The following is a 57,671-nucleotide window of genomic DNA, read 5'->3' as shown; positions in this document are numbered from 1 at the left end:
GGTCTACATTCTGTTAATTACCTATTCGGCCGGTGCGGCAATCCGTATTATATTCTCTGACTTCTCGATTCTGGGGGGCAGGGTAGGGAACCTTTTCTTACATACTGAGCCGCTGCTGCTGGCGTTTTTGATGACGCGCATCCGTAACCCCATTATTAATTTCGTTCTGCTGGCGGGGATGACGACCTATTATCTGGCCTACAACACCCTCCTTTCAGTTCAGTCGGTAAACGGTTACAGCATCTCTCCCATCTTTAAGTTTTTCTGATTCAGAGGCCAGGTTTACTGGCCTTTTTTACATTAAGCCCTTCCACGATATGCATGCAGGATCTCAGATGAACAATCAAATCGGCACAGTTGGCATTGTCATTCCTATGTACAACGCACGTGGCACCGTGCTGCGTGCGGTACAGTCGGTACTTGATCAAAGCTGGACGGACTGGCGGATATATTTGATCAACGATAAATCAACCGATGACTCACTGTCGTTTGTGCAGGAGCACTGCCGCGATCCGCGGATTACCATCCTCAGCAACGAGGTGAATCTTGGCGCGGCGGAAACACGCAATGTGGGGTTGAAAGCGGCCAACGAGAAGGTTATTGCTTTTCTGGACAGTGATGACGAATGGGAAAAAGATAAGCTGATGCTGCAGGTTCAGGCACTGGCAGCCGGTGACGATCTGGTGATTTCCCACTATGGCTACAAGTCACGCACCAAATCCTATGACGTCAGCTGGAGTAAGCCTTACCTGATGAAAGAGAGTTTTGTGAAGAAGCAGTTCCGCATCTGCTTCTCATCCGTTTGCTACCGTCGTCCGTCTCGCAACATTCTGTTCAGGAAAAAAGGTCACGAAGATTTTTTATTCCTGTATGAATTATTCGAGCAGTACAAACAGGCAAGAGTGATTGATCGTAACCTTGTCAACTATTACGAACTGAGCGATTCGCTCTCCCGTAATAAAAATAAGGCGGCCAAATGGCATCTGGAGTTATTAAGATTTATCTATAAAAACAATCCGCTAAAAGTGTATTACTATTATGCCTGGTACATGGTTAATGGGGTTCTGTTCACCTTAAAGCACAGATAATCTGCAGGCTTGAAACGTTTCAGTCTTGCAATGACAAACGCCGTACCTGTCCTGAACAGGCGCGTCTGAAGCGACGCAGGACAGGCTTTAACATTGAAGTGATTGAGGTGGCGAGTCCGCGATGAAAAAAATAGTGCTGGTGATTAAAGATGCCTATTCCTACGCCGGAACTGAAAATATTTGTAACTTCATGTCCGAGTGTCTGGGCGACGAACATGAAGTGGTGATTTACTCGCTGGAAGGCGCCGGGCAGCCTTTTTACCCTTTTGACAAGGTGAAGGCGATCGTCAGCTTCGAGGGTGAAAAAAATCCTATTCGCAGTGCTGTCCAGCGTATCAGCCAGCAGGACTTCGATGCGGTCTTTTTAATTAGCATGGGACGTCTCAGCGTCATGTTTGCGCTGTACAGCCTTCTGTCCCGGCGCAAGAAAAAAGCCAAAAGCTATGCCTGCGAACACATTGCCATAAACTCCTTCAGTAAACCCATTAAGCTGCTTAAATATCTCTTCCTGCGCTATTACGACCGCGTGATTGTCCTCACCGCAAAAGATGAAAAGGTGTTAACGCAGTGGGGCATTCCGGCCAAAACAATTCCTAATCCCGTGGTGTACAAAAATTACCAGCGTACCGCGCGTAACTATCAGGCGCTGGCGGTGGGACGGCTTGATTTTCAGAAAGGCTTCGACCTGCTGCTGGATATCTGGCGGGATTTCAGCGCCACTAACCCTCAGTGGAAGCTGGTAATTGCCGGTGACGGCGAGTTGAAAAATGAACTGATCGCGAAGGCCAATTCACTCAATATCAGCGATAGCGTCGCTTTTGTCGGTAAAGTGGCAAACATTAATGATTACTATCGTGACAGCGATATGGCGTTAATGACCTCGCGCTACGAAGGTTTGCCGCTGGTGCTGCTGGAGGCAAAATCCTGGTCACTCCCGGTGGTTGCTTACGATTGCCCAACCGGCCCACAGGAGATCATCAACAATAATGAAGACGGTTTTCTGGTCGCCATGAACGATCGTGTCGGCTTTATCGAGAAGATGAATCAGCTGGCTCACAACGACGACCTGTTTCATGCCATGAGTGAAAAAACCAAATCCACCGCCCTGAAATTTGATGGCAAGGTCATTCAACAATCCTGGCTTTCACTTATTTAGTTTAACGAATCCGATCCCCTGATTTTTTATCGCTTATGCACCGGGGCTGACGCAATTTTCCTGACAAGCGTCCGTTAGCAGGCGAGTCGGGAAGTGTGGAACACCATGCCGCACAGGCCATAATCAGGAAGGGGATCGCCTCTGGAAATCACATTTACGCCTATCGGCACAATGACTACTATGGGATTATATCAATGAAAAGAAGAGAATTAATTACCGGGTTCTCGTCGATTCTTGCAGCCCTCTCTGTGAGTTCGTTTTCCAGCCAGGCCGCCAAAAAGGACGCTTCTGTCAGTCTGACGGACGTTCAGGCGGGTGATGTACCGAAAGAGGATGTACCAATTATGACACCGGAAACGGTGTACGCCATGCCAGACCGATTCTGGGAGAATTTTAGTGGCAAACTTTATGTCGGTAAGGTTGGCACCGATCCAACTCAGCCGGGCAATCTTATCGACCTGTTTCTGCGGAATACCAGCGGTAAACTGTCAAAAATTGAGCAGCCGGTTATCCTCAACAAGGGTAATTTCCAGCATTTTATTGCCGATAATGCGGCGCTGATTGCTAATCCTGCCCACTCTATGGCGGTGGTGGATGATGGCGGCAGCGTGCTGTTCAACATCCCGGACGTCAGCAGGCCGGATGCCGCCAGTTTCAGTCAGCGCTTATCACAGCCGGCCGGCTACCAGCTGATTGGTGAAATCGCGTCGGTGAACGATCTACGCAAGACAAGACCGCTGTTTGAAGGCGCAAAAGTGAAACTCAGTAGCTGGCATGAAGGCCTTGAGGTTGGTGGCGGTGAATTTGTCGGCAGCCTGAGCAGCGGCACGGATGATGGTGGCGTTAACTTCGCGGGCGAAGGTTTCCACTGGCGTCGTGTTGTCCATGACTTTAACCGCCTGTCTCTGTTTGATTTTGGTGCCAGAGATGATGGTAAAACCGATACCGCTCCGGCTATTAAAGCCATGTATAACTGGTCAGTGAAAGCCAATCAGCCTATCTGCGTGCAGTTTCCTGCGGGTACTTTTTTTGTCAAAGGCTGTGATTTTTCTGCCGAAACCAGCCGTTTTTTCCGTGTTTCCGGTGCAATGGTCAACTTTGGCTATTTTCCTGCCACCACCATTATCTCTGATGGTCAGTCGGAGTTTATTTTCCAGGTCAATTCCCGCTGGGTTGAAATCAGCAATCTGATCGTCAATGGTCGCACGGACAAGCAGCCAAACAGCCAGGGTTTTTTCAACAACAAGTGCCCCGGTGGCCAGTTCTTCCGGGGGGCGTCCCTGCGTTTTGAAAATATGGGAGGCACTTCCCTCAACCTTATGGATACGCTGGATTGCAAGATAGATCAGTGGTACGCCAGCAAATGTACCGGTGATGTGATTAAAGCCGTCTGGTCCGGGCAGAAGAGAGGTAACTGGGATCACAGCACCGCTATTGAGCTTTCCAACTTCAATGCTCAGTATTGTACAAAAGGTATGGTGCTGAACCTGGATCGCTGCAGCCAGTCAATTATTCATAACGGCTGGATCGAGCATTCAGAGAATCCCGGCAACATTTCTAACGGACAGTGGATTATCGACGCCCTTAGCATTGAAACCTGCAAAAATCCGCTTATTGCACATAACTCGCGTCTGAACATGCGTCAGACCAATTTGCAGGCGGGCAGCTGGATCGATAACTCTCTGGCTGAAGGTGCCTGGCTCTCTGCTTATGAACGAGGGTCGACCAGAGTTGAATCTTATGGTGTCGCCGTTGATGGCAGTATGAAGTACAACTACCTGACTTCACGTTTCCGCATTATCAATAACACCAATCAGGAGAAGTGGTACGAGCTGGGCAACATTTTTACCCCTGATGTGGGTGACAGCTGGGAGATTGAAATCTTCGGTCAGGCGGCCTTCAACAACGGCACGGACAAAGCGGTGTTGCAAAAAGTAGTGGGCGGCAATACCACGGGCGGTAGAGCCATTATCAGCCTGCAACGCAAAGCCCATCGTGCTGAGGGCAGCTGGCATGCAGAAGGTGCCAGCCCGGTGGTGGATGTGATGATAGAAACACCGTATGACACCGATACGCGGGTTTACGTTAAGCTTGCAGGCTGGCTGGCTTCTGCCGGCGTACTGATGAAATCGACGGCTAAGGACCGGTTTACCACCGGTAAATGTGCGCGTTTTGACAGTAAAATGAAGGAAGCTGACCAGCCTTCCGGCGCCAACAGCCATCGCCTGGTACAGCGTTTCACGCTGCACAATGGCAAGGCGGGTATTGGTGCCAATGAGCAGGGCGATCTGCTGATGCAGTCGCGTCCGCTGAAAGCCAGTGAAGTGGATACTTCGCAGGCACAGGGATTTGTATCGATGGTAATCAACGGCCAGCAGGTCGCTGTGCCCTATTTTGCCCTGAAGAAATAACGCCGACGGGAGCAGGCCAGCGCCTGTTCCCCACCATATACAGTCTGGCAGGGTTGCGTTGTCGTTTCGGATTTAGATCGTTTTTTTAATATTCTTATTATTTGTTTATTTTTTTGCTTACCTGCGGTATAGCAGCTTCTGGAGTGTTTTATGAAGATTTTATTAGTCGGCAACCATACCTGTGGTAACCGTGGTGATGGTGCTATTTTGCGCGGCCTTATTGATTCACTGAGTCATGCCAGAAACGATCTGGAGATTGACATAATCAGTCGTTATCCGGTCAGCTCCGGGTATCTGCTTGGGCAAAATATCATGCCGGATGAGCTTTTCCTTGCGCTCAGGAAAGGAAAAAACAAGCTGGTTGATAAAGTCAAACGTCGGCTGATGCCAAAAATTATCATGGCGCACATCAGCGGTCGCGGCTGGCACAAAATGTTGCCCGTGCCGAAGTACCTCCGGGATTTTAGCGACAGGCTGCAAGCCTATGATGCGGTGATTCAGGTCGGCGGTTCATTTTTTGTGGATCTGTATGGACCGCTACAGTTTGAGCATTCAATGTGTGCCCTGCTGGCAAAAAAACCAATTTATATGGTTGGTCACAGCGTCGGGCCTTTTCAGAAAAAAAGTTTTAATGAGATTGCCAACTTTGTCTTTTCCCGCGTGGACAGCCTGATATTACGTGAAAGCGTCAGTCTTGACATGATGAAGCAGGGCGGCATTACCACTGAAAAAGTGGTTGCCGGCTCTGACACCGCTTTTCTGGTGCGCGCCCGCCAGGTTGAAGAACCCAGCCACAATCTGCTGCACTGGCAGCAGCTGATTGCCAGCAATAAAACTATCGCCATTACCGTGCGTAAGCTGGCACCTTTTGATAAACGTCTTGGGGTCACTCAGCACGAATATGAACTGGCCTTTGCCAGAGTGATCAATGCAATGATCGACAGAGGTTATCAGGTGGTGGCGCTGTCTACCTGCACCGGCATTGACAGCTACGGTAACGACGATCGCATGATCGCCATCACACTGCGTGATCATGTTAAACAGAAAGATAAGTATCATGTGGTGATGGATGAGTTTAACGATCTTGAATTGGGCGTTCTGCTGGCAGAGTCTCATCTGACCATTGGTACACGTCTGCATTCCGCCATTATTTCGATGACCTTTGGCACACCCGCCGTGGCAATAAATTATGAACACAAGTCGCTGGGGGTGATGAATCAGCTGGGTCTGCCTGATATGGCCAGCGATGTGAAAAGCCTGATGGATGGCACGATCATCAACAAAGTTAATGGTATTCTCGACAATTATGATGCGGTCAAACAGCAGGTTAATAATGCTGTTGCTGAAGAGCAGCAGCGTGGCAACCAAATTACCGCTGATGTCCTGACGACAGGTTGAACAGATGAAAATAACCTTTTTCACCATGCGTTTCCCGGTATCGTCTGAAACTTTCGTCCTCAATCAGGTGACGTATTTCATCGACCAGGGCTATGACGTGGAGATTATCTCTGTCTTTCCGGGAGATTTTGCTAACCGCCATGCCGCATTTGATCGCTATCATCTGGCAGAGAAAACGCACTATCTGTTGCCTGAGGATACTTCCTCAAATGCGGGCAAGCTTAAACAGCGCCTGAAAATAGTGTTGCCGAAGCTGTTCAGCGGCAGTACCTTGCGTTCGCTCAATATCGGGCGTTACGGGCAGCAGTCAAGCAAACTGTTGCTGCCGGCGATTGTTGCCCGCGCTAAACAGCGTTTTACCGCGGATGTGTTTCTGGTTCACTTCGGTTATGCCGGTGCGTTGGCAAATAAGTTACGTGAGCTGAATGTGCTCTGTGGCAAACAGGCAACGGTGTTTCACGGTGCCGATATTTCCCGCCGTCATATTCTTGATGAGCACAGGATGGACTACCGCAATCTGTTCAGTCAGACTGAACTGCTGTTGCCAATCAGCCACCTGTGGGAAAACAAGCTGATCGAGATGGGGTGCCCACCGGGCAAAATCCAGGTTTCACGCATGGGAATTGAGCCAGAGAAATTCAATTTTCAGCCCAGAGAAGGTCTGCATTCACCGCTGCGGATTATCTCCGTGGCGCGTCTGACCGAGAAAAAAGGCCTGGGCGTTGCTGTCGAAGCCTGCCGTTTTCTCAAAGCGCAGGGTGCCCGTTTTGAGTACACCATTATTGGCAGCGGCGAACTGGAAGGGGCGCTGCGGGACAGTATTCGGGCCGCCGATCTTGACGACTGCGTTAACATGGTTGGTTTCAAACCACAGGAAGAGATTAAACGTTATCTTGACCAGGCAGACATCTTCCTGCTGCCTTCGCTCACGGCGGCAGATGGGGATATGGAAGGTATTCCGGTTGCGCTGATGGAGGCAATGGCCGTCGGACTGCCGGTGGTGTCGAGCGATCACAGCGGTATCCCTGAGCTTGTCGAACACAATGTGTCAGGGTGGTTGGCCCCGGAGGGCGATGCGCAGGCACTGGGCGCGCTGTTATTAAAACTGGCCAACAGCGAGGTAGATATCGCGCCGGTGGTGGCAGCCGCACGCCAAAAAGTGGAAACGGAATTTAACCAGCATATTGCCTGGCGTCAGCTGGCAACGCTTCTGGAGCAATTTGCGTGAGTAGTTTTAAATCTCAGGCCATATGGCTGTTTGGTGGCACCTGTTTTTCCGCGGTATTGCAGGTCGCGCAGTTAAGCGTGCTGGCGCGCAGGCTCGAAGCGCATGAGCTGGGAATACTGGCTATCATCAATGCGATCCTCGCTGTCGCCATGGTGCTACAGGATATGGGGATGAGCAGTTATATTGTTCATCGCCAGAACATCACCCGCAGGGAACAGAGCACGATTTACTGGGTGAATGTTTTGCTCAGTTTACTGACCGGCTTATTACTTATTGCGCTGGCCTGGCCGATTGCACATTTTTATCATATTGCGCAATTAACCGGATTAATTATGCTGACCAGCCTTAACTTTTTAGTGCTGGGTTCGTTGTCTCAGTATCAGGCGCATTTTATTAAAGCGAAAAGAGTGGTGGTGCTGGCTAAAATAGAAATGGCTACCAAGCTGCTGGCTTTTTTATTTACCGTCGGTTTGCTTTATTTATCATCCCTCACCGTTTCTGCGGTCATTCTTGGTTTATTTGTCAGCGCGGCACTGCGTATTTTATCGATGATTTTTCTTGGTGAAAAATCATGGCGTCCGACGTTTGAATTTGATAAAGCGACGTTCTTCAGCTCAATACGATATGGAGTATATCAGTTAGGCTCACAGACCATTAACCAGTTACGTACTCAGGCCGATTCGCTTATTGTCGGTAAAGTAATGGGGGCGGATATGCTGGGAGTATACTCACTGGCGAAAGAGCTGGTGTTGCAGCCACTGAAACTTGTTACGCCGGTAATTAACCGCCTGGCACTTCCCCGTTTTGCCGAAAAACAGCATGAACCCAAACAGCTTCAACAGCTTTTTCTGAAAGGGACATTCATGATTATGCTGTTCAGTAGCCTGATGTATCTGGCAATTGGTATCCTTTCGCCGGTGATTGTCCGGGTGCTTTACGGCAGCGCGCATGAGGCCGTTGCTCAGCTGATCCCGCTGATGCTGTTGTTTGGCATGCTAAGACCGATGGGAGGGCTGACGGGTGCAATATCCCAGGCGAACGGACAGACCAACGTTGAGTTCTGGTGGAATGTGGTGGCGAGTATTATTGTGGTGGTGGTGCTGGCAACGACCTGGTTTTATCCAAATGTCTGGTACGTAGCGCTGACGCTTTCTCTCTCTCAGGTACTGATTTCCACCTTTGCGCATCCGTTTTTTATCAAACCGGTGATCGGTATTCGTTTTATCCCTTATGCACGCCAGTGGATTTCAGTTTCAGTGGTGTTTGTTGGAATAATCGGATTAGTCAGTTATTACAATCTGTTTGTAAGACCTGAATGGTTCAGTGGCGTTTGGTAAGCCACCGGTGATATTTAAAAGTGACCTTTTAAACAGGTCACTTTTTTTTTGTCGCTGCCAATGAGCCCGGTTTAACCGGCGCTGAAGAGGGTGAAGTAATTTGCGGACCAACGGCTACTAAATTTTCAGATTAAGATTATACTTGTTAATCATCTCTTTATTGCATAATCACTGAACATTTTTTACTTCATTTATATGGAAAAAATATGACCAAGCTTAAAGCAGTTATCCCCGTCGCGGGTCTGGGTATGCACATGCTCCCTGCTACAAAAGCCATTCCTAAAGAGATGCTGCCTGTCGTTGATAAGCCGATGATCCAGTACATCATCGATGAGTGCGTGGCAGCGGGTATCAAGGAAATTGTTCTGGTCACTCATGCATCCAAGAATGCGGTTGAAAACCATTTTGACACCTCTTATGAACTGGAAGCGCTGCTTGAAGCGCGCGTTAAACGTCAGCTGCTGAGTGAAGTCCAGTCTATTTGTCCACCTGGTGTTACCATCATGAACGTGCGCCAGCCTCAGCCGCTTGGCCTGGCAAATTCCATCCTTTGTGCCCGTCCCATGCTGCATGACGACGCTTTCGTGGTGATCCTGCCGGATGTGCTGTTGGACGACTCCACAGCCGATCCGCTGCGTTATAATCTGGCGGCGATGGTGGCCCGGTTTGAAGAAACAGGCCGCAGCCAGGTACTGGCGCATCATATGTCTGAAGCCGATTTGTCTGAATATTCGGTGATTAAGACTCAGGAACTGCTGGACAATCCCGGACAGACCAGCCAGATTGTTGATTTTGTTGAAAAACCTGAAAATGCGTCAACGTTGGGTTCGGATCTTGCCGCGGTGGGTCGCTACATTCTTTCCCCTGACATCTGGACTGAACTCGAAAATCTTGAGCCAGGCGCGTGGGGCCGCTATCAGCTGACCGATGCCATCGCCAACCTTGCCAAAAAGCAGCCGGTTGACGCGCATCTGCTCACCGGTGGCAGCTTTGACTGTGGACGCAAGCTGGGCTACATGAAAGCGTTTGTCTCCTGGGGACTGAGAAACAACGCCCAGGGCCTTGCGTTCCGTGAAGAAATTCAAAAGATACTGGCGAAATAATTATCAATCATCATGATGGCCGTACGTTGATCTGCGGCTGCGAGGAGAAAGCATGGCTATTTTAGTAACGGGTGGTGCAGGCTACATTGGTTCGCACACCGTGCTGACGCTGCTTGAACGCGGTGATGATGTGGTGGTACTGGATAATCTCAGCAATGCCTCCGCCGAGTCTGTCAACAGAGTGGAGCAGCTGACGGGCAAAAAAACGACCTTTATTGAAGGTGATATTCTCGACCGTGCCTGCCTGCGGGATCTCTTCGCACAGCACAACATAACGGCGGTGATCCATTTTGCCGGTCTGAAAGCGGTTGGTGAATCCACCCGTATGCCGCTGGAGTATTATCAAAACAATGTCACAGGGACATTAGTATTGTTGGAAGAGATGCGTGCGGCGGGCGTAAATCAGTTTATCTTCAGTTCCTCTGCGACCGTCTATGGTGCTGACGCGCCTGTTCCCTATGTTGAAACCACGCAGATTGGTGGAACAACCAGTCCTTACGGTACTTCAAAACTGATGGTTGAGTTTATCCTCCGTGATTATGCGAAGGCCAACCCCGATTTTAAAGTGATTGCATTGCGCTATTTCAACCCGGTTGGAGCACATGAGTCCGGTCAGATAGGTGAAGATCCTAACGGTATTCCCAATAACCTCTTGCCTTACATCGCACAGGTTGCGATTGGTCGGCTGGAGAAACTGGGTATTTTTGGTGATGACTATCCAACAAAGGATGGCACCGGAGTCCGCGACTATATTCACGTGATGGATTTGGCTGAAGGGCACCTGAAAGCGTTGGATCACCTGCCTGCTATCAGTGGTTATAAAGCTTATAACCTTGGGGCAGGGGAAGGCTATTCTGTACTGGAAATGGTGAAGGCGTTTGAAAAAGCCTCCGGCCGCCCAGTTGCGTATCAAATTTCGCCACGCCGTGATGGCGATCTGGCCGCGTTCTGGGCTGATGCCTCGCTGGCTGATAAAGAACTGAACTGGCGTGTGTCGCGGGGCATCGATGAGATGATGCGTGATACCTGGAACTGGCAGAGCCATAATCCAAACGGATATAAGTAATTTATTACGCACTTCCTGATTTATCCTGCGAATATCGGGCACAAAGCAAAGATGAACCCCCTGCTGAATGCAGGGGGTGTCTTTTGTAACGACGGTTGCCTGCACACCCATTGTCTCACCATAAGCACGGTCACCTGCAAGAGTGTACTTCTACTGATGCCATGCTGCGCGGTCTTAACTGGCGACTCGCCGTTACCGTTCAGTGGACGTGACACAGGGGTGCAAAGGCGTATGACGCTCAGGGCAATACGACGCAGGCGGGTCTGTTGCCCGCTGAGGTCATCGCTGATGCCGTCTTTTATGGATAAATCCAACAACATTGGTCGCATTAATTTTGCTGACATGGGATTTCTGCTCAGGTGATTGTGCTGAGCGGGACTGGTGTGCAGCGAGCCATTTCGGCATGCTCCTGGCCCGGTAAACTGGGTTGAGCAGCTGTCCTGCTGTGCGAATGTTGCTGTCAGTATGAAGCCAGTCGACGCTGATTTTTTCACTGAACCGGCTCATCCAGTTAGCGAACTGCTGTTCCTGCTGCCAGGAAAATCTTCAATGGTACTGTTAAGAATTATCCTTGTCGGCCTGCGAATTTAAGAATATCCTGGGGCGGCGCCCTGCCTGCCGGGCGCGTTTGTGCTAACCTTCCTCCAGGATTATCCTTACGCTCACTGCACCGATAATGCTTATTTTAATTAGTTTTAATAATTGCTGAATGCTAGAATCAGACAGTATGACATCGTGGCATTTTGTGACTTAAATCTGCTTAATTAACAGGTATTGTTTTGGCGTCAGGTTGTTACGGCTGCTGCATATAACCACGGGATAAAGTGTAAGTAAGGATACCTTCAATTTCAGAATGCGCTCTGAGACGCTTACTCAGGGGCGGTAGCATGCCTGAAATTTATTCTACCGACATACCGGTAATAGCCAATAATCTAAGGTTATTGTTCCAAATCACTTCTGTTTTAGAGACTTGCTATGAAGATTTTGATCACTGGTGGCGCTGGATTCATTGGTTCAGCAGTTGTAAGGCATATCATCCAGAACACGCAGGATTCCGTTATTAATGTGGATAAATTGACCTACGCGGGCAATCTTGAATCCATTAAAGACGTCAGTGACAGTGAACGTTATCAGTTTGTACAGCTGGATATTTGTGACACCAGTGGCCTTAGCAAAGTGATGAACGAATTTCAGCCAGATGCCATCATGCACCTGGCGGCTGAGAGCCACGTCGACCGCTCAATCACCGGCCCGGCTGACTTTGTTCAGACCAACGTGGTGGGAACCTATAGCCTGTTGGAAGCGACGCGTCAGTACTGGAATGCACTGAGTGATGATAAAAAGCAGGCGTTCCGCTTTCATCACATCTCAACGGATGAAGTTTACGGTGACTTGCCTCACCCTGATGAAATGACAGGTGAACTTCCGCTTTTTACCGAAACAACGCCTTACGCCCCCAGCAGTCCTTATTCTTCCACGAAAGCAGCCAGTGACCATCTGGTCAGAGCATGGGGCCGTACCTATAAGCTCCCGGTTATCATTACCAACTGCTCCAACAATTATGGCCCCTACCATTTCCCTGAAAAATTAATCCCGCTCATTATCATTAACGCGCTTGAGAAAAAGCCTCTTCCTGTCTACGGCAAAGGCGATCAGATCCGCGATTGGCTGTATGTTGAGGATCATGCACGGGCACTTTACAAGGTTGTCACTGAAGCTAAAATTGGCACTACTTATAACATCGGTGGCCACAATGAGAAGAAAAATATTGATGTGGTAAAAACCGTTTGTGCCGTACTGGATGAATTGCAGCCCACTGATGGACGTTATGCTGATTTAATTACCTACGTTAATGACCGTCCGGGACACGATCGTCGTTATGCCATTGATGCAGGTAAAATTCAGCAGGAGCTGGGTTGGAAACCCCTGGAAACCTTTGAGAGTGGTTTGCGTAAGACGGTTAAGTGGTATCTGGACAACAGCGAATGGATTGAGAACGTGAAAAGCGGTGCTTATCAAAGCTGGATTGAACAAAATTACGAGAAGCGCCACTGATGAAGATCCTTTTGCTGGGAAAAAACGGCCAGGTCGGCTGGGAGTTACAGCGGTCGCTGGCACCCCTTGGCACTCTGATTGCCCTCGATCGCCATTCGGTTGATTACTGTGGTGACTTAACTAACCCTGTTGGGATTGCCGCGACAATCGATGCAATCAAACCGGATGTTATCGTTAATGCTGCCGCTCATACCGCAGTGGACAAAGCGGAATCGGAACCGGAAATGGCGGCGGTTCTGAATACCACCGCGGTTGCTGCTATGGCTCAGGCTGCTGAAAAAGTGGGCGCTCTGCTGATCCATTATTCGACAGATTATGTATTCAATGGCGAGGGTGAAACACCGTGGTCTGAAGATGATGCCACCGCCCCGCTGAGCGTTTATGGCAAAACCAAACGCGATGGGGAAGAGGCGATTATCGCGTCATGCAGCAACTATCTTATCTTTCGTACCAGTTGGGTGTACGCCGCTAAAGGCAATAATTTTGCCAGGACGATGTTGAAGCTGGCGGCTGACAGAGATGAACTTTCGGTCATCAGCGATCAGTTTGGTGCGCCAACCGGCGCAGACCTGATTGCTGATTGCACTGCCCATGCTATCCGTCAGGCTAAAGGCCAGCCGCAGTTTTCGGGTATTTATCATCTGATTGCGAGTGGAACCACGACCTGGCATGAGTATGCGTCTTTTGTCATCAGTGCCGGGCGGGAGAAAGGACTCACCCTGAAGGTCAGTAAAATTAATGCTGTTGCCACCACAGCATTTCCTACTGCCGCCAAGCGGCCTGCTAACTCCCGTCTGGATATTACCAAGTTTCAGCAGCGTTTCGGGCTTACCCTGCCGGACTGGCGAGTTGGTGTTGAGCGTATGCTCACTGAAATCATTAGCTAAATTACTATCAGCATAGACGAATGCTGTTCAACTGGTGCAAAGCATTATGACAAAGAATAAAGGTATCATTCTCGCGGGCGGTTCGGGAACAAGACTGTACCCGGTGACAATGGCAGTCAGTAAACAGCTGCTGCCTATTTATGACAAGCCAATGATCTACTACCCATTGAGCACGCTGATGATGGCGGGTATCCGCGATATTTTAATCATCAGTACTCCGCAGGATACGCCGCGTTTTGAAAGTCTGTTGGGGGATGGTTCGCAATGGGGATTGTCCATTCAATATAAAGTGCAGCAAAGCCCGGACGGCCTGGCTCAGGCCTTTATTCTCGGTGAAGAGTTTATTGGTGAAGACCCTTGTGCACTGATCCTTGGTGACAATATTTTTTACGGCAACGATCTTAACAGTCAGCTTGAAGAAGCCTGTAAGAAAAAGCAGGGCGCAACGGTTTTTGCTTACCATGTTCAGGACCCGGAACGCTATGGCGTGGTTGAATTCGATGAGCAGGGGAAAGCCATTTCGCTGGTTGAAAAACCGACGCATCCGAAGAGTAATTACGCCGTCACCGGTCTTTATTTCTACGACAACAGCGTGGTGGAAATCGCCAAATCACTGAAACCTTCACCCCGTGGTGAGCTGGAAATCACTGATGTAAACCGTATTTATATGGAAAAAGGGTTACTCTCGGTTTCAATCATGGGCCGTGGTCACGCCTGGCTGGATACCGGAACCCACCAGAGCATGATGGAAGCCAACAATTTTATCCAGACCATCGAAACCCGCCAGGGACTGAAAGTGTGTTGCCCTGAAGAGATTGCTTTCCGCCTGCAGTTTATCGATGAGCATCAACTGCGTAACCTCGCTAAACCGCTTTGTAAAAACGAGTATGGTAAATACCTGCTGGCGCTGGCGGAAGGGAGGCTTTGATAATGAAAGTAACTGAAACGGCCATTCCTGACGTGAAGATTATCGAACCTGCGGTGTTTGGTGATGAGCGTGGCTTCTTTATGGAAACCTGGCAGCAACAGAAATTCGAAGAGCTGGTTGCCCGGCGATCTTTTGTCCAGGATAACCATTCAAAATCAGCACAGGGTATTCTGCGCGGCTTACACTATCAAACTGAAAATACCCAGGGAAAACTGGTCAGGGTGGTTGCCGGTGAGGTTTTTGATGTCGCTGTGGATATGCGTAAATCATCAACAACCTTTGGTCAGTGGGTTGGCGTACTGTTATCTGCTGATAATAAACGGCAGTTATGGGTTCCTGAAGGTTTTGCACATGGATTTTACGTGACCTCAGAATCAGCAGAATTTGTTTATAAATGTACCGATTACTACAATCCTGGTCATGAACATACGTTACTCTGGAACGATCCTGCCATTGGTATTGACTGGCCTCTGGTGCCTGGAAGTGAGCCTCTGCTCTCAGCAAAAGATCGTACAGGTAAAGCGTTTTCTGACGCCGTTTATTTTAAATAAGATGTAATAATTGATGATCCTGTAATAGTATTATCTGGATCATCAATTAATAATGACTTTTATTATGATGGATCAGACTGTGGTCCTGAGAGTCGTTTTCTGAAAACTTTTTCATGACCCAAATGACAGTATAGTGCGGCACTGAAATGTTAAAAGATGATGATGTTAGTATCCTGTTTTGTAGTTATAATGGTGAAAAATATCTCAAAGAACAGCTTGACTCTATTATAAGACAGACCCACACAAACTGGACGCTTTATATATCTGACGATGGTTCCACTGATGCTACTTTGGACATTATCAGAGAATATCAGAACAAATTGCCTGCGAATAAACTGGTTTTACTCAAAGGCCCTGCAAAAGGTTTTGCTGAAAATTTTCTCTCAATGCTGAAAAACCCCCACATTCAGTCCCGCTACTATGCGTTCAGCGATCAGGATGATATCTGGCTTGATAGCAAACTTGAGGTGGCAATACGGGCTGTAAAACAGGTTGAAAAAAGTCATGCCAGCGAGTTTATCCTGTATGGTGGGCGCACAACGCTGATTAATGAACGTGAGGAGATCATTGGCCATTCAGCAACGTTTAACCGTGAATTTAAATTGGAAAATGCGTTGCTACAGAGTTTTTCTGGCGGTAACACGATGTTATTCAGCCATGCTCTGAAGTCGAAAATCGAAAAATTGCCTGAGGGTATTCCTGTCGTTTCTCACGACTGGTACCTCTATCTTATCTGTTCAGCTTTCGGTGGTATTAATATTTACGACCCTGAGCCTCAGATATTATATCGGCAACACTCGAACAATATTGTAGGTAGTAATCTGGGTTTATTTTCAAAAGTTGAACGTTTACGGCGCTTATATCAGGGACAGTTTGCTGAATGGAACAAAATTAATCAGCTGAGTTTGGACTTTTACTACAGTGAGCTGCCTCGTGAGAATCAGAACGTTCTTGACCACTTCTACAGTTGTAGAGAAAAAAGCGCCTTTACCAGAATACGATGCTTTCATGCCTGCCGGAGCTATCGCCAGTCTGTAATTGAAACTTATTTTTTCTATATCATGAATGCGTTTGGAAAATTGTTTTAAACCATGCAAATCATTACTACGGTGAAAAAATGAAAGGTATTGTAAGATATTTTTATAATCTTGCTGTGAAGATTGCTTTTTATAGTTACTATACTATGTTGTCTTTTCGGGACGAAAGAAAAACAAAAAAATTCCAAAACCTCGTCCACAAGACTGATTTCTCTCAGGGTAAGGTTATGTTACTTGCCTTGTATGAAAAGAATGAACTGAGAAATGATACGCTGGCGCTACTTACAGAGGCTAAATCTCAAGGGGTTTATATTGTTGCTGTCAATACACTTAAATTAACCCCTGAAAACTACGTGCCTGAACTGATCGATGCTTACATTGAGCGCGATAATTTCGGTCGTGACTTTGGTAGTTATCAGGTTGGTATGAAATACCTCTATGATAATAAGATTGCTGATAGCTGCGAAAGGCTGTTGATTATCAATGACAGTATCTTCTTTTCCAAAATAGGGCTGAGGAACTTTATTTCTCAGCTTTATAATACTCAGGTTGAGGTCCTGGGTGCCACTGAAAACCGTGAGATTTCTCACCACCTCGGTTCGTTTTGTATTTCAGTTGCTGGTGATATTGTTCGCAAAGAAAAATTTGAGAATTTCTGGAAATCCTACAAATCATCCAACGTCAGACCCTTTGTTATTAAACGTGGTGAATTTAAACTCAGCCAGGTACTGAGATCGCTAGTCAGTACGGAAGAGAATTTTAAAGCGCTGTATGATGTTAACTTCTTTGAGCGGGCACTCAGTCAGGATGAAAATCTGTTCAAAAACTACTTTAATTTCCGCCGTGAAGGCGATCGTCAATACTGGACCCAAATGCGTTTCCTCAGTGAGTATTTTGAGTCTGATTTTGTCTTAAAATCATATTATAAGAAATATCTCAAGGATCTGGATGATGCAAAGAATCTGAGTTATGACATCGAAATCATCAGAAGAAGAAAAGATAAGGATGATATCGTCGAAGAGAAAATGGATTTTGTGAGCTTTGCTACATTTATGTCTGGCGTTGATTTTGACATGCTTCCCCATGGTACTGTGTTGAAGCAGCGCCTGATGGGGATCTACCTGGACGACTTTACCCGTGGCTCCCAAATCCATAATAATTGTATTGCTTTGCACTATCTCGGATTACCGATAATTAAACTTGATCTGATTTATCGCGGCGTATGCAATTTTAATGACTTGTTAAAACTTAAGGACCAGATGGATGCGTCACAACAGGATGAGTTTATGGCACTGATGATGAGTCGACTTTCAGGTGGTAAATTCCTGTTTGGTATAAAACGAAAAGCGTTTGAATGGGGTATTCTTTAAATGTCTTTCTTTCGAAATTCACCAGGTATTGACGATCTTTTCAGCACGATCAGGTCCTTTCATGTTGTCAGGGTAATGGGGAGCCAGGATATTCGTCAACGTTATAAACGTTCACGTTTAGGGCCATTCTGGATAACCATCAGTATGGCGGTGATGATCACCACTATGGGGCTGGTTTTTGCCAATCTTTTTAAAACGCCGTTACACGATTTTCTGCCTTATCTTACCCTGGGTCTGATTATCTGGGGTTTTCTGTCTGGCTGTATCACAGAGGGCTGCGATGCTCTTATCTCTGCTGAAGGTATTATCAAACAGCTGCCAGTACCATTGCATGTTCATGTTCTGCGGGTGGTGTGGAAAAATTCCATTATTTTTATGCACAACATCGTTATATTCCCGTTGGTGTTGTTTGCCGTATCGAAGGGGGTAGACTGGCATATCCTGTTGGTTGTACCCGGATTTATCCTGCTGACGCTGAATGTCTCCTGGCTGTTGATGGTGATGTCTCTGATTTGCGCCCGTTTTCGCGATATGACCCAAATTATTCTGAGTGTTATGCAGGTTATTTTTTATCTGACTCCGGTAATCTGGATGCCGAAGCTTCTCTCCCACAGAATTGGCACCATGCTGCTTAATTTCAATCCATTTTATCATTTAATGGAGGTGGTGCGTGCGCCATTGTTGGGAGAGATGCCTTCGGCGACGAGCTGGTGGGTTACTGCAATAATGGCTGTAGTGGGTATTGCATTCTCAACGTTGATGACCAGTAAGTTTAAATATCGCGTTCCCTACTGGGTTTAGGATTGTTATGGCTATTATTAAATTTAAAAACGTCGGGATCGACTTTCCCATATTTGACGCGGCATCACGGTCTATTAAAAAGAATTTTATCAATTTTGCCACCGGTGGAAAGGTTGGAGAAAACAACGGTAAAGTGGTTGTCTCTGCTCTGAATAATCTCAATTTTGAAATTCATGACGGCGAACGTGTAGGGCTGATTGGCCATAACGGCGCCGGAAAAACCACGCTGTTACGTATGTTCAGCCGGGTTTACCACCCTACAACAGGCGAAGTGAATATTGAGGGTGACATTGGATCGCTGATTTCTATTTCATTGGGAATCAACCCTGAATTTACCGGACGAGAAAATATCTATATCCGTGGCGCGCTACTTGGGCTGCGCAAAAAAGAGATTGATGGAAAAATCGATGAAATTATCGACTTCACCGATTTAGGTGACTTCATCGATATGCCTGTCAGAACCTACTCTTCAGGTATGCAGATGAGACTGGGATTTAGTGTTTCAACTATTTTCACACCCGAAATTTTGCTCATGGATGAATGGTTATCCGTGGGTGATGAAAGTTTTAAAGAAAAAGCAGAAACCCGTCTGAGCAATATCATTAATGCCACCAAAATTCTGATCCTTGCCAGCCACAGCTATGAGTTGATGGCCAAGGTGTGTACAAGGATCCTCTGGCTTGAACATGGTACGGTCAAAATGGACGGTAAGCCGGAAGATATTTTGCCCTTGTATTTCAAAACCAATTTAAGTAAAGCTGATTTAGTGTAAAAAACGGCACAGATAACCCTGGTAATTAGAGGGGGTAATGTTCCCTAACTTGTTATTTTGCAAGAAAGATTACCAATCGCACCAATCACTACCTTTGATCGGTTATCCTGGGTTAACATGTTTTCCTCTTTATTACGCGGCGTACCTGACATACGCCGTGAGTGCCCTTCAGACAGGAGTATGTAATGTCAAAGCAACAGATCGGCGTTGTAGGTATGGCAGTAATGGGACGTAACCTGGCTCTTAACATTGAAAGTCGGGGTTACACCGTCTCCATCTTTAACCGCTCTCGTGAAAAAACGGATGAAGTCATCGCCGGGAATGCGGGCAAAAAGCTGGCACCTTACTACAACATCGAAGAGTTTGTTGATTCTCTTGAGAAACCGCGTCGTATCCTGCTGATGGTTCAGGCTGGTGAAGCGACTGACAAAACCATTGCATCCCTGACTCCCCATCTTGATAAGGGAGATATTCTGATCGACGGCGGTAATACGTTCTATAAAGACACCATTCGTCGTAATCGTGAATTGTCCGACCAGGGCTTTAACTTCATTGGCACCGGCGTTTCCGGTGGTGAAGAAGGGGCATTAAAAGGGCCTTCCATCATGCCTGGTGGGCAGAAAGAAGCCTATGAGCTGGTTGCCCCAATCCTTGATAAGATTGCGGCGCGCGCGGAAGGTGAAGCCTGTGTCACCTATATTGGCCCGGACGGCGCTGGTCACTATGTGAAGATGGTTCATAATGGTATCGAATACGGTGATATGCAGTTAATCGCTGAAGCCTATTCCCTGCTGAAGAACGCGTTGAACCTGAATAACGAAGAACTGGCGAAGACTTTCACCGCGTGGAATAAAGGTGAGCTGAGCAGCTATCTCATTGACATCACAAAAGATATTTTTGTCAAAAAAGATGAAGACGGCCAATATCTGGTGGATGTCATTCTGGATGAAGCCGCAAACAAAGGCACCGGTAAGTGGACCAGTCAGAGTTCACTCGATCTCGGGGAACCGCTGTCATTGATCACTGAGTCGGTGTTTGCCCGTTATCTTTCCTCGCTGAAAACCCAGCGTGTGGCCGCTTCTCAGGTACTGAGCGGCCCACAGGTGAAGGCGTTGTCAGGTGATAAAGGCGAGTTCATTGAGAAAGTGCGTCGTGCGCTTTACCTGGGTAAGATCGTCTCCTACGCGCAGGGATTCTCACAGCTAAAGGCGGCTTCTGCCGAGAATAACTGGGATCTGAATTACGGTGAGATCGCTAAAATCTTCCGTGCCGGCTGTATTATTCGTGCCCAGTTCCTGCAAAAAATTACCGACGCCTATGCAGATAATGCAGATATCGCCAATCTGTTGTTGGCACCGTATTTCAGGAATATCGCTGACGAATATCAGCAGGCGCTGCGCGACGTTGTGTCCTGGGGGGTACAGAATGGTATTCCAACGCCAACTTTCTCTGCCGCTATCGCTTATTATGACAGTTACCGTTCAGCGGTTCTGCCAGCAAACCTGATCCAGGCTCAGCGTGATTATTTCGGTGCGCATACTTATAAACGTACCGATAAAGAAGGTGTATTCCATACCGAATGGCTGGAATAACCTTTTCTGCTGTTAAAAAAGCTTCCTTCGGGAAGCTTTTTTGTTGATACCCAACACATTCGACTGCTGTTGGTGTTAATGCGCCGACCGCTTTGTTCACCGTTAAATGAGTTATTCCCCTGCCTTTCATCTCTCCGCTGTTATTGTAACCTGTTCGATTTTTACTCATTCTGATAAACACGCTTATATTCATCATTTCATTTGCTGCCCATTGTTAAGAAAATCCTTACTTATTTGGGGCGCTTTGTGGACGTCACACGCCTTGCAGATTAAAATGACCGCAAAGGTTGTTTTTTTGCTGATTCAGATTGAAACCAGTCACTATCTTAAATATTCAGAGGACGGTAGCGTGCAGATTGTTATTCCAATGTCCGGTTTTGGCGAGCGTTTTCGTCGCGTAGGGTATAACGTCCCTAAGCCACTAATCGAAATTGAGGGTAAGCCCATTGTGGCTCATGTCATCGACATGTTTCCCGGCGAATCCAGCTTTATATTCATCTGCAATCAGGATCACCTTGATAACCCTGATTATCGTATGGAAGCGATTCTGAAACAGTATTGCCCTGAAGGACGCGTGGTAGGCATTAAGCCTCATAAACTTGGCCCTGTTCATGCGGTGCGTCAGGTGGAAGCGATGCTTGACCCGTCAGAACCTGTGGTGGTTAATTATTGCGATTTTACCTGCTACTGGGACTGGCATCATTTCAAACGTTTTGTTAAAGAGACCGCCTGTGCAGGAGCGGTGCCAGCTTATAAAGGTTTTCACCCGCACACGCTTGGCAAAACCAACTACGCCTACATCCGCGAAACGGCAGGCTGGATGGACGACATTCAGGAAAAACAGCCTTACACAGATAATCGCATGGAAGAATATGCATCAAGCGGCACCTATTATTTTGCCTCCGCGAAGGTAATGTCCGATGCATTTTCCATGATGATGGAACAGAATTTAAATATCGGTGGAGAGTATTATGTCAGCCTCGCCTACCGGCCGCTTTTAGCCAGCGGACAGTCTGTGGCGGTATACCCGATTCAGCATTTCATGCAATGGGGTACGCCAGAGGACGTTGCTGAATACAATGTCTGGTCAAATGTCTTCCATAAAGCCATCGAACCGGCTGGTGTGCCCCCCGCACCGCAGGGCGCAATTGTCATTCCTATGGCCGGACTGGGACAACGTTTCAGTAAAGAGGGTTACACTCTGACCAAGCCATTGATCCCTGTTTCAGGGCGTTCGATGGTGGCTCAGGCCGCGCATGACCTGCCCGCCGCAGAACAACATGTGTTCGTGCTGCGCGCGGATATGGCTGGTTATCAGGACGTGGCAGCAGAGCTAAAAGCACTCTATCCCAACGCGATTATCAGGACCATAGACAAAGTGACCGAGGGCCAGGCCTGCAGTGCGCTGATTGGTTTTGATGCGTTAGCGCAAGAGGGCAAGCCTGTTTCAGGACCGATTACCATTGGTACCTGCGATCACGGTGCGCTTTATGATGCCGATGCGTTCAGTCAGTTGGTGAACGACCCTGCGACAGATGTGATTGTCTGGGGTGTGCGGGGCTATCCTAACGCGGCACGGCATCCACAAATGTTCGGCTGGATCGATGCTGAAAATGGCGTCATCCGTTCAATTTCAGTGAAAACACCGCTGGAAAATCCGGCCTCCGATCCTGTGGTGCTGGGAACCTTCACCTTCCGTAAGGCGGACGATTTCCGGCGTGCGCTTGAGCGCCTGATTGCCCGTGATGGTCGTATTAATGGTGAATTCTACATTGATTCACTGATCGATGACGCGATTGCGCTTGGTTTGCGCTGTGCACTTTTCGAAGTTGACAGTTACCTGTGCTGGGGTACACCAAACGATCTGCGCACATTTGAATACTGGCAGTCCTGCTTTGCGAAATGGGATGGTCATCCCTATCGGTTGGAACTCGACGGGCGCGTTCCTGCTGACCAGCTCAGCACGCTGACGTTGAAATACCAAAAGACGCTGCCTGAATGCCTGAAGGCGAAGGCATGATAAAAAAAGAGTTAGCGATATTCCTGATCGTTGGCAGTCTGACCGTGCTGGTCGACTTTTCAAGTTATCGACTGCTGGTGGGGCTGGATATTTTCACGGTGAATGTAGCGAAAGCAGCGGGGTTCCTGACGGGAACCCTGTTTGCCTATTTCGCCAATCGCTTCTGGACATTCGGTCACAAACCACACCAGTCAGGCAGCGCATGGCGTTTTATTCTCCTCTATGCCGTGACGCTTGGAACCAATGTGTTGTGCAATTCACTGGCGTTGAAACTGTTTGCAAATACCTTTGCACCCGTTCAGCTGGCTTTTCTGGTTGCTACCGGATTAACCGCCTGCCTTAATTTCCTGGGGATGAAGCTTTTTGTTTTCAGAATACATAATCCTGTGGAGATGAAATGAGATTTTCACTTGTCATTCCCTGTTATAACGAAGCGGCAAACCTGCCGCTGTTGCTTGAGCGTTGTAAACACGTCGTCGCCCGGCCTGATGTTGAAGTGATTTTGGTTGATAACGGCTCCACCGACGACAGTCCGCAGGTTTTGCAGGCACTGTTACCACAGTATCCGGGATGCCGCAGTATCCGTGTGGAGGTCAACCAGGGATATGGTTTTGGCATTGTCAGCGGCCTTAAGGCCGCCACTGGCGCCGTGTTGGGCTGGACTCATGCCGATCTGCAAACCGATCCACAGGATGCGTTGCGTGGTTTTGACCTGTTTGAAAAGCATGGCGATGCTATTTTTGTTAAAGGAAAGCGCTACGGTCGGCCATTGATGGACGTGGTGTTTACCGTTGGAATGAGTCTGTTCGAAACCCTGTTGTTAGCAAAACCTATGTGGGACATCAACGCACAGCCCACGCTGTTTTCCCGCGCTTTCTTTGATTCCTGGCGCGCAGCACCGGATGACTTTTCACTTGATTTGTTCGCCTATTATCAGGCGCAGCAGCAAGGCATGAAGGTATATCGTTTCCCGGTCAAATTTGGCGAACGGGCGCATGGTGTTTCCCACTGGAATGTTAACTGGGCGGCGAAGCGAAAATTCATCCGAAGGACTGTCGATTTCAGCCTTCAATTAAAAAAGAACATGGCAAAATGAACCTGATTGCTCATCGTCGTAATACCATTAGTGAACTGATTTCTACCGATCGAAAATATGGCGTTGAAGTTGATATTCGTAGTCACGGGCAGCAGATGATCATCGGTCACGATCCCTTTGCCAGCGGCGCACTGTTTGACGAATGGATTGATGCCTACCAACATGGGACACTGATCCTCAACGTGAAAGAAGAAGGCCTTGAAGCCCGCCTGATTGCGCTGATGGCAGAGAAGGGGATTGACGATTATTTCTTTCTCGATCAGTCGTTCCCGTTTCTGGTGAAGTGGTCAAATCTTGGTGAGTCACGCTGTGCTGTGCGGGTTTCGGAGTTTGAATCAGTCGAAACAGCGCTAACTCTGGCGGGCAAAGTGAACTGGGTTTGGGTGGATTGCTTCACGCAATTTCCATTAAGCGAAGAGGATGCCCGACGTCTGAAAGATGCCGGGTTTAAACTTTGCATTGTGTCACCTGAATTGCAGGGTCGTGACGCCGGGGTTGAGATACCTGCGATGGCAGCGCTGATGAAAGCGAGAAATATCCATTACGACGCTGTTTGCACAAAACGCCCCGATCTTTGGGAAGGAACGGAACTCACTCAATGAATAAATTGTACCGGCATCCCTATTTCTTTATCGGGCTTGCTATCCGTGTCGCGCTGATCTTTTTCATCGCGCCTTTGGCCGTCACGGAATGGTTTGCTCCCTTTCTGGATAACAGTCTGTCCTCACTGACGCTGGATCCCTGGACGTCCTGGATCCATGCGGGTGGTGTACCATTAGCTTTCCCGTATGGCTACGCGATGTGGCTGGTATTCCTGCCGCTTACGCTTCTGGCAAAGCTTGCCGGTGCCCCTCTGCATTATGGCTACGAGCTGACGTTGCTGGTGGCTGACTTTTGCATGCTGGTGGTGCTTAACGGCCTGTTGCCTGGCCGGAAACGGTTGCTGCTGGTGATTTACTGGCTCTCTCCGGTGGTGATTCTTGCCAGCTATGTTTTGGGTCTGAACGATCTCATTCCTGCATTGTTGCTGGTACTGTCAATATTTGCTGTCCGTCGCGTGCAGTTAAAAACGGCCGGTGTGCTATGTGCAGCGGCAATTTCAGCAAAACTGAGCATGATTGTTGCACTGCCTTTTATTATTATTTATCTGTATAACAACAAAGCATTAAGGCAGATTATTACGCAATTTTTGTCAGGCTTAGCCGCCGCTGCGGTGATCCTGGGGCTGCCTTTTCTCTTCTCCTCCGCCGGTCTGGAAATGCTGTTCGGCAATCCTGAGATGGGCAAGATCTACAATGTGGCAATGAATCTGGGTGAGAATTTTTCCATCTATATCGTTCCACTGATCTATTTTGTGCTGATGTACAGCGCATGGCGCGTCAGGCGTCTGAACTTCGATCTGTTTCAGACTATCACCGGAATGGCATTCTTGCTGATCGTGCTGATGACGCCAGCCTCGCCAGGCTGGTTTGTGTGGAGCATGCCTTTCCTGCTGCTTTACCAGGCGCGAAGTGGGCGTCTCGCCGGTATCTTCATCACGGTATTCTCGCTGATCTACGTCTTCAGCACCCTGTTGGTGAGCAATGTCCAGTTATCTAACGGGCAGATTTTAGATCTTGCCCAGCGGTTTAACGTCGACGGCGCTGCTGGCGATCACGCTGTATCACTGCTGCATACATCAATGATGATCATTGGCGTGGTGCTGGCTATCCGCATCTGGCGTGAAGAGATCAGCCGCAACGATTTTTTCAGGCTCAGCCGCAGGCCTTTTGTGGTTGGCATTGCCGGAGATTCCGGTGCCGGTAAAGATACCCTTTCTGATGCGGTAAGCGGGCTTTTTGGCAATCACTCGGTGGTTAAACTGTCCGGGGACGATTATCACCTGTGGGACCGACAAAAACCGATGTGGCAGGTGATGACACATCTCAATCCCATGGCTAACGATCTGGAAGGCTTTTGCAGCGATTTAATCTCGTTGACCGATGGTAAGTCTATTCATTCCCGTCATTACGATCATCAGACGGGCAAAATGAGCCGGCCCTTCCGTATCGCCAGTAATGACATTATCATCGCCAGCGGTTTGCACGCGCTCTATTTACCGATCCTCAGGGACTGCTACAACCTGAAAATTTACCTCAATATCGATGAGGGGCTACGGCGTTACCTGAAAATTAAACGCGATGTGCACGAGCGCGGACACACGCTGGAAAAAGTACTGACGTCGTTTAACAAGCGCGAGTCAGATTCCGAGCGTTTCATCCGGCCCCAGCTGGGCTTTGCCGATCTTGCGCTTTCGTTACAGCCGATCCATCCCCGGATGCTGGAGAATCTGGACGGCAAGCAGCCATTGCGCCTGAAGCTGGTTGTCACTACGCGACATGGTTTTAATGAACTTTCATTGAGCAGGGTGCTGGTGGGAGTCTGTGGTTTACATGTCGATATCGTGGTCAGTGATGATGGCGCTGAAATTCTAATCAGCATCGAGGGTGAAACTTCAGCGGCAGATATAGAACTGGCAGCAAAAATACTTTGTCCGAGCGTAATCGAGTTTTTAGATATTACTCCTGCCTGGCAAGATGGCATGGTTGGACTGATGCAATTAATCACTCTTTCTCATATCAGCCAGGCGATGACTAAGCGATTTGTAAAATGAAAATAAATAATCCAGAGTGTTTCACCCGTCTACCCGATGCGATTTTATTTGATACCGACAATACGCTCTATCCTTACGATCCGGTGCACGCAGCGGCCCAGGCGGCGGTACGGGACAAAGTGGTCAATATGTTTTCCATCTCACCTGATGAGTTTGACCGGGCATTTAAACAGGCCAGAGATCAGGTTAAAAATCGCCTGAAACACACGGCCTCTTCCCACAGCCGGTTGCTTTATCTTCAGCGTATGCTGGAAATCATGGGGCTGGGATCGCAGGTGCTGCTGGCGCTGGATTTCGAACAAACATACTGGCGAACCTTTTTAAGCAATGCGGTGCTGTTTGATGGCGTCAAGGACCTGCTGGATGACCTTCGTCTGCTGGGGGTACCGACGGCGATCGTTACCGATCTGACGGCACAGATCCAGTTCAGGAAGGTGGTTTACTTCGGACTCGATCACTACTTTGACTACATTGTTACCAGTGAAGAAGCCGGTTTTGATAAGCCCCATGAAGCCCCTTTCCAGATTGCACTGGAGAAAATGCGGCCGAAAGGTAACTGCATCTGGATGATTGGCGATAACCCGGTCAATGACATCCTTGGAGCGCGTGAGAAGATTAATGCGGTGACGCTGCAAAAAGTGCATGTCGGCGTCGAGGAAGGCACCGGGATGAATACGCCGGATGCAACATTTAACGACTTCAGCGCATTACAAAAACTGATTGCCAAACTGGGAGTTCAGCGATGAATCAGCCCTGTAACATGACCGCCAGCCAGGTAACAGCCTGTTGTGCCCGTCTGGGTAAAGATCCTCTTTTGGTTCAGGGAGCAGGCGGCAACGTCTCCTGGAAAGAAGGGGAGGTACTCTGGGTGAAAGCCTCCGGTACATGGCTTGCCCGCGCTGAGGAGGAGGCTGTCTTTATTCCGGTCGATCTCGCTCACGTCAGAAGTGAAATTGCCGCCGGTAATTTCGCCGTTTCGCCAAAGGTGCTGGGTGATTCGACCTTAAGACCTTCCATTGAAACCCTGATGCATGCCCTTATGCCGCACAGGATTGTGGTCCACCTGCATGTTATTGAACTGCTGGCGAATCTGGTGCGTGAACGCTGTGACATCAGCGCTATCGCGTTGCCGGAAGAAGTTAAGCCGGTGGTGGTGGTTGACTACTTCAAGCCCGGCGCGGAGCTTGCCCGCGCTATTCATGACGGGGTGGCGAACGCGCCTTCCGCCAGCATTATTTTCCTGAAAAACCACGGCGTGGTGATCGGCGCGGAGCAGATTGAACAGGTTGATCATCTGCTCACCATCCTGATTGAGACCATGAAGACAACGCCGATGGCGGCAGCCGTTACGCCTGATGTGGCCGCGCTACCGGAAACGGCCCACGGCGACTATATCCCGCTGGCGGATGCCGATGTGCACCGACTGGCCCGCGATCCGGCCCTGGTCAACCGCTTGAGTGCAGACTGGGCGCTTTATCCCGATCACGTCGTCTTTCTTGGCCCCAAACCGTTCGTCTTTGCATCCTGGGCAGCGCTCAACGATTTTGCCGCGTCAGAACCGCTTCCTGAGCTGGTTTTTATTCGTGACCAGGGTGTCTTTGTTCATCCCGCTTTCAGTCTGGCAAAACAGCTTCAGCTGCGTTGCTATTTTGATGTGCTGGTGCGCCAAAAACCAGACGAAAAACTGAGAACCCTTTCCGGCGAGCAAATTGCAGAGTTACTGAACTGGGATGCGGAACAATACCGGATGAGTCTTTCGGTGAAATCTTAATCCACATACTGAAGAGCTGTTGTGATGAATATATTGCCGTATTTAAAAGCCCGACGTGAATGGTTTTTTGAGAGCAGCGTAGCCGATTCCGGTGTTCCTGTGCGAAATAAAACCCATGCCGTTATTCTTTTCTGGGCTGCTGTGCTGTTTTATGTGGTTTATCAACTTACCATGCAGCCGGGATTTGTTCTGTCGGGTGAAATGTGGGCAGAAATGGCCACAAATTATTTTATCAATGCAAGTGCACCGTCACTGCTGGACAAGCTCTTTTCCACGGACGCCGGCTATATTCCTGTGCCGCAGCGCATTATTGGATTGGTGGTTAATCAGCTCAATATACCTGCCGCCTCCGTACCCTATGTTTACACCGGAACCGCCATCATTTTTACCGGAATGCTGATTGGCTCATTCTGCCTTCCCGCATTCCGAAAAGTCATCAGAAGTGATGGTCTGCGTTTTCTTGTTGCCATCACCGTGCTGATGGTTGCTGACTTTGAAACCAGAACCTATATCAATTTCACCTACTTTTCCGCCTTCTTCATTGCCATTGTGACGGCGCTGGCACTGGTTGATGATACAGAAGAGGTGCCGTGGTGGAGCTGGTTTATACCGGTGCTCATCATCTCAAAACCGGCCGTATTATCGGCATTCCCTGCGATGCTCCTTGTCGCACTGGTCAGTCGCAGCCGATTCCGCTGGATAACCGTTGTGGCCGTTGTTTTCTGTCTGGGACAGATTTTCCAGATGTCGCTGAGTGCGACCGCCGGAACCATGCCCTTCAGAAGCAACGATATTACGCTTTTTTCTAAAGTGATCGCCGCCGTTGAGTACTTTTTTGGCTTTCTGGGCGGCTATATCCTGCACAGCTCGCATTTGCCAAACCACCCGTTAATGCTGGTTGGCTTACTGTTTCTGATCCTCAGTGCTATGGCAATAATGTTCTGGAGAGGCAAGGCAAGGGCGCTGATTTTAGTTGGGCTTGCATTGCTGTTCTTTAATGTCTTTCTTAATGCATTTGCCTTAAGTGACATGTGGAACCGGGATATGTCCAGGCTACAGGGGCTGCCGGTTTACCGACATATTATTGTTGGATTCTTTGGCTGTGTGCTGGTGGTCGCTGGTCTGCTGGCTGAAGTAAGCGAGCGGTTGTCCGGTAACGGGCGTAACCGTTATCTCAGGCACGCTGCCCCGGTGCTGTTTTTGGTATGGTTTATGGCCACAGGCTGGCTCATTTCAGCAGGTCAGATCAGCAGGGAACCCGGCTCACCGGCACTGAATAACTCCCAGTGGCAGAAGATGGCTGAAGCCATAGACTCGCCCACTTCACCGCTTTGCGTTCCTGTTGATCCTGTTGGCTGGATGTATCAGCGTAACTGTAATTTCCTCAAACCGGCCCCGACCTGGGCCAATGGCACCAGAGTGCTCACCAGCTCACTGTCGCTTGAGGAAACGCCACCCGCCGCGCTGTCAGGAAAAAACCTTGTTGCCGCAGCGGTAATGGTCAGACCATTCTCATCCGGGAAAAACACGGCTGAGGTCAGGATGACCATCAAGCTGGTTGATGGCAGTAGCCGATATTTTTCCGGTTCAAAAACGTTGAAGCCATCAGGTGGCTTAATTTTGCTGACCGGCAGGGATGTGATTGCGATGAAAGATATTGCTTCAGTCACCCTGGAGTTCAGTGCGCCGGTTGAAGTCGCGTTATCTGCCGAGGGTTCTGGCGTGGTGTGGATGGGCTTTTAACCCGTTCATCTGAGCCTGTCTGTTGCCAGCCAGCGTCCGCTGTTGACGCTGGCTGGTAATCTGAAATGAAAAAAACCAGCCATGCCGCTCAATTCACGGCACCAGTAAATTCCCTTCACGGATCGCTTCACGGCCTGCCAGTCGGGTTATCAACATCCCGGCCGTGGCAAAACGCGCCCAGTGGCGGGCATACAACAACCCGCCATGCTTTGCTGTCAGCGGCGTCAGTCGGTCGGTAAGCGGATCAAGGATCTCAGCGACCACCTCACCCGGTTTAATCCATTCCCCCGTTTCCCGACGGTGCATAACCACACCGGAGTGCGGTGCAGAGAGATACTCGCAGGCTGCCAGCGGCACTGCCGGACCGGCCAGCGCGGGTAATGCGCTGGCATCGCCACTGATATACCCCCCATGCATCAGACCCCTGATAATCGCTTCTGCATCCCTTTCCGCCTGTGAATGGCTGACATCACGCACGCCACGCAGTTCCAGCGTTACCGGTTTTAACCCCTGTGGCAGCGGAAAACGCTCACCCAGCGTGCGTAGCAGGTACTGCCAGGGTTCACAGCAGGCTTCATCAAACGGATCACCGCCTGATACCTCAGCGATAAGCTGTACTTCGCTGCCCAGGTAGCGTGCCAGCGGTTCGATATCACGCCAGGCCTGTGGCGTGGTGTAGAGATGGGGGATCGCTTCCCAGTCACAGTGCAGATCGATCATCAGATCGGCCTGACAGGCCATCCGCATCAGCGTATGGCGCTGCGATTCCAGCTCGGTGAGAGCTTTGTGCGTGGTGAAATAGTGGTTGATGGCATCACGGATGCACTGGCGGTTGTGTTCAACTTCGTCGGTCAGCACCTCAGGGAGCGCAGTCGCCAGTGCCGGACCGAGAGCCGGGAACTGGCGGTTAAAATCCTGGCCAGAAGCGGTATCAAACCGGCCAAGATGGCTACCATGCCAGTGTTGTCCCAGCGCCAACGGATTAGCCACCGGCACCAGCGTAATCTGAGCATTCAGCCGATCGGCATTTTCCAGCGCGAGGAATTTTTTCTTCAGATACCAGGCAACGGCCACGCCGGGCAGTTCATCACCATGCAGCGCCGCCTGAATATAGACCTGCCGTACTGACGGTTGACCAAAATGATAGCTGATGATTTCACGCTGTGTTCCCAGTGAGGCACTGAGCAGGGGATGGTGGCGTTGTTGCATAATCAGATAGTTTACCTGCGGCGAGAGAACGCCGTACCCGTGGGCACGGCTGTGGCATTACTGTTTGATGGAGATATCGCTGGCAAAATATTTTTTCTGCAAGCGATCAAAGGTGCCGTTCCGGCGAATTTCAGCAAAAGCGTTATCCAGCGCGGTTTTCAGTTCTGCATCGCCCTTACGCAGGCCAATAGCGGTGCCAGGGCCGATGATCGGGTCCTCAACGGTGGGACCGGCCAGTTCAAAGTCTTTGCCTTGCGGATGTTTCAAAAAGCCCATCGCGGCCTGAGCGGCGTCGGTGAATACCGCATCAAGACGCCCGGAAACCAGGTCACTTTCAACCTGTGCCTGATCGCCATAGGGCACCACATTCACGCCATGCGGCTGCCATTTGGCGCGGGCATAACGTTCCTGAACGGTGCCCTGTTCCACGCCAACGTTTTTCCCTTTCAACGAATCTGCCGTGGGCAACAGGCCAGCACCTTTCCTTGCAATCAGCTGGGTTTTGGTATCGTAGAGCGGCACGGTAAAGTCAATCTGCTTCAGGCGCTCTTCGGTGATACCCATATCAGAGAGAATGGCATCAAACTTACGCGCTTTCAGTGCCGGGATCATGCCGTCAAACTGGCTTTCGACCCAGACACACTTCGCCTGCATTTGCGCACAAAGCGCGTTGCCGAGATCGATATCAAAACCGACCAGCTTGCCCTGAGGCGTTTTTGATTCAAAAGGGGGATAGGTCGGGTCAACGGCAAAGCGAACCTGCGCAATTTTAGCCTGGGTAGCAAAGGCACAGGCGGTAAGCAGGGCAAGTGCAGCGGCCTGCCGCAAACAGGTGGAGAGCGTTATTTTTGCCATAATGCTTTTCATCTCAGTAGCTTTACACAAGTTGACAGATTAACCTTTCCTCCCCGGCCTGTGAATGACTATTTCAGAATATTCACCTGTATAAATGTACAAATTCGCTCATAGTCCTGCACGTCGAGTAACACCGACTTTTCCAGCAGACCGGCGTTAAACGCAATCTCACGGTTACGCTGACACAGCGTGGGATCAACCACCACCCGCAGTTCCTGATGAAAGCTGAACGGGGGGATGGCACCGAACACGCAGCCGGTCAGACGATCCACCTCCGCCGGGCTGGCAAGTGATGCACGTAAACCCCCGACGGCGGCGGCCACCTTACTCAAATCGGCCTGTTGGTCGGCTGGCAGCACCGCCAGTACATACTGTTTTATCCCGTTTCCCTTAACATGACATACCAGCGCTTTTGCGCCCTGGCCAACAGATGTGCCGCGAATGGCCGCCACCTCCTCACATTTTCCCGTGGGGTGATGTTCCAGAAGCGTATAACGGGCGTGATGGCTGTCGAGCAGGGCCGTCAGTTTCTCAAAGGTGTGCATATGGAACCTCCCAAAGGCAAAAAGGCCGGGATCACCGGCCTTGTGTGCGTCATTCGCGGTGCGACCTTTATTTGTGCCGCTGACGCAGGTTATCAATGATGGTGCTCAGGTTCAGATCCTGATCCTGCAGCAGTACCAGCAGATGGTAGAGCAGATCGGAGGCTTCGTTGGTCAGCTCAGCGCGATCGTTGACGGTAGCGGCCAGCGCGGTTTCCACGCCTTCTTCACCGACCTTTTGCGCAATCCGTTTGGTGCCGCTGGCATACAGGCTGGCGGTGTACGAACTTTTCGGATCGGCGTGTTTCCGTTCTGCCAGCAGTTGCTCAAGCTGATACAAAAAGGTCCAGTCGGAAGCGGCTGGGGAAAAACAGCTGGAGGTACCCAGATGACAGGTCGGGCCAACCGGATCCGCCAGCACCAGCAGCGTGTCGTTATCGCAGTCCGGGGTAATGCTGACTACCTTCAGGACATTTTCAGAGGTCTCACCCTTGGTCCACAGGCGCTGTTTGGTGCGCGACCAGAATGTGACCAGACCGCTTTCCAGCGTTCTGCTCAGCGCCTGCTGGTTCATATAGCCGTGCATCAGTACTTCACCGGAAATGGCATGTTGTACGATGGCTGGCATCATACCGTCGGTTTTTACCCAGTCGAGCCGGGCCAGCTGTTGTTCTGTTAACACGCGCGGATCTCCACACCTTTTTCAATCAGAAACGCTTTCAGTTCACTGATATTAATAATCTGCTTATGGAATACGGACGCGGCCAGCGCGCCATCCACATCGGCATCACGGAAGGCTTCATGGAAATGCGCCAGAGTACCTGCACCACCTGATGCAATCAGTGGCACCCTGCACACCTCACGCACCTTTTGTAACTGGACCAGATCGTAACCATTACGCACGCCGTCCTGATTCATCATATTGAGAACGATCTCGCCGGCACCACGCTTCTGGACTTCCTGCACCCAATCCAGCGTTTCCCAGGTGGTGACTCTGGTGCGGCTTTCGTCGCCGGTGTACTGGTTTACCTGGTATTTACCGCTGTCGCTGTCGTACCAGGTATCGATTCCCACCACAATACACTGTACGCCAAAGCGGTCAGCGAGACGGGTGATCAGCTCAGGATCGGCCAGCGCCGGGGAATTAATGGAAATCTTGTCCGCGCCGAAAGAGAGAATCTGCGCGGCATCCTCTGCCGTTTTGATCCCGCCGGCCACGCAAAAGGGAATATCGATCACTTCCGCAACGCGGGAGACCCAGCTTTTGTCCACCACCCGACCATCTGAAGAGGCGGTGATATCGTAAAAAACCAGTTCATCCGCGCCTTCCAGCGCATAGCGCTGGGCTAAGGGAACGATGTCGCCGATGATTTCGTGATGGCGAAACTGGACGCCTTTAACCACCTGGCCGTCACGAACGTCCAGACAGGGAATTATCCGTTTTGCCAGCATGTTATTGCCTCCGACACGGTGAATTTACCTTCCAACAGGGCTCGCCCGACGATCACACCCTGTGCGCCAGAGTTACGCAGTGCGTCTATATCGGCCAGTGAACCGATGCCGCCAGAAGACTGAAAAGCAATCTGTGGATAGCGTGTGGAGACTTCGCGGTACAGCGCCACATTTGAACCACTCAGCGTACCATCGCGGGAGATATCGGTGCACAGGACATGTTTCAAACCGGATGGCTGAAATTGAGCGATGACCTCCTCCAGCGTGATCCCTGCTGCTTCCTGCCAGCCGCTGATCGCCACTTCTTTGCGGTTTTCGCTGTCAATACGCACATCCAGCGCCAGTACAATCGCCTCAGGGCCGTACTCGTTAAACCACGATTGCACTACTTCAGGCTGCTTTATTGCCGTCGATCCCACCACCACACGGCTGGCACCGGCAGCCAGCAGGGCGTCGACATCCTCTCTGCTGCGGATACCGCCGCCAACCTGTACCGGCACACTGACGCCTGCCAGCAGTTTTTTCAGCAGCGGGATCTGCCGTGCCGCGGGATCTTTGGCGCCGGTCAAATCCACCAGATGCAGTACCCCGGCGCCCTGGGCTTGATAGTCCTGAAGCCGGGGCAGGGGATCGCTGCCATAGTCACGTTGTTGACCGTAGTCGCCCTGATGCAGACGCACCACCTTGCCGTCAATCAAATCTAATGCAGGAATAATCATGCCCGTTATATCTCCAGAAAGTTTTTCAGCAGCCGTGCGCCTGCCGCACCGGAACGTTCCGGGTGGAACTGCACGCCAAAGAAATTGTCTTTTTGCACCGCGGCGGTAAAGGATTCACCATAGTTACACTGTGCGATGGTGTTTGCATTCACCGGCATGGCGTAGCTGTGAACGAAATAGAAATACGATCCGTCCGGGATACCGCGAAACAGATGATTGCCCGCCTGCGACGTAATCTGGTTCCAGCCCATATGCGGCAGCGGCAGGCTGAAATCCTTCATCTGAACGACCGGTTGGTCGATCAGACCGAGCGTTTTAACACCGCCGTTTTCATCGCTCTGTGCACCCAGCAGTTGCATACCCAGGCAGATACCCAGCACGGGTTGGGTACAGGCTTTGATCAAGGTGATCAGATCGCGCTCGTGCAATTGTGTCATCGCGGCCTGAGCGGTGCCGACACCCGGCAGAAACAGCTTATCGGCCTGCAGCACAATATCAGCCTCGCGGCTGACCTCAGGTTGATAGCCCAGACGTTGTATCGCCCATTTCACGGAGGAAAGATTGGCGCAGCCGGTATCGAGGATCACCACTTTCATTTACAGCACTCCTTTCGAGCTTGGCAGAGTGTTACCCTCAACGCGAATGGCCTGACGCAGGGTGCGACCAAAGGCTTTAAACAGGCTCTCGACGCGGTGATGATCGTTCTTACCTTTGGTTTTCAGGTGCAGCGTGCTGGCCATTGAGTATGAGAGCGAACGGAAAAAATGCTCGACCATCTCGGTACTTAAATCGCCCACCCGCTGATAGTTGAATTCGGCTTTATATTCCAGGTGTGGCCGGCCGGATATATCCAGCGCGCAGCGTGCGAGGCATTCGTCCATCGGCAGAACAAAACCAAAGCGGCCAATGCCACGCTTATCACCCAGCGCTTTCAGCAGCGCTTCGCCCAGTGCCAGACCGGTGTCTTCCACCGTGTGATGATCGTCGATGTAGAGATCGCCCTTCACCTTAATATTCATCCGAAAGCCGCCGTGGGTGGCAATCTGGTCCAGCATATGGTCAAAGAAACCAACGCCGGTATTGAACTGGCTGTCGCCCTCACGATCCAGCCAGACTTCGACCTGGATTTGTGTTTCTTTGGTGTTGCGCTCAACCAGCGCGTGGCGATCGCGCAGTGTCAGCTGCGTGCTGATTGCCTGCCAGTTGAGGCCTTCTTTTGCATAGTGCAGCCCCTGAATACCCATGTTACTGGCCAGTTGCAGATCGGTGTTGCGATCGCCAATCACGTAGCTGTTGGTGGTGTCGAGCGCACCCTCTGTCAGCCAGCGGGTCACCATGCTGGTGTTGGGCTTACGGCAGTCACAGTTATCTTCCGGCTTATGCGGACAGATCAGCACGTCATCAAAGGTTATCCCTTGTGAGGTCAGCACCTGCATCATCAGGTTGTGTGGACCATCAAACGCTGCCTGGGGAAAACTGTCGGTGCCCAGACCATCCTGATTAGTGATCATCACCAGGCTGAATCCGGCTTTTTGCAGCGCCAGCAGAGCAGGGATAACATCCGGCTCAAAGGCCAGCTTATCCATGCTGTCCACCTGAAAATCCACCGGGGGTTCAGAGATGATCGTCCCGTCACGATCGATAAAAAGGACTTTATTACTCATGCTTGCTCCAGGGAAACGGACGCGGCTGGCATGGCCCGCAGCGCGTCGACAGTGCGGTCACACTCTTCACGGGTACCGACAGAGATGCGCAGGCATCCTGACAGTCCCGGCTGCTTATTTTGATCACGCAATATAATGCCCTGATCCCACAGGGTTTTGAAGACCGTGGCGGAGGCAGAAAAGCGTGCCAGCACGTAGTTGGTATCACTGTTCCAGACGTGTTCCACGCACGGACAGTTGCGCAGATCGGCAATCAGTTTCTCGCGGTTGGCGATAAGCGTAGCGACATGTTCTCTCATCAGTGCCAGTCCCTCGTCGCTCAGGGCTTGTGCCGCGATATCTGCCACCGGAGTGGCCAGGGGATAAGGTGCAATGACCTTCATCAGCAGCGTAATCACCTCAGCATTCGCCAGCGTGAAGCCACAGCGCAGTCCGGCGAGGGCGAAAGCTTTTGACAGGGTACGCAGAATAACCAGATGCGGGTATTCATTTAACCAGCCGCTCAGCGTCGCCTGGGGACAGAATTCAATATAGGCTTCGTCGGCAACCACCAGGGCCTTACCACGGGTCATCTCCAGCAGCTGACGGATATCATCCGGGTTAATCAGGTTGCCGGTAGGATTGTTTGGGCTGCACACGTAAACGATTTTTACGCCGTCCAGCTTTTGCGCAATGGCCGGAAGATTCAGCTGCCAGTTATCCTGTGCTTCCACCGTGCGGTATTCCACACCAAAGGTTTCCGCGCTGACGCTGTACATACCGTAGGTGGGCGGACAGAACAGCACGGCATCGTTGCCCGGCTCGCAGAAAGCGCGGATCAGCAGTTCGATCCCTTCATCAGCGCCACGGCTGACCAGCAGCCGATCGGTGGTGATACCTGCGTAGGCGGCGTAGCGTTCAATCACCTGCTTCGGCTGGCATTCAGGATAGCGGTTGAGCGTTTGCTGACTGAGATTAAACGGCACCGCCAGCGGATATTCATTCGCATTCAGCCACACATCACCCTTCCCCCCCAGACGACGGGCGGACTGGTAGGGGATCAGCGCGCGGACGTTGGCGCGTGCCAGCTGTTCAATCGGGGTGCTCATTTTTGCTCCTTGAGTGCATTGACGCGCAGGGTAACGGCATTTTTATGGGCGATAAGCTGTTCGGCGGCGGCGAGGATCTCAATGGTTGGCGCCAGCGCGCTGAAGCCTTCTCTGGTCAGCTCCTGTATCGTCATGCGCTTTTGAAAATCGGCGAGGCCAAGACTGGAGCAGGTCGAGGTGTAACCATAGGTTGGCAACACATGGTTGGTGCCGGAGGCATAGTCACCTGCGGATTCCGGTGACCAGTCACCAAGAAACACCGAACCGGCGCTGGTGATATTTTCCACCAGATCGCGGGCATTGCGGGTCTGGATAATCAGGTGCTCAGGACCGTAACGATTGCTGATCTCCACGCATTGCTCAAGGTCTTTCGTCACAATCAGACGGCTGCTTTCCAGCGCCTTACGCGCCGTTTCAGCACGCGGCAGGGCGGACAGCTGTTGTTCTACTGCGGCGGCAACGGCGGCGGCGATCGGCGATGAAGGGGTCAGCAGGATCACCTGAGAATCGGCACCGTGCTCGGCCTGTGACAACAGGTCAGCGGCAATAAAATCGGGGGTGGCATTTTCATCAGCAATCACCAGTACCTCAGACGGGCCAGCCGGCATGTCAATGGCTGCACCATCCAGACGCTGACTGACCTGGCGTTTGGCCTCGGTGACGTAAGCATTGCCCGGTCCGAAAATTTTATCCACTTTGGGCACCGATTCGGTCCCCAGCGCCAGCGCGGCAATTGCCTGTGCACCGCCAACCTGAAAGATTTCTTCCACGCCACAGAGTTTAGCGGCATAGAGGATCTCATCGGCAACAGGGGGAGGAGAACAGAGCACCACCCGCTGGCAGCCGGCAATACGGGCTGGCGTTGCCAGCATCAGCACGGTTGAGAACAGCGGGGCGGAACCGCCAGGAATATACAGGCCGACAGAGGCTACCGGGCGCGTCACCTGCTGGCAGCGAACGCCCGGCTGGGTTTCGATATCCACCGGCGGCAGCCGCTGTGCAAGGTGAAAAGTTTCAATGTTGCCGACGGCAACCACCATCGCCTGCTTAATCTCATCGCCCAGGCGTGCCGTGGCTTCCGCTATCTGTTGTTCGGTGACGCGCAGTGCGGCAACCTGCGTCTTATCGAAAGTGGCACTGTAGTGACGCAGCGCCTCGTCGCCTTGGGTTTTGACCTTTGCCAGAATATCGCGCACGGTACGCGCAATATTTTCAGAGGCGGTCATCGCCGGGCGGGTCAATAGCGACTGCTGTTGCTGTGCAGTGCATTTTTGCCAGTCGATGGGGGTTGCAAAGTCATTCATGATTTACTCCATCATCTTCTCAATCGGCAGCACCAGAATGGAACTGGCACCCAGGGTTTTCAGCTTTTCCATGGTTTCCCAGAACAGGGTTTCACTGCTGACCATATGGATGGCAACACGGCTTTTGTCACCCGCCAGCGGCAGCACGGTAGGGCGCTCAGCACCGGGCAGCAGGGAAATGATGTCCTCCAGACGGTCACTCGGAGCGTGGAGCATAATGTATTTCGACTCACGCGCCTGGATAACACCCTGAATGCGGGTCATCAGTTTGTCGATCAGCTCCTGCTTCGCGGCGGGCATTTCGCCATCGCGTTGGATCAGGCAGGCTTTGGAGCGGTAAATCACCTCCACTTCACGCAGGCCGTTGGCTTCCAGCGTCGCGCCGGTCGAAACCAGGTCACAAATTGCATCGGCCAGACCGGCACGGGGAGCCACTTCAACGGAGCCATTGAGCAGGCAAGAGCGGAACGCCACGCCCTGTTTGTCAAGATACTTCTTCAACAGGTGAGGATAAGAGGTGGCAATACGGGCGTTTTGTAAACATTGTGGTCCCGTGTATTTATCGTCAACCGACATCGCCAGTGAGAGGCGGCAACCACCAAAATCGAGGCGACGCAGGGTAAAATAGCGGGGATCTTCACCCTGAGCGCGGCGGGTAAGCAGCTCTTCCTCCAGCACGTTCTCACCGATAATGCCCAAATCAACCACGCCATCCATCACCAGGCCCGGAATATCGTCATCGCGCACCCGCAGAATATCAATGGGCATGTTTTCAGCGAAAGCAATCAGACGTTGCTGTTGCAAATTAATCTTGATCCCGCAGCGGGCCAGCATTTCGCGTGAATCATCGCTTAAACGGCCAGATTTTTGCATAGCTATGCGTAAACGGGTGTTATCTAACATGGGTAATTATCCTCTTTTCATGTAACCAGTTTTGCTCAGCAGCTCAGCAATTCCTTGCCGGACAGATGTCCAAAAAAAAAGCCCCCGGAAGGTGATCTTCCGGGGGCTTCTCTTGCGTTCTGCACCACTGGAAGATCCTGAATATCTTCCAGCACGCATCGCCTGAAAGACTAGTCAGGGTGATGGTGATGATGGTGGCTAAACTGAACGCGAGTCATAAAATTGTCCTGGATGAATGAATATTCATTTCATGCCCGATAACCTAACCAGATTGTGTGCCTCACGCAACATTTTTTTGTCAACGATGAAAGATTCTCTCATCATCTGCTGATTGCCACTGACCATCGGCTGGCGTAATTTGGCGTTTGACGATGCAAACAGTCACAGGAGCGGGAAAATATGAAGAGAATTGCGATAGTCGGTCTGGGCTGGTTGGGTATGCCACTGGGATTGTCTCTGATGGCGCGTGGCTGGCAGGTGACCGGTAGCAAAACCACACCAGAAGGGGTGGAGGCTGCACGGATGTGTGGCCTTGAGGCCTGCTGCCTGAAGCTGACACCTGAACTGATTTGTGACGCCGACGATCTGAACACATTGCTGAACGCCGATGCGCTGGTGATTACCTTACCGGCCAGTCGAACGGCTCAGGGTGGGGAAGCTTATCTGCTGGCGGTCCAGCAGGTTGTTGACAGTGCGCTGGCGAATGGCATACCCAGAATTGTTTTTACCAGTTCCACGTCAGTCTATGGCAATGGCGGGGTGATGAAGGAGAACAGCCCTCTGGAACCGGTTACCGCAGCCGGTAAAACCCTGAAGGCGCTGGAAACCTGGTTGCATCAGTTGCCGGGTACCTCGGTGGATATCCTGCGGCTCTCCGGGTTGGTGGGACCGGGCCGCCATCCGGGACGCTTTCTGGCCGGTAAAACCGATCTGACTGAGGGGAACCACGGGGTCAATCTGGTGCATCTGGAAGATGTCACCGAAGCCATTGCCCTGCTGTTGCAAACGCCTAAAGGCGGACATATTTATAATCTCAGTGCGGCAGAACATCCGGCACGTAATCTGTTCTATCCGGCGGTGGCCCGTCAGCTTGGATTACCGGCGCCAACCTTTTGTGTGCAAGAAGCAACGACAGTCGGGAAAATCATCGACGGCAGCAAAATTTGTCGGGAGCTGGGGTTTGAATACCAGCATCCCGATCCTGCCATGATGCCTTTACAGTAAACCCGTGGTCACCGGGCGACACTCTGCCCTGCAACTGGCCCAGGGTTGCACTATGAGGCGGGGTGTGGCTGACAGCGTTAAGCTGAATGGAAAAATCAGCCAGCTGGCGAGCGTAAACCGCGCGCAAATATCAGACTGGCTTTAGTTGAATTTGCGTACCTGGCTGAGTAACTTACCGACTTAAGATCGTTTTTTTGTTCTGAGATAAATAACAGTTAATTATTCTTAACCGGAACAGTATCGCCTGCAAATTAACGGCAATCTACTTTTTCCATTATGCTCAGCGTAATGCTGAGTTAAAAAAACGCCGGTGAGCGGGAGGGGTTTTATTGCTAAATCCTTCATTGAACTGCATCTGGAAAATATCAACAAGCCCTGCACTGACTGAAACGGGCGGCTGAATGTGTAGTATCCCCCTTAAACGTGCTTTTATGAAGAGGATAATCTTTCCTGTGAGGCTTTATCCATAAAATGTCCGCGTATGCCAGATATTGCCTGGGTTTGTTATCAGTAAAGGCTATGAGTCAATATCAACCCACGCCATTTCTGTTTTTACTCCCAGGCTGTAAAAAACGGCCTTTGGCACGCCGGAAGGCAGGTTAAAACCTGTAAGGCAATTTCGCTAACGGGGTTCCAGTATTAATCAGCAGATGAATAAAGGCAGGGGGGCAGAGCGTAACCGGCGGACAGAACCTCTGCCTCTTCTGGAGAAGTCGCCAGCGTTCAGAGTGAATGGGTTAAAGCCAGACGTTACGATGCCAGGACGGTTAATGCAATTCAGTTACAGGATAAAAATATAAGCTATGTAAAAATCACTTCCGGCAAAGAGCAGGACCGGTCAGTTTATGAGTTGAAAATGTGGCAATCAGCTTCAGGCCTGGACGCTATCACGACAAAAAAGTAATAAATAAGACCGGAGACCAAATGTAACCGGGCGAGCATACTTTTTCAGGCGGACTTTTAAGTCCTCTGCCGGTGAACGGGCTCTCCGGCTGCTTATGCCGGATCTGAATATTTTTAATCCAAATAAATCAAAGTATTAGGTTTTTTTCTTATCTAATGCTGGCATGCCATGTTTCTTTACATTCTCTTTTCAAATCATAACGATTATAATCTTTTGGATAAGCATTTTTTTAATAAATCCTGACGATTATCTTTGACACGATGAGTTTCAAACAATGGCTGTAAGCAAGCACGCTAACATTGTTATTGCAGGTGGGGGCTTTTTTGGTCTTTATATTGCAGAACAGCTGGCATTAAAAGGATGTCACGTCACCTTATATGAGATGGCGAAATCGCTAATGTCGAGAGCGTCATATGTTAACCAGGCTCGTGTTCATAATGGTTACCATTATCCCAGAAGTGTACTGACCGCCCTGCGGTCCCGGATTTCTTTCCCTCAGTTTGTCAACGAATTCAGAGATTGCATCGAAAGCGATTTCGGGAAGTATTATCTTATTTCCAGTCACCTGGGCAAGGTCAGCGCATCACAGTTCAGGCAGTTCTGCGCACGTATTGGTGCCTTTTGTGAAAATGCGCCAGCAAAAGTTCAGCGGCTTGTTAATCCGGCTATGATTGATGCGGTATACACCACCACCGAATACGCGTTTAATTCTCATAAACTGCGTGACATGATGTTGGAGCGTTTACAGGCAGCCAGCGTAAATGTGGTGACTGAAGCGGTGGTAACGAAAGTAACGCAACGCGGTAATGGACTGACCGTCAGGGTTGCGCGCGGCAGCGAAGAGGAAGAAGTGTATGCCGATCATCTTTTCAACTGCACCTATTCCCGCATTAATTATTTGCTTGACGCTTCTGCCATTGAGCTGATCCCGTTCCGACATGAAATGACCGAAATGTGTCTGGTTGACGTGCCTGATGAGCTAAAAAAAATGGGCTTCACCGTAATGTGCGGACCCTTTTTTTCTGTGATGCCTTTTCCCTCAACAAACTATCATTCATTCAGTCATGTGCGTTACACGCCGCACTATCAATGGGAAGACCAGACGAACGCACCTTATCATGATGCCCGTCAGAAGTATGATTCGTCCCACAAAGCCAGTGCGTGGCGATACATGATAGCCGATGCACAGCGCTATATCCCTTCGCTCAGTGAGTGTCAGTACAAAGAGTCAATTTGGGAAGTGAAAACGCTGCTGCCACGCAGTGACTCCGATGATTCACGGCCGATTTTGTTCAAAGCCAATCATGGATTGCAGGGCCTTCATTGCATCATGGGGGGGAAGATAGACAACATCTATGATGCCCTTGCAGAAATTGAGCGGGTGATAAGGTTGAGTTAATGAAAAGTGAATCTTTCGTATCAGTAGTGATTGTGGTCCAGTCTGATGTAGAAGAGATACACCCCACCTTACTGGGGGTGTATCGGGTTCTGGACGAACATTATACCGACTTTGAAATGGTTATTATCGCTGCAGGGCTCCATTCCACCAACGCCCAGGCTGAAGACGCGATCCTGAAAAACATTCCCGGTGTGCGTATTATCCATCTCTCAGCCGAAGTCAGCATTGATGTTGCTCTGGCTGCTGGCCTGGAAAATGCGATTGGTGATTTCGTCGTGTTATGGAATCCCTGTTCCGATCCGCTGGATGCTATTCCGGGCATGGTGAGCCAGTGTCGTGTCGGTCAGGATGTGGTGATCGGGGTAACGACTCGCGCAAAATCGCTTTCATACCGTTTCATCCGCACGGTGGCAAATAAAACGCTGCACGCCATAGGGTATGATTTACCCAAAAACTCTACCTGTATGCGCTGCCTCAGTCGCCGGGCGGTAAATGCCGTCACCCGCGTGGGACGTTTTCATCACCAGTTTTTTTTGCGTATTCAGAAAACAGGTTATCCGGTCGGCATTTACACCTATGTTCCCCTTCGTGAGGCAGAAGGGCTGGGATTATTAACATCGATCCGGCGTCTGTTACGTCTGATGGTATTCAATTCATCCCGACCTTTACGCTGGATGTCCGGTATTGGTTTTTGCGGCAGCCTGGCAGCATTCATATTTGCCAGTTACAGCGTGCTTATCCATTTACTGAATGGTCATGTTGTTGAAGGATGGACGTCACTGGTGTTCTTCATGTCGCTGCTTTTCAATTTGCAGTTCATTATGATGGCATTTTTTGGTGAGTACCTGGGACGACTGCTGGATGAAAGCAGCGCCCAAAGCGAATACGCGGTGGTTTATGAACGCCACAGTGATGTGATGCTGAATACCGATCGTGTCAATGTATTAAGCGAGGCCGTTTCGCCAGAAAATAATCGGGTGCAAACGGGCCGCAACAATTAAGTTCGGGGTGATAAGTGGATGCGTTAATTGGATTTACCGGGTTTGTTGGTGCAACGTTGCTGAAACAAAAAACGTTTCAGGCATTATACCGCTCGACGAATATTGCTGATATTTGTGGCCAGTCTTTCGACACTGTGGTTTGTGCCGGTGCACCCGGACAAAAATGGTTGGCCAATAAGCAACCGGAAAATGATCGTGCCTGTATAGATTTGCTGATTGAAAAAATTAAAACGGTAAAGTGCAAACAGTTTATTTTGATCAGTACCGTTGATGTTTTTAAAAACCCGGAAAATATTGATGAACACAGCCCGGTTGATGAGGAACAATTACAGCCTTACGGTTTGCACCGTCGTGAGCTTGAAAAGTTTGTTGCAGCGCATTTTGACCAGTCACTGATTGTCAGATTACCGGGTCTGGTCGGGCCGGGGTTGCGAAAAAATATTATATTTGACTTCCATCATAATAATAATATCGGGAATATCGACTGCCGGGGTACTTTTCAGTTCTATCCGATGATAAACCTCTGGTATGACATTGAAATCGCTTTGAAAAATAAGATTGAGCTACTCCATCTTACCGCTGAGCCGCTCTCGGTAGCAGAAATTGCAAAAGCAGGATTTGGTATGGATTGTACCACTCAGCTGAGTGGAAAACCGGCTAATTACAATATGCAAAGCCGCTATGCCCGTTTATTTTCAGAGAAAAATGGCAATTATCAGTACAGCAAGCGCGAAACGCTGATGGCGGTGAGGGCATACGCTCAGTCGGAAAATAAAAAGGGATAACCTGAGGTGACAAAATTATCTTTTTCGAATATAGCCTGGGATGTCTCTGAAGATCATCAGGTTGCCGCACTGCTTAATCAGTATCAATGTGATGCCATTGATATTGCGCCAGGGAAATATTTTCCTGATGTCGTCAATGCCACGACTGAGCAAATAAAGGCCACCGCTAGCTGGTGGCGTGAGCGGGGAATATCTGTTGCCGGCATGCAGTCTCTGCTTTTTGGCACACAGGGACTTAATCTGTTTGACGCGGTGGACGTTCGCCAGCGGATGTTAAATCATCTTGAGGCAGTTTGCCGAATTGCCGCGGGTCTTGGCGCCACCCGCCTGGTATTCGGTTCACCAAAAAACAGAGACAGAAAAAGTCTGTCTGACCATGAAGTGGCAGCAACGGCGGTTAATTTCTTTCGCGCTCTGGGCGATATCGCCAGCGATTACTCGGTTATTATTTGTCTGGAGCCGAACCCAGCCTGTTATGGTGCAAATTTTATGATCACCACGCCGGAAACCGCTGAGGTGGTACAGGCCGTTAACCATCCGGCTGTGCGTATGCAATTTGATACCGGTGCTGTGACGATTAATAATGAAGATCCTTTTCAGCTGCTCGCGCAATACGGTGAACTGATTGGCCATATTCACATCAGTGAACCAGGGCTGGTTCCTCCGGGTTCGGGGCAGGGCGACCATGATCGTTTCAGTCAGGCAATTCGTCGTCATTTATCCTCTGAGTATGCCACCATCGAAATGCTGGCGACCAACGACCAGCCCCATCTGCAATCGATTGAAAATGCACTGGCTTTTGCAAGCCCGCATTATGGAGCAACAAAATGAAATGGTTGATCCTGCTGCTGGGTATTGCATCTAATGGTTCTGCCAGCGTGCTCATTAAACTGGCCATGACACCGCCGAGAAAATTCCCATCGCTCAGCGAGCCAATGGCGGCATTACATAACTGGCCTTTCTGGCTTGGTTTGGGGCTGTATGGCATGGCGTTTGTATTATATGCCGCCTCACTCGCCTTTTTACCGTTAAATGTGGCGCACCCCGTTTTGACATCCGGTGCCGTTGCATGTGTGGCCCTGCTCTCATTCCTGATCTTCCGTGAACCTTTCTACTGGACCACGGCAGCCGGAATAATGCTGGTAATCGCCGGAGTTATTTTGATAACAACTAAAGTGAAATAAGGCATAAAATGGAAAAAATTATCTGCGATAAAAACTGGCAGGTGCCTGATTATCAGGTGAAGTTATTTCAGGAGAAAAGGCATTCCTGCTGCGTTGTTATCCCTGTTATCAATGAAGGCGAAAGAATTACCCGTTTATTGAGTCGTATGACGGCGATTAATATTGCCTCTCTTGCTGATATAATCATTATTGATGGTGGCAGTAATGATGGTTCTCTGGCGGAAGAAAAATTAATTAATAATCATGTCCGTACCTTACTGATTAAAACCGGTCCGGGGAAATTAAGCGCACAGCTTCGTTGTGCTTATGCCTATGCGCTTGAACAGGGTTATGAAGGGATCATTACCATTGATGGTAATGACAAAGATGATCCTGAAGCGATACCTCGTTTAATTTCTGCCCTGCAACAGGGAAAAGATTTTATACAGGGCTCGCGTTTTATTAAAGGGGGGGTATCCGAAAATACGCCCTTGTCCCGCTATCTCGCTATCCGCTGGATCCATGCGCCATTGCTTTCTCTGGCATCGGGTTTCAGGTGGACTGACACCACACAAGGCTTTCGCGCATACAGCAGTAAAATGTTAGCGGATCCGAGGGTGGCTCCATTTCGCGCTATCTTTAACAGCTATGAATTACTGGCCTATCTCTCATACCGGGCACCAAAACTGGGATACCAATGTGGTGAATTAGCCACGGTGCGAAAATACCCTAAAGGAGAAGTTCCGACAAAAATAAGTAGCGTCAGAGGAAATTACGCGGTGTTTAAGACATTGCTTTCTGCCTGCCTGGGAAAATACAATCCGAAAGGACAGTAAATAATGTCACAATCAATCATTCATTCCGATAATAAAATCACCGACCTCAAATTGTTTGCTATCATCTTTGGGGTGATGTTTGCCTATCTTCATCCGGCGGGATTTAACGGTAGTACCCTTCAGACCCTGGAACAATGGATGAATATGACCAACCATATGTTCCAGGGGACGAATGATTTTCTTTTCAGTTATGGCCCGCTGTTCTGGATGACAGGTGGAACCGTTGCCCAGTACAGTGAGTTTTCGTACTGGATATCACTGGTATTTATGAGTCTGGTCGCCTCTCTGTTCTGGTTTTATCTGATGCGATTGTGCGGGTACTTTTCAGCATGGTTTCCGTTTGTTGTGGTTGTTTTTCTCTATCTTTATCAGATTATCATTCCAACAAACTTTTTTATGCTCACGCCTCTTCTGCTGGTGGCCTGGTATGAATGCGTGCGGAAAAATGTACTGAATTCACGCACTGTCGTGTTGCTTGCTGTTGTGACGGGAATGCTGTTTTACATCAGGTTTGTCTATGGCATGACCGCAATGTTGAGCATTGGGGCTTACCTTTTTTCTAAATCAGTTATTGATAAGAAAATAAAAGCCACATGCCTTTTCGTGTTGTTTTCCTTATTAGCCTATTTTGTCTTTGGTCTGTCAATTTTTCATCATTTCCACAATATAAAAGATTACGCCATTGTCAACTCTCAGCTCAGCTTTGGTAATGCTGTTGATATGACATTTGATAATGTACTGGGAGGAAATGTCTGGTTAGCTATATTTGTCATTTTTGCGGTGACCAATCTGTTTTTAATTATCAACTACCCGGCAATGGTGTTGACTTTTAATATCCTGTTATTAGTGCTTGTTAAACTGGGTTTTGGCCGCGCCGATCACTATCCGGGTTATTTTGTTTTACCTGTTTCCGTCATGGTAATGGTCACCTGTTTCCATCACCAAAAATGGTGGCGCGGCGTTTTCGCCATTACCATCTGCTCACTGATTTATATATCAAGCGTACCGATTGTTGCTGGTTTTTTACCTCCCGTTCCTTTTTATACCCATGAGAATTTTTTGGTTTCACCCGAAGACAGAGCCGCTGAAAAATATCATGATTATCTGCTGCCCAACGATGTTACTCAGCTGATTGGTGCAAAATCTGTCGACGTTTATCCCTATAATAATGAATTCCTGCTTGCGAATAAGCTCAATTACCGTCACCGGCCACTTTTTCAAAACTTCATGACGCTCACCCCACGGCTGGATAAAATGAATCAGGCGTTTTTCGAGAGTGAGGATAAGCCTGACTTTGTATTATGGCATGCGTCGACATTTTGCCAGGGCCAGACTTGTAACAGCTTCGAAGGTTTCGACCGTAAATATGCGCTTAATGAGGATCCTCTTACCAGCACGGCGGTTATGCTGAATTACCATGTAGTGAAGCATTTTTATGTTAACAATAAACCGGTCATGTTATTGCAACGCAATACCGATACCCGTTTTTTTCAGCCGCCTGTTGAAGATAACCATCGCGCCACTTTCGGACAGTGGATTACTATACCCTACAGTGCCGACAGCCTCGTTAAAATTTTCCCGGTGTTTAAACTGACCGCTTTTGCCAGGTTCAAAAATACATTTTATCGGGGAGACGCGCTGTACGTGCACTACCTGATGGCCAACGGCGAGGAAAAGCAATACCGGCTGAATATACTCAATTCTGTCAGTGGTGTGGTCGCCTCACCGCACTTATATTCATTCCCTTTTCATGGAGAGCGAGTGCGCAAAATAAAATTTACCGTTTCGTCAGATAATTATTTTGCGAAGGACTTCAGCTATGCGTGGGATAATATTCCGCTAAAAGGAATTAACATTGAACCTTCGGTAGGAGAAAGGTTAAGCCATATTGAATACGAGGGTGAAGCAACCAAAAATCTGTGCACGGGTGTTATCGACTCTGCGAAAGTGTCCACAGAGAATGGCGAGCCTGAAGTTTCGATACAGGGCTGGCTGGCACTCACCGCAACGGGGTTGTCCTCTCCCGACCGGGTGTTTATTCGTGGTACTGATGCCAGAGGAGAGGAGTATTTTATCACCACACAAACGGTAACACGGGGCGATGTGGCGGACAGTTTCAAAAATAATGCGTTACAGAACTCCGGCTATAAGTCCTGGTTCTCATTGCCCGCCACAACGGGTGACAACGTGCTGAGTCTGGTGGCGCTGAAAGATAAAAAACTCTACCGCTGTGACAACATTAATTACCACTATCACTGAAACAAAAGCAGCCCTCTTGCAGGGCTGCTGTCTCAGACACCGAACCTGTCACGAAGCGAGTACCAGGCGGCACCCATCGCCGTCAACGGGACGCGAAAACGTCGGCCACCGGGGAAGGGCAGATGAGGCAGTCTGGCAAAGGCATCGAAACGCTGAGGCGCTCCCTTCAGCGCTTCGGTCACCAGTTTTCCGGCCAGATGGGTGAAGGTGACACCATGACCACTGTCCCCCTGAATATAAAACACACCATTTTCCAGTCTGCCAATCTGCGGCATTCTTGAGAGCGTCAGCAGGAAATTGCCGCTCCATGCAAAATCAAATTTAATCCCTGCCAGCTGTGGGAAGGTTTTCAGCAGCTTTGGCCTGATTAACGACACAATATCCTGTGGTTCGCGTGCGCCGTAAATCACGCCGCCGCCATAGAGCAGGCGGTTGTCTGCCGTCAGGCGGAAATAGTCCAGCAGATAGTTGCAGTCTTCCACGCAGTAATTATTGGGTAACAGTGCAAGGGCCCTGTCGGCCGGGAGCGGTTCACTGGCGACAATCTGTGAGCCGCAGGGGATGCTCCTGCCTGCCAGTCGTGGCTCAAGATGGGGCGCCAGATAAGCATTCCCGGCGAAAATAACATATTTTGCGCTAACGTTACCCTGCGCGGTGCTCACCCGGTGAGGATGGTCGTAGCTGACGCCGGTCACTTCGGAATGCTCATAGATGCGGCCGCCGTGACGACGAATAGCTTCTGCTTCACCCAGTGCCAGGTTCAGCGGATGCAGATGGCCGCCACAGCGATCCAGCAGCCCCCCGACGTAGCGCCCGGTGGCTATCTCGCGATTGATGGCGGCACGATCAAGCAGCTCCAGTTGGTGATTGCCATAATGCTGCCAGCTTTTATGCTGTGCTTTCAAATGCTGTAGCTGACGCTGATTCAGCGCGGCAAAAATCCCCCCGGCGCGGTAATCACAGCTGATGGCATAACGCTCAATACGATCACGAATGATCGCCGCCCCTTCAAACATCATGTTACCCAGCAGCCGGGCGCTCTCCCGGCCATAGCGCTGCTCAATCACATCCACATCACGGCTGTAGGAGTTGACCACCTGGCCACCATTGCGACCGCTGGCACCAAAGCCAACTCTGGCGGCTTCCAGCACCACCACATCATAACCGGCTTCGGTGAGAAACAGCGCTGATGAAAGGCCAGTAAAGCCTCCGCCGATAATACAGACATCGCACTGAATGCTGTCGTTAAGCTGTGGCCAGGGCGCGTGTGGATTTGCGGTCGCGGCGTAGTAACTCTTCACATGATCCATAACTCCCTCCTGGTGAGTGCCTCAGCTCAAAAGTTGGCTGGCGTGTGCGCACTGACAATCCGGCACGGATACGCCGAAGAATTGCAGAAACTGTGGGGATTGCCGGTATCAATGACGTAGCTTTGCCCGGCTTTCAGATGATAGCTCTGACCACTGATGGTAAGAGTGATTTGCCCTTCCAGCAGCGTACCGGTCTCTTCTCCCTGATGGCGGATTTTTTCACCCGTGGTGGTGCCAGGTTGATAGGTTTCCAGCAGCATGGCCAGCGTACGCTGTGGATTGCCATTATGAATTAACCGCAATGAGACTCCCTGACTGCCGATATCAATCAAATCCTGTTCATCGATCACCACCTTTGGCGTGTTAACCCCGGCGGCTTCAGAGAAAAATTCGGAGAGGGAAAGATCGTAGACTTTCAGTAACTTCTGCAAGGTGCTAACTGCCGGACTGACTTTGTCCTGTTCGATAGTGCTGATAGCACCGTGCGTCAGCCCGGAAAGTTCCGCGACACGCCGCTGTGACAACCCCCGCTGCTGCCGAATTTCTGCTAAACGTCTTCCGTGAGCATGAGTGGCTTCTTTCATTGCCGTGTTTCCTTTTGATGCCCCTCGCAGGCGTGGATAAACCCATCGAACAGCTGGCGTGACAGGGCTGATGCATCGCTTTGCCATTCCGGGTGCCATTGCACCGCGAGCGCGAAAGGATGTTGCTGCAGACTGACAGCCTCAATCAGCCCATCGGCCGCGAGAGCCTCAATGCGTAGCGGGGTGCCCAGGGTGCGGATCCCCTGCTGATGGAGCGAGTTAACCCAGAGTGTCCCGCCGCCTGTGACCAGTTGAGACAGCAGCCCACCCGGCTCGACATACACTTCATGAGAGGGTGCGTACTGCTGGTCGAGGGGCAGCGATTCGTCTTCACGGTGATCCTGAAAACCAGCCTGCGTATGCAGCTGACGATGTAATGTTCCACCGGTGGCCACCACCAGCTCCTGCAGGCCCCGGCAGATAGCCAGCAACGGAAGTTGCCGGGTCATGACAGCCTTTATCAACGCAAAAGCCAGCGTGTCGCGGCCTGGGTCGGCGTATATTTCGGTGCCGGCTTCACCGTAATGGTGAGGTTCGATATTACTGGGGCTGCCGGTCAATAAAATACCACTCAGTGGCGCCAGTGCGCTGTTTAACAGCTCGGGTGATGACATAAGACCGTGTGGCAGGGCCAGAGGAACGCCGCCCGCCCGCAGAATAGCATCTGAATACTTGTTATGGACCGTCTGTGTGGGATGTCCCTGATAGTTAATCTGGCACATCACCACGCCAATCAACGGCTTGTTAAAAATAGTGTCCACGCCGCGTCTTCCTTTCTTGTTCAATATATCAACCAGCAAAGGTGCCCCTGGTGTTGTTCTGTGCAAAGTTGTGTCAATCCTGGTCTTGACAGAACAATATTTAAACGGTTTTACTGGCAAAATAAAGCTCGGTGTAACATTTGCACACTTTTTGTGTTAGCGCTATGTTATGTGAGTGGCTGTTATTTTGAGCAGGACTGATAACTAAAACAGGCGGGTGAGATGATGACCAATCTTGTCGAAGTAGAAGATTTCACGAGGCACAGTGAAGAGAAACGAACCAGCGCGTTCCAGCATGAAGTTAACGCTTATCTGGAACGCCATCCCGAAACCCGGCATGTTGATATCCTCCTCAATGACTTAAATGGTGTCTTTCGCGGTAAACGCATCCCTGTCTCAAATCTGCTCAAACTGGAAAAAGGCTGTTATTTTCCCGCTTCGGTTTTCGCTATGGACATCCTTGGTAACACGGTGGAAGAGGCCGGCTTAGGCCAGACGCTGGGCGAACCTGATAATATCTGTATTCCTGTTGAAGGCTCTCTTGTTCCCTCTGCCGCCGACCCACAGCATCTGGCTCAGCTTCTGCTGACCATGCGCAACCAAGATGGTACTCCCTTTGACGTTGAACCCCGGAACGTACTGAACCGACTCTGGCAACAGCTGCGTAACAGAGGTCTGTTTCCGGTGGTAGCGGTAGAGCTGGAGTTCTATCTGGTGGACAAACAGCGAGACGCAGAAGGCTACATTCAGCCACCCTGTACGCCGGGCAGCGACGAACGCAACATGCAGAGCCAGGTTTACTCGGTCGATAATCTGGACCACTTCTCCGCGGTACTGAAGGAGATAGATGAACTGGCAGGAAAGCAGGGCATACCTGCCGATGGTGCGCTGGCGGAAGCCTCTCCCGGACAGTTTGAAATTAACCTGCATCATACCCAGAACGTGCTCAGCGCCTGCGATCACGCGGTTCAGCTCAAACGTCTGGTACGGCAGGTCGCTGAAAAACATGGGATGAACGCCACCTTTATGGCCAAACCCTATGAAGAATATGCCGGGAGCGGAATGCATATTCACGTCAGTATGCTGGATGCCGCCGATCACAATGCCTTTATTAATGATGACGGCAGCAACTCGCCGCTGCTGAAACGGGCGCTGGCCGGGATGATTGACCTGATGCCTGCATCAATGGCGCTGTTGGCACCGAACGTTAACGCTTTCCGGCGCTTTCTGCCTGACGCTTTTGTACCGTTACAGGCTTCCTGGGGGCATAACAACCGTACCGTGGCGCTGCGTATCCCCTGTGGCGATCCTGACAATCATCGCGTGGAATACCGCGTGGCCGGAGCAGATGCCAATCCTTATCTGGTGGTGGCTACGGTGCTTGCCGGGATACTGCATGGCCTGGATAATCAACTTTCACTGCCACCTGCCGTCAAAGGCAACGGTCATGAACTGGATGGCAACCCTCTGCCGACCCGCCAGAGTGATGCACTGTACGAATTTGAGCAAAGTTATCCGCTGCAAAAGCTGCTGGGTGAGCGCTTTGGCTTTGTCTGGCACAGTTGCAAACACCATGAGCTGATGCATTTTGAGCGGCTTATCACCGCCACTGAAATTGACTGGATGCTGAAAAACGCCTGAAGCAACCGCCTGTCATTTCTGCCTCATCCATCGGCTGGCAAATAACTACTGGGGGGAAGCGCTTGTCTTCCTGCCCGCGATTGATGCAAAATATGCCCCCTGCAAAACAGATATCCGTAACCGATGCTAACTGATTGCGTCGGTTATTTTTTTGCCGATGATTTGTCATGCCGGCCCGACGCAGGGCGGATAGCCACGTTAAACACACCTTTGTGTCTTTGAGGAAAAAAAGATGGGACAACATTTTATTACTCCGGCAGCCGCCGGTAAGCATCTTCGTGACGACTACGGCGCCGCAGCCGGTTTGACCTTCAGCGCCACCTGCCCGCCTATGTTTTTAACCAAGAAAAACGCTCGCCTGACGCGAAGTTTCCCTGTGGTTCAACCGCTAAAGGTTGAAGCTCACGGGAGGCTGAATCATGTCGCTTAATCCTCAGACGTCTGCCGCTGTGCCGCGCGCTAAGCTTAAAAAATCACTGACGCTGTTACCTGTGGTAATGATTGGCCTGGCTTATATGCAGCCAATGACCCTGTTTGATACCTTTGGGATTGTCTCTGGCCTGACCGATGGTCATGTGGCCACTGCGTATGTTTTTGCGCTGATCGCTATCCTGTTTACTGCACTGAGCTATGGCAAGCTGGTTCGCCGCTTCCCATCCGCTGGCTCCGCCTATACTTATGCGCAGAAAGCCATCAGCCCGCACGTTGGTTTTATGGTTGGCTGGTCATCGCTGCTGGATTACCTGTTCATGCCGATGATCAATATCCTGCTGGCAAAAATCTATTTTGAAGCCCTGGTTCCCGGCATTCCGTCGTGGATCTTTGTGGTGCTGTTGGTGGGCTTTATGACGCTTTCCAACCTGAAAGGCATTAAAACCGTTGCCAACTTCAACAGCGTTATCGTGGTGTTGCAGGTGGTGGTGATGGTGGCGATCATGGTGATGGTGATTGACGGCGTTGCCCACGGTGAAGGGGCCGGAACCCTGGTCAGCAGCAAGCCATTCTGGTCTGAAAACGCCCATGTGGTGCCGATGATCACCGGAGCCACTATCCTCTGCTTCTCGTTTCTTGGTTTTGACGGTATCAGTTCACTGTCAGAAGAAACCAAAGATGCCGGGCGGGTTATTCCAAAAGCTATCTTTCTGACCGCCTTGATCGGGGGCGTTATCTTTGTCGTCGTGTCTTATTTCCTGCAACTGTACTTTCCTGATATTTCCCGTTTTAAAAACCCGGATGCATCACAGCCGGAAATCATGCTTTACGTCGCGGGCAAGGCTTTCCAGTTTGGCATTCTGATTTTCTCCTGCGTCACCGTACTGGCTTCCGGGATGGCGGCACATGCTGGTGTCTCCCGACTGATGTATGTGATGGGGCGTGATGGCGTGTTCCCGGCGCGTTTTTTTGGCTACATTCATCCGGCGTGGCGTACTCCGGCGCTGAATGTGTTGCTGGTGGGGGTGATTGCCCTCAGCGCCATCACCTTCGATCTGGTTACCGCAACCGCGCTGATTAACTTTGGCGCACTGGTGGCCTTCACCTTTGTTAATCTGTCGGTGATTTCTCAGTTCTGGATCCGCGAGGGCCGAAACCGGACGCTGAAAGATAACGTCAATTTCCTGTTGCTGCCGCTGTGTGGCGCGTTGACGGTCGGTGCGCTGTGGGTAAACCTTGAGGAAAGCTCCATGACCCTTGGTCTGATTTGGGCCGCAATTGGGTTGATTTATCTGGCTTTTGTTACCCGCAGTTTCCGCAATCCTGTGCCGCAGTGCACTGAAGAACCAATGTAGGTCACCTGCCTGACTGCCCCGTAAAAACCGGGGCAGTTTTTAAGCTCAGGAAAGCAGCTCTCTGGCATACTCAAACAACGCCTTCAACTGACCCTGCCGGGTTTGATCGCCTTCATACTGCATCAACAGATCTTCCAGCTGCTGCACATAGTCCTGTATCCGCTCAGGGTTAAGCGCGTCGCGGCGGTGCTGTAACCAGCGATTCTGCTCAGCTTCATCCAGCGTACCCGGGAAATTTCGCGCCCGATAGCGGAAAAGTAGCTTTGCTATGCGACGATCGTTAAAGGTCAAATCCAGCGCCGGTAAGTGCTCCGGTGCCGTTTGCTGAATGATATTCATCGCCGTGCGATCGGCATCGCTGAAAAAACCGTCATAGAGCTGTGCATCGACATCATCAGAAGGGGTGAAAGGTTCTGCACCGGCAAACAGCGCCACCACCTTTTCACGGATCTCCGGGTGCTGACGTAGCAAAGAAAGGTTATCCAGACAGCGCTGACGCTCTATCCCCAGTCGCTCAGCCTCTTCCGGGCGCAGGGTACTGGCAGGTGCCACTACCGGACATTTATTGATATGTACCAGCTTGACCGGCACCGGAGAGGCGTCTGCAAGATCTTCACGCCGGGTATAAAGACGTGTTCGCAGCCGATCGGCATCCAGCTCAAGTAACGGTGTCATATCACCGGCTAAATCGCAGGTAATCAGCGCGTTTTTGTTCACCGGATGCCAGGCCAGTGGCGCAATCCAGCTGGTATTACCACGACATGCGCCGAACATACCGGAGATATGCACCAGCGGCTTCATCTGCGGAATATCGATTAACGACATGATTTTTTGCTTGTTGCGATGGCTGAACAGAAACTCATAGAGGCGTGGCTGCTTCTCTTTCACCAGCTTTGCCACAGAAATAGTGGCCCGGACATCGCAGAGGGCATCGTGCGCGTTCTGATGCGCAACGCCGTTGGCTTTGGTCAGATGCTCCAGACGAAAACTGGGGAAACCCTCCTCATTTTCCGGCCATGCAATGCCGTCGGGACGCAGTGCATAGCAGGCACGCATCACATCCAGCAGGTCCCAGCGACTGTTGCCGTGCTGCCAGCTCCAGCCATAGGGATCGTAAAAATTGCGATACATCAGATTGCGGGTAACTTCATCATCGAAGCGAACATTGTTATAGCCGACAACGCAGGTGCCCGGTTCACTGAACAGCTGGTGGATACGTCGGGTGAACGCGGCTTCGTTGATGCCTTTTGACCGCGCTTCCTGCGGCGTAATGCCGGTGATCATCACCGCCTGTGGCTGGGGAAGATAGTCATCCGCTGGCTGACAGTAAAACACCTCCGGTTCACCAATGACGTTGAAATCCATATCGGTACGGATAGCAGCAAACTGGGCAGGGCGGTCCAGCGAGGGACTCTGACCGAAAGTTTCATAATCGTGGAAGAGGAATGTTGGCTGTACTGGCTGGTCTTTCACGGTAGTAAAGTATCCACGGTTGATAAATTATCTTCATGTTTTGAATAGGAAAAATATTCTTAACGGGTGATTTTTGCTTCTTTTTGTAGATCGGTGACGGTGGGTGCCTTCGCCAGTACATGGCAAATTGAGTACACGGTGAAGACATAATCCGGCGAGTACAAAATATTAGTATGGCTATCAGCGACACAAGTCTTCATGCCATCTATGGTAAACCATATTCCCACACACCTGAAATAACAGATTCAGACAGGGTGAGGAGCACTGCTCGCGGAGTGATCAACTTTCAGTACTGTTACTGGACTGTCCACACAAAGCAGCCGGGATCGGGTTATGCCTGGCGGGATTATTGTTGAAAACAATCCGCTCAGAGCGGGAAGGTTTACGTCTGGGGAGTTTGAAAAGTGGCAGGGTTTTCCTGTTGGCTATACCGAACTGGGGAATACATTACACAGATATCACTTACTGGGTAATTCGATGATTGTCCCTGTTATAAAATGGATTGGGAGAGAATTCACAGCGCGTTGTGATAAGCAATAACGTGGGGTAGCTCACACTTATTCTCAGGATAAAAATGGTGAGTTTTAAAGGTCACTGTTGGTTGCTTACGTAGCTAAATAGCTATATGGACACCTCTCCGATGCAAGCACCGGCAGGTCTCTTTCTGACAAAGTAGCCACACACATATATCCGGCTTCGTGAGCCCCGATGAACATCCGTACTCTCTGTCCTCATTAGTGCCATG

General features: G+C 50.3%; 54 protein-coding genes and 1 other annotated feature (1 of these 55 running past the window's edge). Of the genes, 38 read left to right on the top strand and 16 right to left on the bottom strand.

Features of this window, described 5'->3' with window-relative positions; all coding sequences use genetic code 11:
- The 26 genes from EB241_RS00275 to EB241_RS00150 form a co-directional block, all read left to right on the top strand.
- Nucleotides 1–268: the 3' portion of an EpsG family protein gene (locus EB241_RS00275; protein WP_124231243.1), read on the top strand. Its footprint begins 860 nt before the window's first position; 268 of the gene's 1,128 nt are visible here — the last part of the coding sequence; its start codon lies off the left edge, out of view; the stop codon is at nucleotides 266–268.
- 67 nt (nucleotides 269–335) lie between these two features.
- Complete coding sequence (locus tag EB241_RS00270) at nucleotides 336–1,088, top strand: glycosyltransferase family 2 protein (protein WP_124231242.1); 753 nt, start codon at nucleotides 336–338, stop codon at nucleotides 1,086–1,088.
- 121 nt (nucleotides 1,089–1,209) lie between these two features.
- Entirely contained in the window at nucleotides 1,210–2,244 is a 1,035-nt protein-coding gene (locus EB241_RS00265; protein WP_124231241.1) for a glycosyltransferase family 4 protein, read from the top strand.
- A gap of 194 nt (nucleotides 2,245–2,438) precedes the next feature.
- Nucleotides 2,439–4,655 (top strand): phage tailspike protein, encoded by a 2,217-nt coding sequence (locus EB241_RS00260; RefSeq protein ID WP_124231240.1) that lies wholly within the window; start codon nucleotides 2,439–2,441, stop codon nucleotides 4,653–4,655.
- Between the two features lie 150 nt (nucleotides 4,656–4,805).
- Nucleotides 4,806–6,053, top strand: a complete 1,248-nt coding sequence (wcaK, locus tag EB241_RS00255; protein WP_124231239.1) for a colanic acid biosynthesis pyruvyl transferase WcaK — start codon at nucleotides 4,806–4,808, stop codon at nucleotides 6,051–6,053.
- Between the two features lie 4 nt (nucleotides 6,054–6,057).
- Nucleotides 6,058–7,281: a glycosyltransferase gene (locus EB241_RS00250; protein WP_124231238.1), complete on the top strand. Its 1,224-nt coding sequence runs from the start codon at nucleotides 6,058–6,060 to the stop codon at nucleotides 7,279–7,281.
- A complete protein-coding gene (locus EB241_RS00245; protein WP_124231237.1) occupies nucleotides 7,278–8,618 on the top strand; it encodes an oligosaccharide flippase family protein in 1,341 nt (446 codons plus the stop codon). Before EB241_RS00250 ends, EB241_RS00245 begins: the two co-directional genes overlap by 4 nt.
- Nucleotides 8,619–8,824: 206 nt before the next feature.
- On the top strand, nucleotides 8,825–9,721 hold the full coding sequence (gene galF, locus EB241_RS00240) for a UTP--glucose-1-phosphate uridylyltransferase GalF (RefSeq protein WP_124231236.1): 897 nt from the start codon (nucleotides 8,825–8,827) through the stop codon (nucleotides 9,719–9,721).
- A gap of 52 nt (nucleotides 9,722–9,773) precedes the next feature.
- Nucleotides 9,774–10,787 (top strand): UDP-glucose 4-epimerase GalE, encoded by a 1,014-nt coding sequence (gene galE / locus EB241_RS00235; RefSeq protein WP_124231235.1) that lies wholly within the window; start codon nucleotides 9,774–9,776, stop codon nucleotides 10,785–10,787.
- A 975-nt stretch (nucleotides 10,788–11,762) separates the two neighbouring features.
- Nucleotides 11,763–12,842 (top strand): dTDP-glucose 4,6-dehydratase, encoded by a 1,080-nt coding sequence (gene rfbB, locus EB241_RS00230; protein WP_124231234.1) that lies wholly within the window; start codon nucleotides 11,763–11,765, stop codon nucleotides 12,840–12,842.
- On the top strand, nucleotides 12,842–13,729 hold the full coding sequence (rfbD, locus tag EB241_RS00225; protein ID WP_124231233.1) for a dTDP-4-dehydrorhamnose reductase: 888 nt from the start codon (nucleotides 12,842–12,844) through the stop codon (nucleotides 13,727–13,729). Before rfbB ends, rfbD begins: the two co-directional genes overlap by 1 nt.
- A 46-nt stretch (nucleotides 13,730–13,775) precedes the next feature.
- Nucleotides 13,776–14,657 (top strand): glucose-1-phosphate thymidylyltransferase RfbA, encoded by an 882-nt coding sequence (gene rfbA / locus EB241_RS00220; RefSeq protein ID WP_124231232.1) that lies wholly within the window; start codon nucleotides 13,776–13,778, stop codon nucleotides 14,655–14,657.
- Between the two features lie 2 nt (nucleotides 14,658–14,659).
- Nucleotides 14,660–15,208 carry a dTDP-4-dehydrorhamnose 3,5-epimerase gene (rfbC, locus tag EB241_RS00215; protein ID WP_124231231.1) on the top strand — a complete coding sequence of 183 codons (549 nt, stop codon included), beginning with the start codon at nucleotides 14,660–14,662 and terminating at the stop codon, nucleotides 15,206–15,208.
- Between the two features lie 146 nt (nucleotides 15,209–15,354).
- Nucleotides 15,355–16,296: a glycosyltransferase family 2 protein gene (locus tag EB241_RS00210; protein WP_124231230.1), complete on the top strand. Its 942-nt coding sequence runs from the start codon at nucleotides 15,355–15,357 to the stop codon at nucleotides 16,294–16,296.
- A gap of 29 nt (nucleotides 16,297–16,325) precedes the next feature.
- Nucleotides 16,326–17,615, top strand: a complete 1,290-nt coding sequence (locus EB241_RS00205) for a rhamnan synthesis F family protein (protein ID WP_124231229.1) — start codon at nucleotides 16,326–16,328, stop codon at nucleotides 17,613–17,615.
- The gene (locus EB241_RS00200; RefSeq protein ID WP_124231228.1) at nucleotides 17,616–18,416 is read left to right on the top strand and encodes an ABC transporter permease; all 801 of its coding nucleotides are present in this window, start codon (nucleotides 17,616–17,618) and stop codon (nucleotides 18,414–18,416) included.
- A 7-nt stretch (nucleotides 18,417–18,423) separates the two neighbouring features.
- Nucleotides 18,424–19,188, top strand: a complete 765-nt coding sequence (locus EB241_RS00195) for an ABC transporter ATP-binding protein (protein ID WP_124231227.1) — start codon at nucleotides 18,424–18,426, stop codon at nucleotides 19,186–19,188.
- Nucleotides 19,189–19,373: 185 nt separating this feature from the next.
- A complete protein-coding gene (gene gndA, locus EB241_RS00190; RefSeq protein ID WP_124231226.1) occupies nucleotides 19,374–20,780 on the top strand; it encodes an NADP-dependent phosphogluconate dehydrogenase in 1,407 nt (468 codons plus the stop codon).
- A 295-nt stretch (nucleotides 20,781–21,075) separates the two neighbouring features.
- Nucleotides 21,076–22,800 (top strand): NTP transferase domain-containing protein, encoded by a 1,725-nt coding sequence (locus EB241_RS00185; protein ID WP_233592498.1) that lies wholly within the window; start codon nucleotides 21,076–21,078, stop codon nucleotides 22,798–22,800.
- Nucleotides 22,797–23,201: a GtrA family protein gene (locus EB241_RS00180; protein ID WP_158612358.1), complete on the top strand. Its 405-nt coding sequence runs from the start codon at nucleotides 22,797–22,799 to the stop codon at nucleotides 23,199–23,201. The genes EB241_RS00185 and EB241_RS00180 overlap by 4 nt, the downstream gene beginning before the upstream one ends.
- On the top strand, nucleotides 23,198–23,896 hold the full coding sequence (locus tag EB241_RS00175) for a glycosyltransferase family 2 protein (protein WP_124231224.1): 699 nt from the start codon (nucleotides 23,198–23,200) through the stop codon (nucleotides 23,894–23,896). The genes EB241_RS00180 and EB241_RS00175 overlap by 4 nt, the downstream gene beginning before the upstream one ends.
- Nucleotides 23,893–24,498, top strand: a complete 606-nt coding sequence (locus EB241_RS00170) for a phosphatidylinositol-specific phospholipase C/glycerophosphodiester phosphodiesterase family protein (protein ID WP_124231223.1) — start codon at nucleotides 23,893–23,895, stop codon at nucleotides 24,496–24,498. The genes EB241_RS00175 and EB241_RS00170 overlap by 4 nt, the downstream gene beginning before the upstream one ends.
- Nucleotides 24,495–26,549 (top strand): uridine kinase, encoded by a 2,055-nt coding sequence (locus EB241_RS00165; protein ID WP_124231222.1) that lies wholly within the window; start codon nucleotides 24,495–24,497, stop codon nucleotides 26,547–26,549. Before EB241_RS00170 ends, EB241_RS00165 begins: the two co-directional genes overlap by 4 nt.
- Nucleotides 26,546–27,295 (top strand): HAD family hydrolase, encoded by a 750-nt coding sequence (locus tag EB241_RS00160; RefSeq protein ID WP_124231221.1) that lies wholly within the window; start codon nucleotides 26,546–26,548, stop codon nucleotides 27,293–27,295. Before EB241_RS00165 ends, EB241_RS00160 begins: the two co-directional genes overlap by 4 nt.
- Nucleotides 27,292–28,320, top strand: coding sequence for a class II aldolase/adducin family protein (locus EB241_RS00155; protein ID WP_124231220.1), 1,029 nt, complete (start codon nucleotides 27,292–27,294; stop codon nucleotides 28,318–28,320). The genes EB241_RS00160 and EB241_RS00155 overlap by 4 nt, the downstream gene beginning before the upstream one ends.
- A gap of 99 nt (nucleotides 28,321–28,419) precedes the next feature.
- Nucleotides 28,420–30,063, top strand: coding sequence for a hypothetical protein (locus EB241_RS00150; protein ID WP_124231219.1), 1,644 nt, complete (start codon nucleotides 28,420–28,422; stop codon nucleotides 30,061–30,063).
- 93 nt (nucleotides 30,064–30,156) lie between these two features.
- Here EB241_RS00150 and EB241_RS00145 read toward each other — a convergent pair whose 3' ends face one another.
- From EB241_RS00145 to hisL, 12 genes are all read right to left on the bottom strand, one after another.
- Nucleotides 30,157–31,272 (bottom strand): succinylglutamate desuccinylase/aspartoacylase family protein, encoded by a 1,116-nt coding sequence (locus tag EB241_RS00145; RefSeq protein WP_124231218.1) that lies wholly within the window; start codon nucleotides 31,270–31,272, stop codon nucleotides 30,157–30,159.
- 57 nt (nucleotides 31,273–31,329) lie between these two features.
- On the bottom strand, nucleotides 31,330–32,127 hold the full coding sequence (locus tag EB241_RS00140; protein WP_124231217.1) for an ABC transporter substrate-binding protein: 798 nt from the start codon (nucleotides 32,125–32,127) through the stop codon (nucleotides 31,330–31,332).
- A 68-nt stretch (nucleotides 32,128–32,195) separates the two neighbouring features.
- Nucleotides 32,196–32,672 (bottom strand): YbaK/prolyl-tRNA synthetase associated domain-containing protein, encoded by a 477-nt coding sequence (locus tag EB241_RS00135; RefSeq protein WP_124231216.1) that lies wholly within the window; start codon nucleotides 32,670–32,672, stop codon nucleotides 32,196–32,198.
- Between the two features lie 67 nt (nucleotides 32,673–32,739).
- Nucleotides 32,740–33,351 carry a bifunctional phosphoribosyl-AMP cyclohydrolase/phosphoribosyl-ATP diphosphatase HisIE gene (hisIE, locus tag EB241_RS00130; RefSeq protein WP_124231215.1) on the bottom strand — a complete coding sequence of 204 codons (612 nt, stop codon included), beginning with the start codon at nucleotides 33,349–33,351 and terminating at the stop codon, nucleotides 32,740–32,742.
- The gene (hisF, locus tag EB241_RS00125) at nucleotides 33,345–34,121 is read right to left on the bottom strand and encodes an imidazole glycerol phosphate synthase subunit HisF (RefSeq protein ID WP_124231214.1); all 777 of its coding nucleotides are present in this window, start codon (nucleotides 34,119–34,121) and stop codon (nucleotides 33,345–33,347) included. Before hisF ends, hisIE begins: the two co-directional genes overlap by 7 nt.
- Entirely contained in the window at nucleotides 34,103–34,840 is a 738-nt protein-coding gene (gene hisA, locus EB241_RS00120) for a 1-(5-phosphoribosyl)-5-[(5-phosphoribosylamino)methylideneamino]imidazole-4-carboxamide isomerase (protein WP_124231213.1), read from the bottom strand. The genes hisF and hisA overlap by 19 nt, the downstream gene beginning before the upstream one ends.
- Before the next feature lie 5 nt (nucleotides 34,841–34,845).
- Complete coding sequence (gene hisH, locus EB241_RS00115) at nucleotides 34,846–35,436, bottom strand: imidazole glycerol phosphate synthase subunit HisH (RefSeq protein WP_124231212.1); 591 nt, start codon at nucleotides 35,434–35,436, stop codon at nucleotides 34,846–34,848.
- Entirely contained in the window at nucleotides 35,437–36,504 is a 1,068-nt protein-coding gene (hisB, locus tag EB241_RS00110; RefSeq protein ID WP_124231211.1) for a bifunctional histidinol-phosphatase/imidazoleglycerol-phosphate dehydratase HisB, read from the bottom strand.
- Complete coding sequence (gene hisC, locus EB241_RS00105) at nucleotides 36,501–37,592, bottom strand: histidinol-phosphate transaminase (protein ID WP_124231210.1); 1,092 nt, start codon at nucleotides 37,590–37,592, stop codon at nucleotides 36,501–36,503. The genes hisB and hisC overlap by 4 nt, the downstream gene beginning before the upstream one ends.
- Nucleotides 37,589–38,896: a histidinol dehydrogenase gene (hisD, locus tag EB241_RS00100; RefSeq protein WP_124231209.1), complete on the bottom strand. Its 1,308-nt coding sequence runs from the start codon at nucleotides 38,894–38,896 to the stop codon at nucleotides 37,589–37,591. The genes hisC and hisD overlap by 4 nt, the downstream gene beginning before the upstream one ends.
- A gap of 3 nt (nucleotides 38,897–38,899) precedes the next feature.
- Complete coding sequence (hisG, locus tag EB241_RS00095) at nucleotides 38,900–39,799, bottom strand: ATP phosphoribosyltransferase (RefSeq protein ID WP_124231208.1); 900 nt, start codon at nucleotides 39,797–39,799, stop codon at nucleotides 38,900–38,902.
- Nucleotides 39,800–39,871: 72 nt separating this feature from the next.
- Nucleotides 39,872–39,994: a sequence feature (His leader region), on the bottom strand.
- The gene (hisL, locus tag EB241_RS00090; RefSeq protein WP_124231649.1) at nucleotides 39,970–40,017 is read right to left on the bottom strand and encodes a his operon leader peptide; all 48 of its coding nucleotides are present in this window, start codon (nucleotides 40,015–40,017) and stop codon (nucleotides 39,970–39,972) included. (Overlaps the previous feature by 25 nt.)
- A 181-nt stretch (nucleotides 40,018–40,198) precedes the next feature.
- Here hisL and EB241_RS00085 point away from each other — a divergent pair, with 181 nt between their 5' ends.
- The 8 genes from EB241_RS00085 to EB241_RS00050 all read left to right on the top strand — a co-directional run bounded on the left by EB241_RS00085 (nucleotide 40,199) and on the right by EB241_RS00050 (nucleotide 49,370).
- Entirely contained in the window at nucleotides 40,199–41,023 is an 825-nt protein-coding gene (locus EB241_RS00085) for an SDR family oxidoreductase (RefSeq protein ID WP_124231207.1), read from the top strand.
- A 1,178-nt stretch (nucleotides 41,024–42,201) separates the two neighbouring features.
- Nucleotides 42,202–43,326: an NAD(P)/FAD-dependent oxidoreductase gene (locus EB241_RS00080; protein WP_124231206.1), complete on the top strand. Its 1,125-nt coding sequence runs from the start codon at nucleotides 42,202–42,204 to the stop codon at nucleotides 43,324–43,326.
- Nucleotides 43,326–44,327, top strand: a complete 1,002-nt coding sequence (locus EB241_RS00075; RefSeq protein WP_124231205.1) for a glycosyltransferase family protein — start codon at nucleotides 43,326–43,328, stop codon at nucleotides 44,325–44,327. The genes EB241_RS00080 and EB241_RS00075 overlap by 1 nt, the downstream gene beginning before the upstream one ends.
- A gap of 14 nt (nucleotides 44,328–44,341) precedes the next feature.
- The gene (locus tag EB241_RS00070; protein WP_124231204.1) at nucleotides 44,342–45,112 is read left to right on the top strand and encodes an NAD-dependent epimerase/dehydratase family protein; all 771 of its coding nucleotides are present in this window, start codon (nucleotides 44,342–44,344) and stop codon (nucleotides 45,110–45,112) included.
- 6 nt (nucleotides 45,113–45,118) lie between these two features.
- The gene (locus EB241_RS00065) at nucleotides 45,119–45,943 is read left to right on the top strand and encodes a sugar phosphate isomerase/epimerase family protein (protein WP_124231203.1); all 825 of its coding nucleotides are present in this window, start codon (nucleotides 45,119–45,121) and stop codon (nucleotides 45,941–45,943) included.
- Nucleotides 45,940–46,296, top strand: a complete 357-nt coding sequence (locus tag EB241_RS00060; protein WP_124231202.1) for a DMT family transporter — start codon at nucleotides 45,940–45,942, stop codon at nucleotides 46,294–46,296. The genes EB241_RS00065 and EB241_RS00060 overlap by 4 nt, the downstream gene beginning before the upstream one ends.
- Nucleotides 46,297–46,304: 8 nt before the next feature.
- Nucleotides 46,305–47,111, top strand: coding sequence for a glycosyltransferase family 2 protein (locus EB241_RS00055; RefSeq protein ID WP_124231201.1), 807 nt, complete (start codon nucleotides 46,305–46,307; stop codon nucleotides 47,109–47,111).
- Between the two features lie 3 nt (nucleotides 47,112–47,114).
- Nucleotides 47,115–49,370, top strand: a complete 2,256-nt coding sequence (locus EB241_RS00050) for a hypothetical protein (protein WP_124231200.1) — start codon at nucleotides 47,115–47,117, stop codon at nucleotides 49,368–49,370.
- Nucleotides 49,371–49,402: 32 nt separating this feature from the next.
- Here EB241_RS00050 and EB241_RS00045 read toward each other — a convergent pair whose 3' ends face one another.
- From EB241_RS00045 to puuD, 3 genes are read right to left on the bottom strand one after another with little or no spacing between them, the layout of a single operon-like run.
- A complete protein-coding gene (locus EB241_RS00045) occupies nucleotides 49,403–50,680 on the bottom strand; it encodes an NAD(P)/FAD-dependent oxidoreductase (RefSeq protein ID WP_124231199.1) in 1,278 nt (425 codons plus the stop codon).
- A gap of 26 nt (nucleotides 50,681–50,706) precedes the next feature.
- Nucleotides 50,707–51,264, bottom strand: coding sequence for an HTH-type transcriptional regulator PuuR (gene puuR, locus EB241_RS00040; RefSeq protein WP_124231198.1), 558 nt, complete (start codon nucleotides 51,262–51,264; stop codon nucleotides 50,707–50,709).
- On the bottom strand, nucleotides 51,261–52,025 hold the full coding sequence (gene puuD / locus EB241_RS00035; RefSeq protein ID WP_124231197.1) for a gamma-glutamyl-gamma-aminobutyrate hydrolase: 765 nt from the start codon (nucleotides 52,023–52,025) through the stop codon (nucleotides 51,261–51,263). Before puuD ends, puuR begins: the two co-directional genes overlap by 4 nt.
- A 222-nt stretch (nucleotides 52,026–52,247) precedes the next feature.
- Between puuD and EB241_RS00030 the strand changes: the two genes are divergently transcribed.
- The 3 genes from EB241_RS00030 (at nucleotide 52,248) to EB241_RS00020 (ending at nucleotide 55,453) form a co-directional block, all read left to right on the top strand.
- Complete coding sequence (locus EB241_RS00030) at nucleotides 52,248–53,666, top strand: glutamine synthetase family protein (RefSeq protein ID WP_199737280.1); 1,419 nt, start codon at nucleotides 52,248–52,250, stop codon at nucleotides 53,664–53,666.
- 232 nt (nucleotides 53,667–53,898) lie between these two features.
- A complete protein-coding gene (locus tag EB241_RS00025; protein WP_124231196.1) occupies nucleotides 53,899–54,096 on the top strand; it encodes a hypothetical protein in 198 nt (65 codons plus the stop codon).
- Nucleotides 54,086–55,453 carry an APC family permease gene (locus tag EB241_RS00020; protein ID WP_124231195.1) on the top strand — a complete coding sequence of 456 codons (1,368 nt, stop codon included), beginning with the start codon at nucleotides 54,086–54,088 and terminating at the stop codon, nucleotides 55,451–55,453. Before EB241_RS00025 ends, EB241_RS00020 begins: the two co-directional genes overlap by 11 nt.
- 45 nt (nucleotides 55,454–55,498) lie before the next feature.
- Here the strand turns inward: EB241_RS00020 and sbcB are convergent, their stop codons facing one another.
- A complete protein-coding gene (sbcB, locus tag EB241_RS00015; RefSeq protein ID WP_124231194.1) occupies nucleotides 55,499–56,926 on the bottom strand; it encodes an exodeoxyribonuclease I in 1,428 nt (475 codons plus the stop codon).
- A 333-nt stretch (nucleotides 56,927–57,259) separates the two neighbouring features.
- On the opposite strand from sbcB, the gene EB241_RS21715 reads away from it, so the two are divergent.
- Entirely contained in the window at nucleotides 57,260–57,466 is a 207-nt protein-coding gene (locus EB241_RS21715; RefSeq protein WP_124231193.1) for a DNA cytosine methyltransferase, read from the top strand.
- Nucleotides 57,467–57,671 lie beyond the last annotated feature (205 nt).

Origin of the sequence: Erwinia psidii, assembly GCF_003846135.1 — a bacterium.
GTDB lineage: Bacteria > Pseudomonadota > Gammaproteobacteria > Enterobacterales > Enterobacteriaceae > Erwinia > Erwinia psidii.
The sequence above is the reverse complement of the archived record's forward strand: the minus strand, read 5'-3'. Positions and strand labels throughout refer to the sequence as shown.

What these genes read in the sequence shown, in the direction of transcription:
- EB241_RS00270 (WP_124231242.1), top strand. Translation starts at nt 336, where the DNA reads ATGAACAATCAAATCGGCACAGTTGGCATTGTCATTCCTATGTACAAC.
- EB241_RS00265 (WP_124231241.1), top strand. Translation starts at nt 1,210, where the DNA reads ATGAAAAAAATAGTGCTGGTGATTAAAGATGCCTATTCCTACGCCGGA.
- EB241_RS00260 (WP_124231240.1), top strand. Translation starts at nt 2,439, where the DNA reads ATGAAAAGAAGAGAATTAATTACCGGGTTCTCGTCGATTCTTGCAGCC.
- wcaK (WP_124231239.1), top strand. Translation starts at nt 4,806, where the DNA reads ATGAAGATTTTATTAGTCGGCAACCATACCTGTGGTAACCGTGGTGAT.
- EB241_RS00250 (WP_124231238.1), top strand. Translation starts at nt 6,058, where the DNA reads ATGAAAATAACCTTTTTCACCATGCGTTTCCCGGTATCGTCTGAAACT.
- galF (WP_124231236.1), top strand. Translation starts at nt 8,825, where the DNA reads ATGACCAAGCTTAAAGCAGTTATCCCCGTCGCGGGTCTGGGTATGCAC.
- galE (WP_124231235.1), top strand. Translation starts at nt 9,774, where the DNA reads ATGGCTATTTTAGTAACGGGTGGTGCAGGCTACATTGGTTCGCACACC.
- rfbB (WP_124231234.1), top strand. Translation starts at nt 11,763, where the DNA reads ATGAAGATTTTGATCACTGGTGGCGCTGGATTCATTGGTTCAGCAGTT.
- rfbD (WP_124231233.1), top strand. Translation starts at nt 12,842, where the DNA reads ATGAAGATCCTTTTGCTGGGAAAAAACGGCCAGGTCGGCTGGGAGTTA.
- rfbA (WP_124231232.1), top strand. Translation starts at nt 13,776, where the DNA reads ATGACAAAGAATAAAGGTATCATTCTCGCGGGCGGTTCGGGAACAAGA.
- rfbC (WP_124231231.1), top strand. Translation starts at nt 14,660, where the DNA reads ATGAAAGTAACTGAAACGGCCATTCCTGACGTGAAGATTATCGAACCT.
- EB241_RS00210 (WP_124231230.1), top strand. Translation starts at nt 15,355, where the DNA reads ATGTTAAAAGATGATGATGTTAGTATCCTGTTTTGTAGTTATAATGGT.
- EB241_RS00205 (WP_124231229.1), top strand. Translation starts at nt 16,326, where the DNA reads ATGAAAGGTATTGTAAGATATTTTTATAATCTTGCTGTGAAGATTGCT.
- EB241_RS00200 (WP_124231228.1), top strand. Translation starts at nt 17,616, where the DNA reads ATGTCTTTCTTTCGAAATTCACCAGGTATTGACGATCTTTTCAGCACG.
- EB241_RS00195 (WP_124231227.1), top strand. Translation starts at nt 18,424, where the DNA reads ATGGCTATTATTAAATTTAAAAACGTCGGGATCGACTTTCCCATATTT.
- gndA (WP_124231226.1), top strand. Translation starts at nt 19,374, where the DNA reads ATGTCAAAGCAACAGATCGGCGTTGTAGGTATGGCAGTAATGGGACGT.
- EB241_RS00180 (WP_158612358.1), top strand. Translation starts at nt 22,797, where the DNA reads ATGATAAAAAAAGAGTTAGCGATATTCCTGATCGTTGGCAGTCTGACC.
- EB241_RS00175 (WP_124231224.1), top strand. Translation starts at nt 23,198, where the DNA reads ATGAGATTTTCACTTGTCATTCCCTGTTATAACGAAGCGGCAAACCTG.
- EB241_RS00170 (WP_124231223.1), top strand. Translation starts at nt 23,893, where the DNA reads ATGAACCTGATTGCTCATCGTCGTAATACCATTAGTGAACTGATTTCT.
- EB241_RS00165 (WP_124231222.1), top strand. Translation starts at nt 24,495, where the DNA reads ATGAATAAATTGTACCGGCATCCCTATTTCTTTATCGGGCTTGCTATC.
- EB241_RS00160 (WP_124231221.1), top strand. Translation starts at nt 26,546, where the DNA reads ATGAAAATAAATAATCCAGAGTGTTTCACCCGTCTACCCGATGCGATT.
- EB241_RS00155 (WP_124231220.1), top strand. Translation starts at nt 27,292, where the DNA reads ATGAATCAGCCCTGTAACATGACCGCCAGCCAGGTAACAGCCTGTTGT.
- EB241_RS00145 (WP_124231218.1), bottom strand. Translation starts at nt 31,272, where the DNA reads ATGCAACAACGCCACCATCCCCTGCTCAGTGCCTCACTGGGAACACAG.
- EB241_RS00140 (WP_124231217.1), bottom strand. Translation starts at nt 32,127, where the DNA reads ATGGCAAAAATAACGCTCTCCACCTGTTTGCGGCAGGCCGCTGCACTT.
- EB241_RS00135 (WP_124231216.1), bottom strand. Translation starts at nt 32,672, where the DNA reads ATGCACACCTTTGAGAAACTGACGGCCCTGCTCGACAGCCATCACGCC.
- hisF (WP_124231214.1), bottom strand. Translation starts at nt 34,121, where the DNA reads ATGCTGGCAAAACGGATAATTCCCTGTCTGGACGTTCGTGACGGCCAG.
- hisA (WP_124231213.1), bottom strand. Translation starts at nt 34,840, where the DNA reads ATGATTATTCCTGCATTAGATTTGATTGACGGCAAGGTGGTGCGTCTG.
- hisH (WP_124231212.1), bottom strand. Translation starts at nt 35,436, where the DNA reads ATGAAAGTGGTGATCCTCGATACCGGCTGCGCCAATCTTTCCTCCGTG.
- hisB (WP_124231211.1), bottom strand. Translation starts at nt 36,504, where the DNA reads ATGAGTAATAAAGTCCTTTTTATCGATCGTGACGGGACGATCATCTCT.
- hisC (WP_124231210.1), bottom strand. Translation starts at nt 37,592, where the DNA reads ATGAGCACCCCGATTGAACAGCTGGCACGCGCCAACGTCCGCGCGCTG.
- hisD (WP_124231209.1), bottom strand. Translation starts at nt 38,896, where the DNA reads ATGAATGACTTTGCAACCCCCATCGACTGGCAAAAATGCACTGCACAG.
- hisG (WP_124231208.1), bottom strand. Translation starts at nt 39,799, where the DNA reads ATGTTAGATAACACCCGTTTACGCATAGCTATGCAAAAATCTGGCCGT.
- EB241_RS00085 (WP_124231207.1), top strand. Translation starts at nt 40,199, where the DNA reads ATGAAGAGAATTGCGATAGTCGGTCTGGGCTGGTTGGGTATGCCACTG.
- EB241_RS00080 (WP_124231206.1), top strand. Translation starts at nt 42,202, where the DNA reads ATGGCTGTAAGCAAGCACGCTAACATTGTTATTGCAGGTGGGGGCTTT.
- EB241_RS00075 (WP_124231205.1), top strand. Translation starts at nt 43,326, where the DNA reads ATGAAAAGTGAATCTTTCGTATCAGTAGTGATTGTGGTCCAGTCTGAT.
- EB241_RS00060 (WP_124231202.1), top strand. Translation starts at nt 45,940, where the DNA reads ATGAAATGGTTGATCCTGCTGCTGGGTATTGCATCTAATGGTTCTGCC.
- EB241_RS00055 (WP_124231201.1), top strand. Translation starts at nt 46,305, where the DNA reads ATGGAAAAAATTATCTGCGATAAAAACTGGCAGGTGCCTGATTATCAG.
- EB241_RS00050 (WP_124231200.1), top strand. Translation starts at nt 47,115, where the DNA reads ATGTCACAATCAATCATTCATTCCGATAATAAAATCACCGACCTCAAA.
- EB241_RS00045 (WP_124231199.1), bottom strand. Translation starts at nt 50,680, where the DNA reads ATGGATCATGTGAAGAGTTACTACGCCGCGACCGCAAATCCACACGCG.
- puuR (WP_124231198.1), bottom strand. Translation starts at nt 51,264, where the DNA reads ATGAAAGAAGCCACTCATGCTCACGGAAGACGTTTAGCAGAAATTCGG.
- EB241_RS00030 (WP_199737280.1), top strand. Translation starts at nt 52,248, where the DNA reads ATGATGACCAATCTTGTCGAAGTAGAAGATTTCACGAGGCACAGTGAA.
- EB241_RS00025 (WP_124231196.1), top strand. Translation starts at nt 53,899, where the DNA reads ATGGGACAACATTTTATTACTCCGGCAGCCGCCGGTAAGCATCTTCGT.
- EB241_RS00020 (WP_124231195.1), top strand. Translation starts at nt 54,086, where the DNA reads ATGTCGCTTAATCCTCAGACGTCTGCCGCTGTGCCGCGCGCTAAGCTT.
- EB241_RS21715 (WP_124231193.1), top strand. Translation starts at nt 57,260, where the DNA reads ATGCCTGGCGGGATTATTGTTGAAAACAATCCGCTCAGAGCGGGAAGG.